Annotated in this window: 49 protein-coding genes (2 of these 49 cut by a window edge); 25 read left to right on the forward strand and 24 right to left on the reverse strand. The window is 73.8% G+C overall.

Annotated elements, in window-relative coordinates; all coding sequences use genetic code 11:
- The 3 genes from V6U88_RS17340 to V6U88_RS17350 form a co-directional block, all read right to left on the reverse strand.
- Positions 1-504 carry the start of a permease prefix domain 1-containing protein gene (locus tag V6U88_RS17340; protein WP_334454228.1) on the reverse strand. 870 nt of this gene lie to the left of the window's left edge, so 504 of the gene's 1374 nt are visible here — the first part of the coding sequence; it begins with the start codon at positions 502-504; the stop codon falls past the left edge of the window.
- Positions 501-875, reverse strand: a complete 375-nt coding sequence (locus V6U88_RS17345; RefSeq protein ID WP_334454229.1) for a PadR family transcriptional regulator — start codon at positions 873-875, stop codon at positions 501-503. The genes V6U88_RS17340 and V6U88_RS17345 overlap by 4 nt, the downstream gene beginning before the upstream one ends.
- 71 nt (positions 876-946) lie before the next feature.
- Positions 947-1243 (reverse strand): hypothetical protein, encoded by a 297-nt coding sequence (locus tag V6U88_RS17350; protein WP_334454230.1) that lies wholly within the window; start codon positions 1241-1243, stop codon positions 947-949.
- A 66-nt stretch (positions 1244-1309) separates the two neighbouring features.
- Between V6U88_RS17350 and V6U88_RS17355 the strand changes: the two genes are divergently transcribed.
- The 6 genes from V6U88_RS17355 to V6U88_RS17380 all read left to right on the forward strand — a co-directional run bounded on the left by V6U88_RS17355 (position 1310) and on the right by V6U88_RS17380 (position 9695).
- Positions 1310-1498 (forward strand): hypothetical protein, encoded by a 189-nt coding sequence (locus V6U88_RS17355; protein ID WP_334454231.1) that lies wholly within the window; start codon positions 1310-1312, stop codon positions 1496-1498.
- 46 nt (positions 1499-1544) lie between these two features.
- Positions 1545-1949, forward strand: coding sequence for a hypothetical protein (locus V6U88_RS17360; protein WP_334454232.1), 405 nt, complete (start codon positions 1545-1547; stop codon positions 1947-1949).
- Between the two features lie 88 nt (positions 1950-2037).
- The gene (locus V6U88_RS17365; RefSeq protein WP_334454233.1) at positions 2038-5223 is read left to right on the forward strand and encodes an FtsX-like permease family protein; all 3186 of its coding nucleotides are present in this window, start codon (positions 2038-2040) and stop codon (positions 5221-5223) included.
- The gene (locus V6U88_RS17370) at positions 5220-7976 is read left to right on the forward strand and encodes an FtsX-like permease family protein (RefSeq protein ID WP_334454234.1); all 2757 of its coding nucleotides are present in this window, start codon (positions 5220-5222) and stop codon (positions 7974-7976) included. The genes V6U88_RS17365 and V6U88_RS17370 overlap by 4 nt, the downstream gene beginning before the upstream one ends.
- Position 7977: 1 nt before the next feature.
- The gene (locus tag V6U88_RS17375; protein WP_334454236.1) at positions 7978-8976 is read left to right on the forward strand and encodes an ABC transporter ATP-binding protein; all 999 of its coding nucleotides are present in this window, start codon (positions 7978-7980) and stop codon (positions 8974-8976) included.
- A complete protein-coding gene (locus V6U88_RS17380) occupies positions 8973-9695 on the forward strand; it encodes an ABC transporter ATP-binding protein (RefSeq protein WP_334454238.1) in 723 nt (240 codons plus the stop codon). Before V6U88_RS17375 ends, V6U88_RS17380 begins: the two co-directional genes overlap by 4 nt.
- A 218-nt stretch (positions 9696-9913) precedes the next feature.
- Here the strand turns inward: V6U88_RS17380 and V6U88_RS17385 are convergent, their stop codons facing one another.
- Positions 9914-10366, reverse strand: coding sequence for a GNAT family N-acetyltransferase (locus V6U88_RS17385; protein ID WP_334454240.1), 453 nt, complete (start codon positions 10364-10366; stop codon positions 9914-9916).
- A 73-nt stretch (positions 10367-10439) separates the two neighbouring features.
- On the opposite strand from V6U88_RS17385, the gene V6U88_RS17390 reads away from it, so the two are divergent.
- Complete coding sequence (locus tag V6U88_RS17390; protein WP_334454242.1) at positions 10440-10952, forward strand: ion channel; 513 nt, start codon at positions 10440-10442, stop codon at positions 10950-10952.
- On the opposite strand, the gene V6U88_RS17395 is transcribed toward V6U88_RS17390, so the two are convergent.
- Positions 10879-12459, reverse strand: a complete 1581-nt coding sequence (locus tag V6U88_RS17395) for an alpha/beta hydrolase (RefSeq protein WP_442934646.1) — start codon at positions 12457-12459, stop codon at positions 10879-10881. The two genes, V6U88_RS17390 and V6U88_RS17395, sit on opposite strands and share 74 nt — an antisense overlap.
- Positions 12460-12492: 33 nt before the next feature.
- Positions 12493-13608, reverse strand: a complete 1116-nt coding sequence (locus V6U88_RS17400; RefSeq protein ID WP_334454244.1) for an ATP-dependent DNA ligase — start codon at positions 13606-13608, stop codon at positions 12493-12495.
- Positions 13609-13744: 136 nt separating this feature from the next.
- Here V6U88_RS17400 and V6U88_RS17405 point away from each other — a divergent pair, with 136 nt between their 5' ends.
- The gene (locus V6U88_RS17405) at positions 13745-13954 is read left to right on the forward strand and encodes a hypothetical protein (protein WP_334454245.1); all 210 of its coding nucleotides are present in this window, start codon (positions 13745-13747) and stop codon (positions 13952-13954) included.
- A gap of 231 nt (positions 13955-14185) precedes the next feature.
- Positions 14186-14608, forward strand: a complete 423-nt coding sequence (locus V6U88_RS17410; protein WP_334454247.1) for an SRPBCC family protein — start codon at positions 14186-14188, stop codon at positions 14606-14608.
- Here the strand turns inward: V6U88_RS17410 and V6U88_RS17415 are convergent.
- On the reverse strand, positions 14583-15074 hold the full coding sequence (locus V6U88_RS17415; protein WP_334454249.1) for a GNAT family N-acetyltransferase: 492 nt from the start codon (positions 15072-15074) through the stop codon (positions 14583-14585). The genes V6U88_RS17410 and V6U88_RS17415 overlap by 26 nt on opposite strands.
- 201 nt (positions 15075-15275) lie before the next feature.
- Between V6U88_RS17415 and V6U88_RS17420 the strand changes: the two genes are divergently transcribed.
- Complete coding sequence (locus V6U88_RS17420) at positions 15276-15779, forward strand: DUF1990 family protein (protein WP_334454251.1); 504 nt, start codon at positions 15276-15278, stop codon at positions 15777-15779.
- A 41-nt stretch (positions 15780-15820) separates the two neighbouring features.
- Here the strand turns inward: V6U88_RS17420 and V6U88_RS17425 are convergent, their stop codons facing one another.
- Positions 15821-16543 (reverse strand): VOC family protein, encoded by a 723-nt coding sequence (locus V6U88_RS17425; RefSeq protein ID WP_334454253.1) that lies wholly within the window; start codon positions 16541-16543, stop codon positions 15821-15823.
- 290 nt (positions 16544-16833) lie between these two features.
- On the opposite strand from V6U88_RS17425, the gene V6U88_RS17430 reads away from it, so the two are divergent.
- The gene (locus V6U88_RS17430) at positions 16834-17685 is read left to right on the forward strand and encodes an LLM class flavin-dependent oxidoreductase (protein ID WP_334454255.1); all 852 of its coding nucleotides are present in this window, start codon (positions 16834-16836) and stop codon (positions 17683-17685) included.
- Positions 17682-18107: a nucleoside deaminase gene (locus tag V6U88_RS17435; protein ID WP_334454256.1), complete on the forward strand. Its 426-nt coding sequence runs from the start codon at positions 17682-17684 to the stop codon at positions 18105-18107. The genes V6U88_RS17430 and V6U88_RS17435 overlap by 4 nt, the downstream gene beginning before the upstream one ends.
- A gap of 76 nt (positions 18108-18183) precedes the next feature.
- Here V6U88_RS17435 and V6U88_RS17440 read toward each other — a convergent pair whose 3' ends face one another.
- Entirely contained in the window at positions 18184-19104 is a 921-nt protein-coding gene (locus V6U88_RS17440; RefSeq protein ID WP_334454258.1) for a DNA-3-methyladenine glycosylase family protein, read from the reverse strand.
- A gap of 501 nt (positions 19105-19605) precedes the next feature.
- On the opposite strand from V6U88_RS17440, the gene V6U88_RS17445 reads away from it, so the two are divergent.
- From V6U88_RS17445 to V6U88_RS17455, 3 genes are all read left to right on the forward strand, one after another.
- The gene (locus V6U88_RS17445) at positions 19606-21423 is read left to right on the forward strand and encodes a stealth family protein (RefSeq protein ID WP_334454261.1); all 1818 of its coding nucleotides are present in this window, start codon (positions 19606-19608) and stop codon (positions 21421-21423) included.
- Positions 21424-21491: 68 nt separating this feature from the next.
- The gene (locus V6U88_RS17450; RefSeq protein ID WP_334454263.1) at positions 21492-24221 is read left to right on the forward strand and encodes a bifunctional glycosyltransferase/CDP-glycerol:glycerophosphate glycerophosphotransferase; all 2730 of its coding nucleotides are present in this window, start codon (positions 21492-21494) and stop codon (positions 24219-24221) included.
- A 61-nt stretch (positions 24222-24282) separates the two neighbouring features.
- Positions 24283-26049 carry a stealth family protein gene (locus tag V6U88_RS17455; RefSeq protein ID WP_334454264.1) on the forward strand — a complete coding sequence of 589 codons (1767 nt, stop codon included), beginning with the start codon at positions 24283-24285 and terminating at the stop codon, positions 26047-26049.
- 157 nt (positions 26050-26206) lie between these two features.
- On the opposite strand, the gene V6U88_RS17460 is transcribed toward V6U88_RS17455, so the two are convergent.
- From V6U88_RS17460 to V6U88_RS17495, 8 genes are all read right to left on the reverse strand, one after another.
- On the reverse strand, positions 26207-26854 hold the full coding sequence (locus V6U88_RS17460) for a hypothetical protein (protein ID WP_334454265.1): 648 nt from the start codon (positions 26852-26854) through the stop codon (positions 26207-26209).
- Between the two features lie 203 nt (positions 26855-27057).
- Positions 27058-27837, reverse strand: coding sequence for an anti-sigma factor family protein (locus V6U88_RS17465; RefSeq protein WP_334454266.1), 780 nt, complete (start codon positions 27835-27837; stop codon positions 27058-27060).
- Entirely contained in the window at positions 27834-28532 is a 699-nt protein-coding gene (locus V6U88_RS17470) for a sigma-70 family RNA polymerase sigma factor (RefSeq protein ID WP_334454267.1), read from the reverse strand. The genes V6U88_RS17465 and V6U88_RS17470 overlap by 4 nt, the downstream gene beginning before the upstream one ends.
- 80 nt (positions 28533-28612) lie before the next feature.
- On the reverse strand, positions 28613-29470 hold the full coding sequence (locus V6U88_RS17475; RefSeq protein ID WP_334454268.1) for a spermidine synthase: 858 nt from the start codon (positions 29468-29470) through the stop codon (positions 28613-28615).
- On the reverse strand, positions 29470-30438 hold the full coding sequence (locus tag V6U88_RS17480; RefSeq protein ID WP_334454269.1) for a hypothetical protein: 969 nt from the start codon (positions 30436-30438) through the stop codon (positions 29470-29472). The genes V6U88_RS17475 and V6U88_RS17480 overlap by 1 nt, the downstream gene beginning before the upstream one ends.
- 134 nt (positions 30439-30572) lie before the next feature.
- Entirely contained in the window at positions 30573-33047 is a 2475-nt protein-coding gene (locus V6U88_RS17485; RefSeq protein ID WP_334454270.1) for an SMC family ATPase, read from the reverse strand.
- Positions 33047-34195, reverse strand: coding sequence for an exonuclease SbcCD subunit D (locus V6U88_RS17490; RefSeq protein WP_334454271.1), 1149 nt, complete (start codon positions 34193-34195; stop codon positions 33047-33049). The genes V6U88_RS17485 and V6U88_RS17490 overlap by 1 nt, the downstream gene beginning before the upstream one ends.
- Before the next feature lie 13 nt (positions 34196-34208).
- On the reverse strand, positions 34209-35957 hold the full coding sequence (locus V6U88_RS17495; protein ID WP_334454272.1) for an ATP-binding protein: 1749 nt from the start codon (positions 35955-35957) through the stop codon (positions 34209-34211).
- 226 nt (positions 35958-36183) lie between these two features.
- On the opposite strand from V6U88_RS17495, the gene V6U88_RS17500 reads away from it, so the two are divergent.
- On the forward strand, positions 36184-37815 hold the full coding sequence (locus tag V6U88_RS17500; protein WP_334454274.1) for a hypothetical protein: 1632 nt from the start codon (positions 36184-36186) through the stop codon (positions 37813-37815).
- Here V6U88_RS17500 and V6U88_RS17505 read toward each other — a convergent pair.
- Positions 37745-38230 carry a DUF7144 family membrane protein gene (locus V6U88_RS17505; RefSeq protein ID WP_334454276.1) on the reverse strand — a complete coding sequence of 162 codons (486 nt, stop codon included), beginning with the start codon at positions 38228-38230 and terminating at the stop codon, positions 37745-37747. The two genes, V6U88_RS17500 and V6U88_RS17505, sit on opposite strands and share 71 nt — an antisense overlap.
- A gap of 174 nt (positions 38231-38404) precedes the next feature.
- Entirely contained in the window at positions 38405-39190 is a 786-nt protein-coding gene (locus tag V6U88_RS17510; RefSeq protein WP_334454278.1) for a pyrimidine reductase family protein, read from the reverse strand.
- A 150-nt stretch (positions 39191-39340) separates the two neighbouring features.
- Here V6U88_RS17510 and V6U88_RS17515 point away from each other — a divergent pair, with 150 nt between their 5' ends.
- The 6 genes from V6U88_RS17515 (at position 39341) to V6U88_RS17540 (ending at position 45916) form a co-directional block, all read left to right on the forward strand.
- On the forward strand, positions 39341-39886 hold the full coding sequence (locus V6U88_RS17515) for a plasmid pRiA4b ORF-3 family protein (RefSeq protein WP_334454279.1): 546 nt from the start codon (positions 39341-39343) through the stop codon (positions 39884-39886).
- A gap of 240 nt (positions 39887-40126) precedes the next feature.
- The gene (locus V6U88_RS17520; RefSeq protein ID WP_334454281.1) at positions 40127-41422 is read left to right on the forward strand and encodes a sugar ABC transporter substrate-binding protein; all 1296 of its coding nucleotides are present in this window, start codon (positions 40127-40129) and stop codon (positions 41420-41422) included.
- Positions 41423-41534: 112 nt separating this feature from the next.
- On the forward strand, positions 41535-42503 hold the full coding sequence (locus V6U88_RS17525; RefSeq protein ID WP_334454282.1) for a carbohydrate ABC transporter permease: 969 nt from the start codon (positions 41535-41537) through the stop codon (positions 42501-42503).
- Positions 42504-42514: 11 nt separating this feature from the next.
- A complete protein-coding gene (locus V6U88_RS17530; RefSeq protein WP_334454284.1) occupies positions 42515-43357 on the forward strand; it encodes a carbohydrate ABC transporter permease in 843 nt (280 codons plus the stop codon).
- A complete protein-coding gene (locus V6U88_RS17535) occupies positions 43354-44787 on the forward strand; it encodes a GH1 family beta-glucosidase (protein ID WP_334454285.1) in 1434 nt (477 codons plus the stop codon). The genes V6U88_RS17530 and V6U88_RS17535 overlap by 4 nt, the downstream gene beginning before the upstream one ends.
- Positions 44788-44869: 82 nt before the next feature.
- Positions 44870-45916: a LacI family DNA-binding transcriptional regulator gene (locus V6U88_RS17540; RefSeq protein WP_334454287.1), complete on the forward strand. Its 1047-nt coding sequence runs from the start codon at positions 44870-44872 to the stop codon at positions 45914-45916.
- A 108-nt stretch (positions 45917-46024) separates the two neighbouring features.
- Here the strand turns inward: V6U88_RS17540 and V6U88_RS17545 are convergent, their stop codons facing one another.
- Positions 46025-47146, reverse strand: a complete 1122-nt coding sequence (locus tag V6U88_RS17545; protein ID WP_334454289.1) for a phosphotransferase family protein — start codon at positions 47144-47146, stop codon at positions 46025-46027.
- A 147-nt stretch (positions 47147-47293) separates the two neighbouring features.
- On the opposite strand from V6U88_RS17545, the gene V6U88_RS17550 reads away from it, so the two are divergent.
- Positions 47294-47995, forward strand: a complete 702-nt coding sequence (locus V6U88_RS17550; protein ID WP_334454291.1) for an amino acid-binding protein — start codon at positions 47294-47296, stop codon at positions 47993-47995.
- Between the two features lie 88 nt (positions 47996-48083).
- Positions 48084-49184 carry a GNAT family N-acetyltransferase gene (locus tag V6U88_RS17555; RefSeq protein ID WP_334454293.1) on the forward strand — a complete coding sequence of 367 codons (1101 nt, stop codon included), beginning with the start codon at positions 48084-48086 and terminating at the stop codon, positions 49182-49184.
- 28 nt (positions 49185-49212) lie between these two features.
- Here V6U88_RS17555 and V6U88_RS17560 read toward each other — a convergent pair whose 3' ends face one another.
- The 3 genes from V6U88_RS17560 to V6U88_RS17570 form a co-directional block, all read right to left on the reverse strand.
- Positions 49213-49617, reverse strand: coding sequence for a VOC family protein (locus tag V6U88_RS17560; protein ID WP_334454295.1), 405 nt, complete (start codon positions 49615-49617; stop codon positions 49213-49215).
- Between the two features lie 20 nt (positions 49618-49637).
- Positions 49638-51203: an aldehyde dehydrogenase family protein gene (locus tag V6U88_RS17565; RefSeq protein ID WP_334454297.1), complete on the reverse strand. Its 1566-nt coding sequence runs from the start codon at positions 51201-51203 to the stop codon at positions 49638-49640.
- Between the two features lie 352 nt (positions 51204-51555).
- Positions 51556-52335 (reverse strand): LPXTG cell wall anchor domain-containing protein, encoded by a 780-nt coding sequence (locus V6U88_RS17570; protein ID WP_334454298.1) that lies wholly within the window; start codon positions 52333-52335, stop codon positions 51556-51558.
- Positions 52336-52693: 358 nt separating this feature from the next.
- Here V6U88_RS17570 and V6U88_RS17575 point away from each other — a divergent pair, with 358 nt between their 5' ends.
- Positions 52694-55609 carry a glycoside hydrolase family 9 protein gene (locus V6U88_RS17575; RefSeq protein WP_334454300.1) on the forward strand — a complete coding sequence of 972 codons (2916 nt, stop codon included), beginning with the start codon at positions 52694-52696 and terminating at the stop codon, positions 55607-55609.
- A gap of 49 nt (positions 55610-55658) precedes the next feature.
- Here V6U88_RS17575 and V6U88_RS17580 read toward each other — a convergent pair whose 3' ends face one another.
- Positions 55659-56504, reverse strand: partial view of an endonuclease domain-containing protein gene (locus tag V6U88_RS17580; protein ID WP_334454302.1) — the 3' portion only. Its footprint extends 105 nt past the window's final position; 846 of the gene's 951 nt are visible here — the last part of the coding sequence; its start codon lies off the right edge, out of view; it ends in the stop codon at positions 55659-55661.

A 56504-nucleotide genomic window follows, 5' to 3' on the forward strand; every position in this document is an offset into this window, starting at 1 on the left:
CGCCGCGAGCACGCCGATGACGCGGGGACCGACCCGGCGCTGCCACGCGAAGTAGGCGGCCAGCGCCGGCAGCGCGAAGAAGCTGATGTTGCGCGCGTAGAAGGCGCCGTGGTCGTCGGAGGCGAAGTCGAGCCCGAACAGGGCCGGCACCTTGATCGCGAGCGCCGCGACGGCCGCGCAGAGCACCATGACCGGCAGCTCGCGCCGGGACCTGGCGGCGACCGGCGTGTCCGGCTCGCCGGGCAGCACGAGCTGCTTCCACAACCGCTCGGAATGCTCGCGGGCGAACTCCCGCGACAGGTCGTCGAGGCTGCCCATCCGCTTGACGGCGATGAGGAACGCCTCGTCGGTCCGCAGGCCCGCCTCGGTCAGCTCGGTGATCCGGCTGCGCAGGTGGTCCTCCAGCTCCTCGGCATCGGTGTGGTGCAGCTCCCGGCGGCGGTCCGTGTAGGCCCGCCACTCGGCGATCTGGCCCTCCAGCTCGTGGTCGCTCTGCGCGGTCATCGTCCCGCCTCCCAGGCCGGTGCCGGGATCGGCGTGATGGCCTGTGCCCTGTCCCAGACGCCCTTCAGGGCGTCGACGACCGCGGCCCACTGGCGGCGCTGCTCGGCGAGCTCGGCCCGGCCCTTGTCGGTGATGCGGTAGTACTTGCGGCGGCGTCCCCCCGGTGGGTTCTCCCACGCCGACTCGACGTGGCCGAGCCGCTCCAGGCGGTGCAGCAGCGGGTAGAGCAGACCGTCGGTCCACTCCAGCTGCCCGCCGGACAGTTCGTTGACCTGCTTGAGGATCGCGTAGCCGTAGCTCTCGCCGTCGGCGAGGATGCCCAGCACGAGTGGGGTCGCCGAGGCGGCGACGAGGTCTTTGGTGATGTGCAATGTGACCGCCTAACCCTAGAACTGCAATGCATAGTAGTTCTAGGTATGGCGGCGGCGCAATCAGTCCGCGGCTACCTCCGCTGCGGGACCGTCCAGGCGAGGAACCGGTCGAACAGTTCGGCCGGCGACGGGACCGCGTGCGGACTGATCTCGATCAGGTCGGCCGTGGCGTCGAAGAGGCAGCCGGCCATGTAGACCGAGAGCGCCACCCGGTCCCGCCGGTACTCCATGCCGAGCAGCAGCCGGGCCGGCGGGCACGGCCAGGCGGCGGCGCAGACCCGGCACAGCCAGCGGGGCCGCATCGGCACGTGCGGGCGGACCGCCCGCCGCTGACGATCGGGTACGGGCGGAGCGGCGAAAGTCGGCATACTCTTACGGTGACCGGGGAGTTGACCCGAGTCAAGTAGCCGGGTCAACTGTCTAGCGTCCGCCGTATGGAGCTGGTGGGAGCACACGAGATTCGCGTGATGCTGGGCAACATCAGTAAGCAGCGCGTTTACGTGATCACCAGTCACCGCAACTTCCCCGAGCCGGTTGCCGATTTGATGCAGGGCAAGGTGTGGCGGAAGTCCGACGTCGAGAAGTGGATCAAGCAGCACCGGCCGGACCTGGCCACCGACTGAGCGCGCCCGCCGCCGCTCCCCCTCGGCGTCCGGCACACTGGCCGGCATGACCTCCACGACCGGCGTGATCCGGCGACTGGTCGGCGTCTACCACGCCGACGGCGGGCTGCGCGGCGAACTGGCGTACCTGATCGGCAAGGTGCGGGGGACCACGTCGTGCGCGCTCTGCGACGTCACCCACCACGCCGTCGGCCGCAAGCGTGAGTGGCGCGACCTCCTGCCCGACCTGGGCGTACCCGTGGATCTGGTGCACCTCAACGAGCGCAGCCCGGCGGTCCGGGCGGCCAGCGAGGGTCGTACCCCCTGCATGCTGGCGGTGACCGACGGCGGCCTGGTCCTGCTGCTCGGACCGGACGAGCTGGCCGCCCTCAACGGTTCCGTGACCGGCTTCGCCGAGGCGCTGCGGGCGGCGGCCACCCTGGCCGGCCTGCGGTGGGACGCCGTCAGATAACGATCATGTAAAGGGCGCGAACCTTTTCCGGCCCGTACCCGCTCTTTGTGGTCACCGGCCCAGCGGGGGCCCCGGGGGAGGCGTACGGATGAAGCTGGTGTGGAGGCGGGCCTACGAGGCGCGGGGCCTGCTGGCGGCGGCGGCGGTCGCCGCGCTGGTCGCCGTCGCGCTGGTCACCGGGTTGTCCGACTACAACCAGCGGGCGATCGACGCCGGGCAGCGGGCGATGCTGGCGGCCGCGCCCGCCGCCGAGCGCAGCCTGCTGATCAGCGGGTCCGGTGGCCGGGACGCGGCCGAGGCCGCCGGCCGGGACCGGGCCGTCCGGGACAGCTTCGCCGACGGGTTGGGCGGGGCGAGGGTCGTCGTCTCCGCCGCCCGCCACGGCACCGGCCGGGAGCTGACCGGCGACCTCGGCGCGGCCCGCACCGACGACGACCCGGTCTTCGCGGACCTGGCCACCCTCGACGACCTCGCCGGCCGCGCCGAGCTGGTCGGTGGAGCCTGGCCCGTCGCCGGGGCGAACCCCACCCAGGTCACCGTGCCCGAACGGGTCGCCGGCGCGCTGCGGCTCACCCCCGGCACCCGGGTGCCGATGACCGACCGCAGCTCCGGACGCGCCGCCGACGTGGTGGTGTCCGGGATCTTCCGCCCACTCGACCCGGCCGCGCCGTACTGGCAGCTCGCGCCCGGGGTGAACGGCACCGGCGACGACGGCGACTCGTACGGCCCGTTCGCCCTCGACCCGGCCGACTTCGCCCGCACCTTCCCCGGCTCCACCTCAATCTCCTGGGTGGTCGAGCCGGACCTGCGCAGCGTCGCGTCGAACCGGCTGCCCGAGGTGCAGCAAGCGGTCGCCACCGCCGCCGTCGAGGTGCCCGAGCGGGCCGGTCTCGGCTCGTCCGCGCAGAGCGTCACCGGCCTGGACCGGCTGATCGACCGGCTCGGCCGGGCCGACCTGGTGGGCCGCTCGGCGCTGCTCACCCCGCTGCTGCTGATCGTGGTGCTCGGCGGCTACGCGCTGGTGCTGGTCGCCGCGCTGCTCAACGAGGACCGCCGGGCGCAGACCGCGCTGCTGCGCGCCCGGGGCGCGGCCCGTAACCAGCTCGCCGGCCTCGCCGTACGGGAGGCGACGCTGGTGGTGCTGCCGGCCGCGCTGCTCGCGCCGCCGCTGGCCGACGCGGCGCTGCGCCGGATCAGCGGCGGGCAGGGCCCGGCGGACCTGCGGCTGGACGGCGGCGGGGCGGTCTGGGCGGTCGCCGTCGCCGCGGCGGTGGGCTGCCTGCTCGCCATGGTGCTGCCGGCGCTGCGCCGCGCCGGCAGCTACGTCGCCGACATGGCCGCCCGGTCCCGCCCCACCCGGGCCGCCACCGTGCAGCGGGCCGGGGTGGACCTGGCCCTGGTGCTGCTCGCCCTGCTCGCCTGGACGCAGCTTCGCCAGTACTCCTCCCCGCTGGCCGGCGCGGGCGGCCGGCTCGGCATCGACCCGCTGCTCGCCGTCGCCCCCACCCTCGGCGTGCTGGCCGGGGCGGTGCTCGCCCTGCGGCTGCTGCCCCCGGCCACCCGGGTCGCCGAACGGTTCGTCGACCGACGGCCGTGGACGGCGACCATGTTCGGCATGTGGCAGGCGGGCCGCCGCCCGCACGCCGGGCCGGTGCTGCTGCTCGCCCTCGCCGTCGGCGGCAGCACCCTGGCCTGGTCGCTGGTCAGCACCTGGGAGCGGTCGCACACCGACCAGGCCGACCACAGCGTCGGCGCCGACCTGCGGGTCACGGAGCGCGGCGGTGCCGCCCCGGTGGACCGGGCCGCCCAGCTGGCCGGCGTGCCGGGGGTGCGGCAGGTGCTGCCCGCCTGGCGGGACGAGGTGCGGCTGGGCCGCGACAGCCTGCCGACCACCGTGCTCGCCCTGGACGCGGCCGCCGCGCCGGACGTGGCCCTGATCGCCGACCGGCTCGCCGACCGGCCACCCGGCGAGTTGCTCACCGGGCTGGCCCGTGACCGCGACGCGCCGGCCGGCGTCCCGCTGCCCGCCGACGCCCGGCAGCTCACCGGCACCGTCCGCACCCCGGTACACCAGCCGGTGACCGCCCAGCGGATCGAGGCGTCGGTGCTGCTCACCCGGGCCGACGGCCTGGCCCTGGCGCTGCCGCTGGCCACCACCGACTCCCTCGTCGACCGCCCGGTGCCCTTCGCCGTCGACCTGCCCGCCGGCGCCTGGCGGGTGGCCGGCTTCCAGGCCGACGCCGGCGACGCGGCGGCCCCGGGCTACGGGCTCCGCGTCGACGGGCTGCGGGTGACCGACGCGGCCGGGGCGTCCCGTCCGGTCGCGCTGGAAGGCGAGTGGGTAATGGTGGACGCGATCCGGGACGCGCCGGTGCCGACGAAGGCCGTCACCGCGGGCGGCGTCAACGCCGCCTACCAGATCACGTTGACCGAGGGCGGCCGCTTCGCCCAGCAGCCGACGGTCCGCTTCGCCGTCGTACCGAAGGGGGAGAACCGGCCGGTGCCGGCGCTGGTCACCCCGCAGGTGCTGGCGGCCCTGGACGTCCGGCTCGGCGATGTCGTCCCGCTGCCGCTGTCCGGGGCGTCCGTGCCGGTGCGGCTGGTCGGCGAAGTGGACGCGGTGCCGGGTGTGGCCGTCGGCGGGGGCGTGCTGATCGACCTGCCCGCCGCGTCGGAGTGGCTGGTCCGGCAGCGCGCCGCCGTCCGGCCGGTGCCGGAGTGGTGGGTACGGACCGACGATGGTGCGCACGCCGCCGCGGCGGCGGCCATCCGGGACCTGCCGGCCGTGACGGTCCTCGACCGGCGGGCGGTGGCCGAGGAAGCCGCCCGGGACCCGTACTGGCGGGGCGCGCGGACCGGGCTGCTCGCCGCCGCCCTCGGGTCGGTGCTGCTCGCCCTGGTCGGCCTCGCCGTGGACGTGTGGGCCACCGCCCGGCACCGGCTGGGCGAGTTCGCGGTCCTGCACACCCTCGGTGCCGGGCCGCCCCTGCTGGCCCGCGCGATGCTGGCCGAGCAGACCTTCCTGGCCGGCATCGGAGTCGCCGTCGGCCTGCTGGTGGGCGCGGGGGTGGGCGCCACCATGGCGCCGCTGGTGATCCTCACCCCGGGCGCCGGTCGGCCGGTGCCGGAGGCGGCCTTCAGCCTGCCGTGGACGCCGATCGGGCTCACCGCGCTCGGGCTGCTGCTGGCCGCCCTCGCGTGCAGCGCCGTCCTGACCACCGGCATCCGGCAACGTGTCGCGGCCGCCCGGCTGCGGATCGGGGGAGAACGATGAGCGTCCTGGCCGTGCTGCGCAGGGTGCGCGCGTACGGGGGGCACTTCCTGCTCCTCGCGGTGCTGACGCTGGTCACCGCGCTGCTGGTCACCGGGATGCCGCGGATCGCCGACCGGCTCTCCGGCCAGGGGTTGCGGGAACAGTTCGCCGACCTGCCGGGGCCCCGGCGCGACGTGCTCTACACCCGGCCGGCCGAGCCGCAGCGGCCGGGAACGTCGAAGGTGGCGGCCGGCCAACGGGCCGGCCTGGACTCGCTGCTGGCGGGGATGCCCGCACCGGTGCGCGAGGTGGTCGGCGAGCGCTGGTACACCGCCGAGACCGAGTTCGGCCGGCTCAAGGGGCCGGAGCTGACCCCCGACGAGGGGTTGATCGACCTCAGCCTGCGCGCCATGACCGGGCTGCGGGAGGCGGCCACCCTGGTCGACGGCCGCTGGCCGGGGGAGGGGGCGGACCGGGCCGCGCCGGTGGAGACCGCGCTCGCCGAACCGGTCGCCCGGCAGCTCGGCCTGCGCGCCGGCAGCCGGCTGCGCCTGGCGCTGCGCACCCCCGACGGGCAGGACTACGCGGCCACCACCGTCGCGGTGGTCGGTCTGTTCCGGCCCGTCGACCCCGAGGGCGGCGCCTGGGACGGGCTCCCCCTGGCGCTGCGGCTCACCCCGCCGGTCGGCGACGGCGAACCGTTCCTGATGGTGGGCATGACCGACGAGGCCGGCCTCGACGACCGGGCGGCGGCCGGCTGGGCGGTCGGCTTCAACTGGCGGTACCGGGTCGACCCCGAACGGCTCACCCCGGATCGGCTCGACTCGCTCGTCGACGGCCTCGCCCAGCTCGATCGCGAGCGCCCCGCCGGGCTGCTGCTCGCCCAGGGCGTCGACATCCCGCTGCGCCAGTACGCGGACTCGCTCGCCGCCGCCCGGACGCTGCTGACCGTCATCGCCGCCGGGGTGCTCGCCACCCTCGCCGGCCTGACCGTGCTCGCCGCCCGGCTGGCGGTGCGCCGCCGCCGCGACGAGTACCTGCTGCTGCGCGCCCGGGGCGGCTCGACCACCGCCGTGGTCCGGCGCGGCCTGGCCGAGTCGCTGCTGGTGGTACCGGTCGCCGCGGTGGCGGGGTGGCTGCTCGGCGGCCTGCTCCCCGCCGACCCGCTGGGCCCCGGCACGCCGGAAGCGGCGAGCCGGCTGACCGTGGCGGCGGCGGTGCTGGCCACGCTGGCGCTGCCGGTGGCGGTGCTGACCGGCCAGCGGGGCGGCGGTGGCCGGCGGGACCTGCTGCGCGCCCGGGGCGGCGCGGGCCGGCTCACCGTCGAGGTGACCCTGGTCGGCCTGGCCGCGCTCGCCGCGGTCCTGCTGCGCCGGCGGGGACTCGCCCTCGGCGACGAGGTGGACCCGCTGCTGGTGTCGGTGCCGGTGCTGCTCGCGGTCGCCGCCGCGCTGCTGGCGCTGCGCGCGTACCCGTGGCCGTTGCGGCTGTTCAGCCGGCTCGCCGCGCGGGCGCGCGGCGCGGTCGCCTTCCTCGGCACCGCCCGCGCCGGTCGGGCCGGGGTGGCCGCGCCGCTGGTGGTCGTCGTGCTCGCCATCGCCACGGCGGCCTTCTGCGGGGTGGTCGCCGCCGGCATCTCCGACGGGCGGGACCGGGCGGTCACCCGGACGGTGCCGGCCGACGCGCTGGTCAGCGGCGACCGGTTCGCCCCGGACACGGCGACCCAGCTGGCCGGGCTGCCCGGCGTCCGGGCGGTCACCCCGGTGCTGGCCACGGCGGGGCAGCGGCTCTACGCCGACGCCGACGGCCGCCCCGGCGGGGCCGGCGAGGCGTACGTGCTGCTGGTGGAGCCCGCCGGGTTCGCGGAGGTGGCCCGCCGCTCGGGGCTCGACCTGGCGGTGCCCGCCGCGCTGCGGGCCGGCGGGGACGTCGCGACGGCGCTGCCCGCGCTGGTGTCGCCGGACTTCGCCGCCGCCCTCGCCGACGCGCAGCTCGCCGACGGGGCGGGCCGCCGGCCCGGCTGGGTGGACGTGCAGGGCAACCGGCTGCCGTTCCGGATCGCCGGCACGGCGGCGGAGTTCCCGCTGATCCCGGGCGGGACGGGCCAGTTCCTGGTGCTGCCCTGGCCGGGGCTGCCCGCCGACGCCCCGCACCCGCTCGCGCCGACCGGGTTCCTGCTCGCTGCGGGGGACGCCACGGTCGACCCGACGGCGGTCGGGCGGGTCGCCGAGGAGGGGCAGGCCCGCTACCAGACCAGCGGGGTGGTGACCGGCGGAAAGCGGCCGCTGCCGCCGCAGGTGACGACGTGGACGGCCGAGCGGGAGCGGCTGGGCGGCAGCGGGGTCAACGGGCTGCTCGTCTTCGGCTTCGCCGCCGGCGCGGCCGGCGGTGGGGTGCTCGGCCTGCTCGCGCTCGCGTTCGCGGTGCTCGCGGGCGCGCGCGGCCGGGGCCAGGTGCTGTCCCGGCTGCGCACCATGGGGCTGTCCCGCCGGCAGTGGCGGGGCCTGCTGCTGGTGGAACTCGCCCCGCTGGTGGTGGTCTCGGTGCTGACCGGGGCGGTGGTGGGGGCTCTGCTGCCGGTGCTGTTGAACCCGGTGCTGGGGCTGTCCGCCTTCACCGGCGGGGCGCCGGTGACGGTGCGCTTCGAACCCGGCCTGGTCGCCGGGGTGCTCGGGCTGGCCCTGCTGGCCCTGGCCTTCGCCGTCGCGGTCGAGGCCGTGAACAACCGTCGGATGCGCCTCGGCGAGGTGCTCCGGCTCGGAGAGGAGAGCTGAGATGACCGCTACCGCCGAGACGTCCGCCGTACCGGATCTGGCCGCGTTGCAGCGGCGGGCCGCGCAGCGCGCGGCCGAGCGGGCCGGCGGACAGGACCGCCTGCGGGGGCACATCGTCTGCGACGGCCTGGTCCGCATCTTCAAGACCGAGGGGGTGGAGGTGGTCGCCCTGCAGGGGCTCGACCTGGTCATCGACCGGGGCGAGCTGGTGGCGATCGTCGGCGCGTCCGGCTCCGGGAAGTCGACGCTGCTCAACATCCTCTCCGGGCTGGACACGCCGACCGCCGGGATCGCCCGGGTCGCCGACTACGACCTGCTCGCCCTGTCGCACCGGCGGCGGTTGAGCTACCGCCGCGACGTGGTCGGCTTCGTCTGGCAGCAGACCAGCCGGAACCTGCTGCCGTACCTGACCGCGCGGGAGAACGTCGAGCTGCCGATGAAGCTGGCCGGCCGCTCCGGTGGCCGGCGGGCCCGGCGGCGGCGGGCCGAGGAGCTGCTGGAGCTGGTCGGGGTGGCCTACTGCGCCGACCGGCGGCCCGGCCAGCTCAGCGGCGGTGAGCAGCAGCGCTGCGCGGTGGCGGTGGCGGTGGCGAACGACCCGGAGGTGCTCTTCGCCGACGAGCCGACCGGCGAGCTCGACGAGGCCACCGGCGCCGAGGTCTTCGCCGCGCTGCGCACCATCAACGCCGAGCTGGGCGTGACCATCGTGGTGGTCACCCACGACCAGGCCGTGGCCACCCAGGTCCGCCGGACCGTCGCGATCCGCGACGGCCGGACCGCCTCCGAGGTACGCCGCACGGCGCGCACCGGCGCCGACGGCAGCACCGAACTGGTCAGCGAGGAGTACGCCGTGCTCGACCGGGCCGGCCGGATGCAACTGCCGGCGGCCTTCGTCGACGCGCTGGCGCTGCGCGACCGGGTCCGCCTCAACCTCGAACCGGACCACGTCGAGGTCCGCCCCGGCGACCGCACGCCGGCACCGAACGGGAGTGACGCATGAGCGAGCAGGTTTCCGCCGTCCGGGCCGGGGACACGGCCGTCGCCGACGAGGTGGTCCGGGTGGAGGGGGTGAGCCGGACCTTCGGCCGGGGCGAGCACGCCGTGCACGCGGTGCGCGACGTCTCCTTCGTCGCGGGCCGGGGCGAGCTGGTGGCCGTCCGAGGCCGCTCGGGCGCGGGCAAGACCACCCTGCTGAACCTGGTCGGCGGGCTGGACCGGCCGGACAGCGGCCGGGTGCGGGTGGCCGGGCACGACGTGACCGCCGCCGGTGAGGCCGAGCTGCTGCGGCTGCGCCGGGGCACGGTGGGTTTCGTGTTCCAGACCTTCGGGCTGGTGCCGATCCTCTCCGCCGCGGAGAACGTCGGCGTGCCGCTGCGGCTGGCCCGGGTGCCGGCGGCGGAACGGGAGGAGCGGGTGGCGGTGCTGCTGGAGCTGGTCGGGCTGGGCGGGCACGCGGCGCAGCGGCCGTACGAGCTCTCCGGCGGCCAGCAGCAGCGGGTGGCGGTGGCCCGGGCCCTGGCCAACGAGCCGGACCTGCTGATCGCCGACGAGCCGACCGGCCAGCTCGACTCGGAGACCGGCCGCTCGATCATGGACCTGCTGCGCGCGGTGGTGCACGCCCGCGGCATGACGGCCCTGGTCGCCACGCACGACCCGGCCCTGATCGAGCTGGCCGACCGCACCCTCACCCTCCGCGACGGCCACCTCGTCGACACCTGACCCCCCCGGCCCGCACCCCCGGCCCCCGGCCCGCACCCCCGGCCCCCGGCCCGCACCCCCGGCCCCCGGCCCCCGGCCCCCGGCCCCCGGCCCCCGGCCCCGCCCGGTGATCAAGAAGTTTGCGTCGGGATCCGTCCTCACGGCGACGCAAACTTCTTGATCACCGGGGGGGGGAGGGGAGGGGAGACGGGGGTGGGGTGGGGGAGCGGCGGGGGCGGTCAGAGGGGGAGTTTCATGCCCTCGTGGCTGGGGACGAAGCCGAGGTTGCGGTAGAAGCGGTGCGCGTCGGCGCGGGTCTTGTCGGTGGTGAGCTGGACCAGGGCGCAGCCCCGCTGCCGGGCCTGGTCGACGGCCCACTCCATCATCCGCCGGCCCAACCCCCGCCCGCGCAGGTCGGAGCGGACCCGTACCGACTCGATCAGGGAGCGCTCGGCGCCGTGCCGGCCCAGCCCCGGGATGTACGTGATCTGCATGCAGCCGACCAGCTCGCCCGCCTCGTCGGCGACGATCAGGTGGTTGCGCGGGTCCGCGGTGATGTCGGCGAAGGCCCGCTCGTACGCCTCGTCGACCTCGGTGAAGTCCCGGGCCTTGCCGAGCACGTCGTCGGCGAGCAGGGCGATGACGGCGGGCAGGTCCGCCCGGACCGCCTCCCGGAAGATCACGTCACTCATGGCCGCAGCCTGCCACAGCGACACCGGCCGATGTGCGGGCGTGGGTTGCCCGCAGCGGGCAGCATGATGCGGCATGGAGCCCCTGCTGCTGCCCTTCCGGTGGATCTACCGGGGACTGGTCTGGTTCGCGAACTCGCCCCGGACCCTGATCACCTCGTACCTGCTGATGATCGTGGTGGCCGGCGTGATCTACGGCCAGGTCGAGGACGCCAGCGCCGCCGACGCGGTCTGGTGGGCGGTGGTCACCGCCTCCACCGTCGGGTACGGCGACATCTCGCCCACCACCTGGGCGGGACGCTTCCTCGCCGCGCTGCTCATCTCGACGATGGTGCTGCTGGTCATCCCGCTGATCACCGCGCACTTCGCCAGCCGACTCATCGTCGACGACGACGCCTTCGAGCACGACGAGCAGGAGGAGCTGAAGCACGACGTGCGCCGGATGCGGGCCCTGCTGGAGGAGCTGGCCACGCGGCACGGCATCGACCTGCCCGAGCCGGAGCGGCGTCAGCCGCTCAACGCGCCGGACAGCGGAGCCCCTCTCTGGGAACGGTCAAAGAGATTAAGTAGGCGTCCACCGCGTCCGTGACGCAGGTCGTCTGCGGGTACGCCGTGTGCCCCTCGCCCTCCCAGGTCAGCACCCGCCCCACGCCCAGCATCGCGGCCAGCCGGGGGGTCTGCTCGTACGGGGTGGCCGGGTCGCCGGTGGTGCCCACCACCACGATCGGCGGCGCGCCGACGGCCTTGCCGGTCGGGTACGGGTCCCGCTGCCCGGGCCACTCCGCGCAGCCCAGCATCCCGACCGCCAGCGCCGGCCCGAACAGCGGGTACTTCTGCCGCCACTGCGACTGCAACTGGCGGATCTGCTCCCGGCTCGGCTTCTCCGTCTCGTCGGCGCAGTTGATGGTCAGGTTGGCGTCGAAGAGGTTCGAGTAGCGACCGTCCTCGCCCCGGCCGGCGTACGCGTCGGCGAGGCGGAACACGTCGGACGGGTCGCCGCCCTCCAGCTTGTCGATCGCCCGGGCCAGCTCCTCCCAGCCCGACTCCGTGTAGAGCGAGGAGATGACCGCGTAGAACACCCAGCCGGAGGTCGCCTCCCGCCCGTCGGCGCCCCGCACCGGGGACGCCTTCGCCTTGTCGATGGCGGAGGTCACCGCCGCCCGGGCGTCCGGCGCGATCGGGCAGCGGCCGGCGTTGGCCGCGCACCAGCGGGTGAAGTTGCCGAACGCCCGCTCGAAGCCCTTGGCCTGGCTCTCCGAGCCGGCGATCAGCTTCTGCTGCGGGTCCACCGCGCCGTCGAGCACCAGCGCGCGCACCCGCTGTGGGTAGAGCTGCGCGTACGTGGCGCCGAGCAGGGTGCCGTAGGAGTAGCCCAGGTAGGTCAGCTTCTCGTCGCCGACCGCCGCGCGTACCGCGTCCATGTCCCGGGCGGCCTGCTCGGTGCCGTAGAGCGGCAGCTGGTCGCCGTACTTGTCGCCGCAGCCGCTGCCGATCTTCCGGTTCAGCGCGAGGTAGTCGTCGAACGACTCCTGGCTGGCCGGGTCCGGGTCGAAGCCGAAGCTGGTGTCCAGGTCGGCGTCGGAGATGCACTTGACCGGGCTGGACCGGGCCACCCCGCGCGGGTCGAAGCCGACGATGTCGAACCGGTCGGTGATCGAGGCGGGCAGCCCGCCGAACGCCGGCCCGAAGGAGAGGTAGACGGCGGTGTCCACGCCGGACCCGCCGGGACCGCCCGGATTGATCACCAGCGAGCCGATCCGGTCCCGCTGCTTCGACGAGCGGGCCCGCAGCAGCGAGATCTCGAAGGTCTCCCCGGCGCCCGGGCCGGCGGTCGCGCCGGCCCCGGCGCCCCAGTCTCGCGGCACGGCGACCTTCGCGCACTCGTACCGCATGTCCGGCGCGCCGCGGCCGACCAGGTCCTCGGCGACCTCCGGGCAGTCCCGCCAGGTCGGCGCGGTGCCCGGCGCCGCCGCGCCCTGCGTCTCGGTACGTGGTGCGAACGCCGGCAGCGTGCACCCGGCGGCGAGCAGCGCCGCCGCGGCGAACCCGGCCAGGGTGAGCCGGACCCGGCGGACGAGGTGGGGGGTGCGGGTCACCAGCGAGCCTCCATGATCGTGTCGACGGCCAGGCTACGCGGGACCGGCGGCGGCCGGCTGCACGGTCGCCGCCGGATCGCCGCGCAGGACCTCGTCCACGTCGAAGCGGATCGGCCGGTCGAGCTGGTCGTAGCGGCAGGAGCGGGGATCGCGGTCGGGCCGCCAGCGGACGAACCGGGCGGTGTGCCGGAACCGCTCGCCCTCCATCGCGTCGTAGCCGACCTCGACCACCAGCTCGGGACGGAGCGGCTCCCACTCCAGGTTCTTGGTGCCGGTCCAGCGGCTCACCCCGCCCGGGATGCGCTGGCCGCGCTCGTGGTCGCCGTGGACCCACGGGTGCTCGCCGCCGGTGTCCCGGTAGGGGGCCAGTTCCTCCAGCAGCTCCGCGCGCCGGGCCATGGTGAACGAGGCGCTCACCCCGACGTGGTGCAGCACGCCGGCGTCGTCGTAGAGGCCGAGCAGGAGCGAGCCGACCACCGGGCCGGACTTGTGCCAGCGGAAGCCGGCCACCACCACGTCGGCCGTCCGGGCGTGCTTGACCTTGAACATCGACCGCTTGCCCGGCTCGTACGGCAGGTCGGCCGGCTTGACGATCAACCCGTCCAGCCCGGCCCCCTCGAACACGTCGAACCAGCGGCGGGCGGTCTCCGGGTCGGTGGTGATCTGGGTGACGTGCATCGGCGGGCGGACGTCGGCCAGCGCCCGTTCCAGCCGGGCCCGGCGGTCCGGGTACGGCTGGTCGAGCAGCAGCTCGTCGCCGAGGGCGAGCAGGTCGAAGGCGACGAAGTCGGCCGGGGTCGTCTCGGCCAGCAGCTTCACCCGGGAGGCCGCCGGGTGGATGCGCTGGGCGAGCAGCTCGAAGTCGAGCCGGGGCTGGCCGCTCGGGCCGTCCCGGCGGATCACGATCAGCTCGCCGTCGACGGCGCAACGCTCCGGCAGCTGCCGGCGGGCCTGCTCGACCACCTCGGGGAAGTAGCGCGTCATCATCTTGCCGCCCCGGCTGGCCAGCTCGACCTCGTCGCCGTCGCGGAACACGATGCAGCGGAAACCGTCCCACTTCGGCTCGTACGTCAGGCCCGGGTCGGTGGGCAGCTTCGCCACGCTCTTGGCCAGCATCGGTTCCACCGGCGGATTGATCGGCAGGTCCACGGCGACCAGTCAATCAGACGGTGCCGACAGTCGTGAGGCAGATCACCGCCGGTGCCGACGCGGCGTGTCCGGAGTCCGTCCCGTCCGTCCCTCCCGTACGAATCGCGTTTGCGCAGCTCAGAGCTACCGTCGCCGGGTGGAGTGGGTGTGCGGCTGCTGCGGGCGGTGGCGGGTCAGCATCGAGCTGATCCGGGGCCGGCACCGCTACCGGCTGATCCGCCGGTACCCCGCCGAGTTCGGCGGCGGCAAGGACGTGCTCGGCGAGGTCGGCACCGTGACCGAGCTGGCGGACCTGCTGCGCCGCCGTACCCCCCTCGACCTGGCCGACCTCCACGAGGCCGCCTGACCCCTCCCCGCCCCCGGCCTCCCTCCCGCTGGGTGATCAAGAGGTTTGGGTCTGGAAGGCCGTCCGATCCGACGCAAACTTCTTGATCACCGAGGCGGGCGACCGGGCGGGCGGGTGGGCGAGCGGGTGGGTGGGGGCCGGGTGGGGGATGCCTGGGTCGCGGTGGGGCGGGCACGCTCGTCAGGGTGGGGTGGCGCGCGGTGCGCCGCCGGGGCGACGGGGGAGGGTGCCGTGCGGTTCGCGACGGCGACGGAGATCCGGGCGGACCTCGACCGGGTGTGGGCGGTGCAGACCGACGTCGAACGCTGGCCGGAGTGGACCGCCTCGGTGCGGGCCGCGCGCCGGCTGGAGCCCGGCCCGTTGGCGCTCGGCTCCACCGCCGGGCTGGAGCAGCCCCGGTTGCGCCCGGCGCGCTGGCGGGTCACCGAGATCGACCCGCCCCGCTCCTTCACCTGGGAGTCGGACGGCCCCGGCGTGCACACCCGGGCCGAGCACCGGCTCGTGCCGCTGAGCGACGGTCGGGTCCGGGCGGAGCTGGTCGTGGTGCAGACCGGTCCGCTCGCGCCGCTGATCGGCCTGCTCGGCGGCCGGCTGATCCGGCGCTACCTGCGGCTGGAGGCCGACGGGCTCAGGGCCCGCTGCGAGCGGAGCTGACCAGCGACTTCTCCAGCACGGCCAGCCGTACCCCGTTCGGGTCCGGCCGGTGCCCGACGACCCGGTAGCCGTGCCGCCGGTAGAACCGCAGGTTGCCCGTGCTCTGCGCGCCGGTGAAGAGTTCGAGCCGGACGGCCCGTCCGGCGCACGCCGACTCGACCGCGCCCAGCAGCCGGCTGCCGATCCCGCCGCCCTGCTGATCCGGGGCGACCGAGAGCCGGCCCACGTGGGCGGTGTCGCCGGCCACCCGGGCGCGCACCGAGCCGACCAGCCGATGCCCGGCCCGCGCGACGAGCACGATCGTCGGCCCGGCCAGCACCGCCCGCACCTCGTCGAGGGTCTCGGTCAGCGGTGGCAGGAACGGGTCGCCGTACCGCTGGGCCTCGTCGACGTAGGCGGCGCGCTGCACGGTGAGGATCTCCCCGGCGTCCGTGACGCCGGCCGGTCCGACGGTCACCTCGGTCACCGCTCCACCCCACCACACCTGCGCCCGGACGCGCCGCCGGCCCGGCCGAGGTCGCGACCCGCGGTCGCTCGGCCGGGTCGAATTCGGAACCGCGCCGGCCGGGCCGCGGAGTCCGTCGGTGTGCCGGTCCGGCACCGGGGCGGGCCGCGAGCCGGCGGGCGTCGACCGGCGTCGACTGGCGGCCCGCCCTAGGCTGGACGCGTGTCCGAGCTGACGTACCAGGAGGTCGGGGCGACCCGGCACGGGCCGCTGCCGGCCGGCTGGCACCACGTGCGCCACCGGTACCGGCTGCCCGACGGGTGCTTCGCCGTGGCGGGCGAGGCGGTGCTGACCTGGCGGCTGCACCGGGCCGCCGGGGTGCGGATGCGCACCGACGCGCCGCGCGTCACCCCGGGCGTCCGGGTCACGACCGGGCTGGGGGTGGGGCCGCTGCGCATCTGGGGCCACTGCGAGGTGGTCTGGACCTCCGACGACGAGCGCAGCGCCGGCTTCGGCTACGGCACCCTGCCCGGGCACCCCGCACGCGGCGAGGAGGCCTTCGTGGTCACCCGCGACGACGCCGGCGCGGTCTGGTTCGAGGTGACCGCGTTCAGCCGCGCGGACCGCTGGATCATGCGCGCCGCCGGCCCCGCCGCCCGCGCCGTCCAACACGGCTACGCCCACTGGCTGGCCCGCACCCTCCGCCGCCTCTGCGCCCACCGCTGACCCCGTTTGCCCGGTGCCCGCCCCCGAGAGCCCTGGCCGCGTTACCGGGGCGTCAACACACAGAACTCGTTGCCGTCGGGGTCGGCCATCACCACCCAGTCGACCTCGCCCTGGCCGATGTCGATTCGCGTCGCCCCGAGGGAGAGCAGGCGGTCGACCTCCACCTGCTGGTCACCGTGGACTGGTGGAGCGAGGTCGAAGTGCAGGCGGCGCTTGCCCGTCCTCGGCATCAGCGGGGGACCACCCCAGGTGATCTTCGGGCCGCCGTGCGGTGAACGGATCGCGGTCTCCTGGTCCTGATCCCAGACCAGCGGCCACCCCAGCGCTTCACTCCAGAAGTACCCGACCTCCTGCGAACCGTCGCAGGCGAGCGCTCCGATGAAGCCGCAGTCGGCGAGGAAGTTGTTGCCCGGCTCGATGACGCAGAACTCGTTGCCCTCGGGGTCGGCGAGCACCACGTGATCCTCGTCCGGGCCCTGGCCGATGTCGATGTGCCGTGCGCCGAGTCCCAGCGCCCTGGCCACCGTCTGCTGCTGGTCCTGCAGGGAGGTGCTCGTCAGGTCGAAGTGCATCGGGTTCTGGCCGACCTTCGGCTCATCGGTCGGACGAAAGCGGATCCGGAACCCGGTGTCGTCGCTGGGCAGGAGCGTGACACCGTCGTGCGGGTCATCGGCCAGGTCCCAACCCAGCACCCCGGACCAGAACCGGGCCAGACGCAGTGGTTGGTTCGCATCGACACTGAGCGCGAACAGTTGACAGGTCATCCCTCTGCATCTCCGATCCGCCGACTGACCGCTGTCGGCAGGAAGCCGCACCAGCCGGTCGAGCGGGAGCCTAAGGGTGAGCCGGCCTCACCCGCAGCCGAGTATTCGGCAGCCAGACACCCGGCAGCGCGGCGACATCACGTATCGCGGTAGCCGGCGATCGCACCAGTCGCCTCCAGCCGTCCTCACCCGTTCGCTGGTGGCCGACGCGCTCAGCTTGACCCGGCGGCTGAGCTCGGCAGGGAACAGGGTGTTCACAAGCCGGATCGACGCTGGCTAGTTTGGGAGCCGTGCAGATTGGCGTGAACGTACCGAACTTCGGTCCGGGCACCGACCCGGACGTGCTGCGTCAGTGGGCGCAGACGGTCGAGGGTCTCGGCTTCGATCTGCTGATGGTCTCGGACCACATCGCGCTGACCCCGGACGTTGCCGCGCAGTATCCGGCGCCGTTCTACGAGCCGTTCACCACGCTGTCCTGGCTGGCTGGGGTGACCCGCCGGGTCCGGCTGGGCACCACGGTGCTCATCGTCCCGTACCGGCATCCGCTGCTCACCGCCCGGATGGCGGCGAACCTCAACCGGCTCAGCGGCGGCCGGCTCGTCCTCGGCGTCGGCGTCGGCTGGGCCCGGCAGGAGTTCGAGGCACTCGGCGTGCCGTTCCGGCGGCGCGGCGCGCTGACCGACGAGTACCTGCGCACCATGCGCGACGCCTGGCGGAACACCGACGACTACGACACGGGTGCGATCCCGATCTGGGTCGGCGGCAACAGCGACGCCGGCATGCGGCGCGCGGTACTGCTCGGTGATGCCTGGCACCCGCTGCGGTGCACGCCCGAGTGGCTGGCCACGGCGGCCGGGCGCCTGAAGGCCATCGCCGACGAACTCGGCCGCCCGGTGCCCGCGTTGACGCCGCGCATCGCACTCCGGGAGACCCGTGAACCGATCGCCGACCCGGACCGGCTCGCCGGTGTCGGCACCATCGACCAGATCATCGCCGACATCGACCAGATCCGTCTGCTCGGCGCGGAGACGGTGCTGCTCGACCCGTTCAACGGCGACCTGGCCGAGATCCGCCAGCCCGAACGCGCCTGGCGGACACTGGCGGCCGTGGCCGCGTACCACCAATCCCAGGAGGACCGATGACCCCCGACGACGAGAAGTTTCTCCGCCGTGCCGTGGAAATCGCCAGCCAGGCCGGGGCGTCCGGCGAACGGCCGTTCGGCTCGTTGCTGGTCGGTGCGGACGGCACCGTCCTGATCGAGGACCACAACACCGTGGTCTCCGACTCGGACATCACCGCCCACCCGGAGCTGAAGCTGGCCCGCTGGGCCGCCCGGGAACTCGCCCCCGACGTGGCGGCCGGCACCACCATGTTCACCAGTTGCCAGCCCTGCCCGATGTGCGCGACCGCGATCGACCGGTCCGGCCTCGGCCGGGTGGTGTACGCCCTGTCCAGCGAGCAGTTCGAGGAGGTCAAGCCGGCCACCCCGCCGCTGCCCCCGGTGCGGTACGAGGGGCCGGCGCTGTTCGACGAGGCGCGCCAGCCGATCGACAACTATTACTAGTCAGGGCGCGTCTGAATGCCTGGTAAGTAAGGGTTTCAGGTGTGTTGGCGGCGGGTCATGACGATGATCATGGACCTCAGAAGCGGGCGAAGGAGCGGATGGGGGCGCGGGGGCCGAACTTCGGGGCCTGGATGCCGGCGGCTTCCAGGAGGCCGCAGACCCGGCCACGGTGGCCGCGGAAGGGCTCCAGCAGGGTGAGCATCCGGGCGTCGTCGCCGCGCGCCTCGCCGGCCAGCGCCCAGGCGACCGTGTTCGGCACGTGGTAGTCGCCGACGCTGACCGCGTCCGGGTCGCCGTACGCGATCCGCACCACCTCGGCGGCGGTCCAGGGGCCGATTCCGGCGATCGCGGTCAGCCGCCGGGTGGCCTCGGCGCTGTCCGCGCAGCGTTCCAGCCGGTCGGCGACGGCGGCGGCCCGGCGCAGCGTGTCGGCCCGGCGCTGCTCCACCCCGAACGGGTGGAACACCCAGTACGGCGCTGCCGCCACCACCTCCGGCCCGGGCGGCAGCAGCAGCGGCTGCATCGGCCCCGGTGCCGCCTCACCGAAGTGCCGCACGGTCGCCGCGTACGCCCGGTACGCCTCCTTGCCGGTCACCTTCTGCTCGAAGATGGCCCGCAGCAGCCGGGGGAAGACCTGGCCGGTGGCGGGCATCCGGCGCCCCCGGTGCTGGGCGGCCAGCCGGGCCACCAGCGGGTGCGCGGCGGCCAGCTCGGCGAACCCGGTGAGGTCGTCGCGCAGCCCGGCGATCGCGTCGGCGCGCTCGACCACCCAGTCCGCCCCGGGGCCGTACCCCTCGGCCAGCAGTTCCCCGCCGGCGGAGCGCAGCGTCAGGGTGGCCGGGCCGGCCGGGGTGCGGGTGGCGTACCAGAAGGTGCCGGCGGCGATCCGCGCGCACGGGTCGTACGGGCTGAAGGTGAGCGACCGGACGGAGGCGGCCAGCCGGTAGTCGGCCGGCGGGCGCAGCGCCCGGCGCGCGGCGGGCTCGGTCCAGGTCACCAGCCCACTCTGCCACCTCGGGTTGTCGGCAGGCGGAAGAGGTACGTGCCGGCGGTCCGGTGGGAGAGCTCAGCGGACAGTTTCCGCCTGCCCGTCCTGGTGCGGATCCACCACCTGAACGGCCAGGATTTTTCCGGCAAGTGCTACAAATCCATATTTCGTCAACATGGCAGCATGCCGTTCCGCCCCCCTCCGCCGAATCTTTGGTTTCTCGGCGGTGAACTCGCTGCTAACGTGCCACCTGCGCTGGCTGGAGTCCCGTCTCGGGAGCAGGCCGCCGGTACGGATCGTGCGGGTCACACCTGCTCGGGAGACGGCTTACCGCCTGTCCCTGTCCGACCTTCCGGCAGCGCAACGGGGGCTCTGGAGAGAGGCATGCGGTGATGGCTGCTCGTGCGGTTGTTCGGCCGGAGCAGGTCGTGTGCGGCGTTTCGCCCCGCCACCACCAGCACTGACGATGGTCATCGACGAGATGGCCGCCCGACCGGAACGGCCAGCAGCATGATCGCCCTGCGCGTCTACCGCCTCCTCCCGCCCGCCGCTCGGCGCCGGCTGTTCGACCTGCTTCCCGCGCACCGGCGGCTCCGCCTCGTGCGTACCTTCACCCGCCCGCGCGGCGGTGACATGGTGCACCCGGTCGGCGCTCGGGTGAGCGTCGCCGACGGTGGCGTCCGCACCGAGGCCGAGGTGGTCGCCGGGGCGACCCCGCTGCAGATGTGGCACCGCAACCTGATCGCCGTCACCTCCACGCTGGAATCGGCCGGGATTGAGTACCACTGCCTGCGCAACGACGACTACCTGCGTAGCTCCGTGGCCATCCTGGTCGACCAGCGGGACGCCGTGCGTCGCCTGGTCCGGTCCGCACCGGGGTTGTCGGGCGCGCACGTACGCACCGTCGAGGTGCAGCCCGGGCGGAACCAGCCGGACCTCGCCCCGGCCGAGGTGATCCAGGTGTGGTTCCCGGTGACCGACGCCCGGGCGGGCGTGGTCCTGGGGGCCCAGTTCGCCTGCGAGATCGAGTTCTGGACCCGGGTGGGTGACGTCGTCCGGGCACCACGGCACAACGCGGTGATCGACGAGGCGCCGGCCCGGGCCGAGCCGGTACGCGTGGCCGCGGCCCTGCTCAGCCACTTCGTTCCCGAGGCGGACGACCACACCTACGGCACCCGCCGTGATCTCACCGTCCGCGCCCCGGACCGGGTGGGCTTCCCGATCGACGCCGTCTACACCTGGGTGGACGGCTCGGATCCGGAATGGCTCAAGCGCAAGATGGCCGCGCTCAGTGCTCCCGACGCGCCGCGGCACGCGGTGGCGGCGAACTCGTCGCGCTACCACAACCGGGACGAACTGCGGTATTCCATGCGGTCGCTGCACGGCTTCGCGCCCTGGCTGCGACGGATCTTCCTGGTCACCGACAGCCAGCTGCCGAGCTGGCTCGACCCGACCCACCCGATGATCACCGTCGTCACGCACGCCGAACTCTTCGCCGATCTCGGCGGCCGGTCGTCGTTCAACTCGCACGCCATCGAGTCCCGGCTGCACCGCATCGAGGGCCTGGCGGAGCACTTCCTCTACCTCAACGACGACGTCTTCCTCGGCCGGCCGCTGCTCCCGACCCACTTCTTCCATGCCAACGGGATCGCGAAGTTCTTCCTCTCCCCGGCGCAGTTCGGGCTGGGCGAGGCGAGGGCCAGTGACCCGCCGGTGAACGCGGCCGGCAAGAACAACCGCCGGCACATCCAGCGGCTCTTCGGCGTGACCATCACACAGAAGATGAAGCACACTCCGTTTGCCCTGCGGCGCAGCATCATGCACCAGATCGAGCAGATGTTGCACGCGGACGTGACGGAGACGGCACGGCACCAGTTCCGCCACCACGGCGACCTGTCGATTCCGTCCTCCCTGCACCAGTACTGGGCGTACCTGACCGCGCAGGCGGTGCCGGGCGACATCGAGTACGAGTACGCGGACCTCGGTCACCCCTCGACGCCCGCCCGCCTCGCCGAGCTGCTGACCCGTCGGCACCGCGATGTGTTCTGCCTCAACGACACCGACTCGGATCCCGAGGCCTTGGCGGAGCAGGAGAGCATGCTGGCTGACTTCCTGCCGCGTTACCTGCCCTTCCCGGCGCCCTTCGAGCTGCCGGACGACGTGGTGGCGGAGCGCAGGAAGCTGGGGGCCACGGCCCTGTGGCGCCGGTCCTTCCAGTCCGTCCCGGGCAGCCGCCGGGCCGCCCCGATCGACGCGCCGACCCTGCCGAACAACATGCTCCAGACGGTCACCGACTTCAAGGCCCTCCTGGTGCGCCCGGACGGCTGATTCCGCGTGCCCCCTCGCCAGTCGAATTCGTCACCGCTGCCCGTTCACCATCCTCAGTGGAGCCCAGTGTGGTAGGCCCTGCCCCCCAGGTAACGATCATCGTCCCGGTCTACAACGTCGAGGACTACCTGCCCGAGACGCTCGAATCGATCGCGGCGCAGACCGTGTTCGAGCGGTGCCGCGTCATCCTGGTCGACGACGGCAGCACCGACGCCTCGGTGCTGCTGGCGAAGCAGTTCGCTGCGGAGCACCCGAACGTCACCGCGATCCAGCAGGAGAACAGCGGGCCGGGCGCGGCCCGGAACCTGGCGCTGGACATGGCGGACACGCCGTACGTCGCGTTCGTCGACTCCGACGACATCCTGCCGCCGCGTGCCATCGAGGTGCTGCTCAACGCGATCGTGGCGAACAAGGCGAGCATGGCCGTCGGCGACATGGACACGTTCCCCAAGCCCACCCCCTTCCTCTGGAAGAAGCCCTTCGGCAAGGGCGACCGGCTGTTCGAGACGGTGGTCGACGCGCCCGACCTGATCTTCGACGCCGGCCCGTGCCACAAGCTCTACGACCTTGCCCAGCTCCGGGCGCACGGCCTGCGGTTCCGCGAGGGGGTCCACTTCGAGGACGCCTTCCTGGCCATCCCCATGCTGCTCAAGGCGGAGCGCATCGCACTGGTCGACGAGGTGGTCTACAAGTACCGCAAGCGGGCGGTCAACAGCTCCATCATGGACAATCTGTTCGTCCGGGAGCAGAACTTCTGGGATCATCTGGAACTCTGCGAGACCCTCGCGGAGCTTCGTTCCGAGCTGGACGTGTTCCGCCGCGAGGTGCTCGAACGCTTTCTCGTTCGCAGCTACCAGGGCTTCGCCATGCGGGCGCACGACCTCTTCGAGGACGCCGACCTGTGGAAGATCTTCGACCGGTGCAGTCGGATCTACCACGACATCGACCCGTCCTTCATCGCGCGTTGGACGCTGGACACCCGGCACCGGGTGGCGTACCTGGCCTTCAAGTCGTACGACTTCGAGCTGTTCGCCCGGCCCTGGGAGCGGCTGCGGGGTGTCGTCGCCTGCGGCGGTGACCTGCACCTCGACTACCCGGTCACCCCGGCGTTGCTGCCGCTGACCAAGGTGACCGCCGTGGGGGCGCGGCTGGAGCAGGTGCTTCTCTCGCCCTCGGGGGACACGCTCAAGGTGTCCGGGCACATGGTGATCAACGGGCTGCCGATGCGGGCCCCGATGGCCACGCCGCTCGGGCTGCGGGTGCGGGGCAGCAACCTGACCGCGCCGGTCACCGTCGAGAGGCGGGCCGACCTCAAGGCGGGTGACGACAACCGGGAGTGGAGCGGCTTCTCGGCCGAGATCCCGGTGGACAAGCTCCGCAGGGGGCAGCACCATTTCCGGCTCGTGTTCCTGACCGAGACCGGCCAGGCCTCCCGGCAGTGCCTGATCTCCGCCGCCTTCCTGCGGGACGCCACGACGAAGGTGGCTGGCGACACCCGGGTCCTGCCCACCTTCACCGGGCGGGAGAACGCGGCGCTGCTGGTGCAGCGGGGGGGCGGGGCCGCGGGGCGGCGGCGGTGGCGGCGACTCATGCTGCGCAAGGACCTGCGGCACATCGCCTCGCGGGCCCCCTTCTGGAAGCAGCGCCTGCTCCGCCTGCTCACGGCTCCGCTGATGGCCCGGCGGGACGTATGGCTGATCGGCGAGCGCAGGGACACGGCGCAGGACAACTCCTCGCACCTGTTCCGGCACCTCCGCCAGGTGGAGCGCAGGCGCAACGTCTACTACCTGCTGGCGAAGGAGAGCGCTGACCGTCAGCGGCTGCGCGGGCTGGGCAACGTCGTCACCCACGGCTCCTTCCGGCACAAGTTCCTGATGCTGCACGCCACCAAGCTGATCAACTCGTATGACATCGACGCCTACATGTTGCCGGAGCGTTGGGAGCGGTCGCCGTTCCTGAAGCACCTGAACTGGCGGATCGCCTCGTCCCGGGTCTTTCTCCAGCACGGCGTGACCGAGAAGGACGTGAGCGCCGGCCTGCACCGGGGCAGGGGTTCCTTCGACCTCTTCGTGGCCTCGGCGCACCGGGAGGCCGAGTACGTCGCGAAGGAACTCGACTACGGGGACATGGTGAAGACCACGGGCATGCCCCGGTTCGACGCGCTGGTCCCGGACCGGGGCAGGCGGCGGATCCTGTTCATGCCCACCTGGCGTACGTACCTGGTGACCCCGTCGTACAACAGCTCCGCCCGACCTCGGGTGGCCTTCGACGGATCGGCCTACCAGGTCTTCATCGCGGAGCTGTTCGGCAGCGAGCGGCTGCGGCAGGCGCTGCGCCGGCACGGCTACGTGCTGGAGTTCCTGCCGCACTACGAGATGCGCTCGCTGCTGACCGACGTCGTCCCGGCCGACGACTGCTTCGCCATGGCGGACCAGACGACCCGCACCGTGCAGGACGCGCTGCGCCAGTGTGACCTGTTCATCACGGACTACTCGTCCACCGCCTTCGACGTCGCCTACCTCGGCACCCCGCTGATCTACGCGCAGTTCGACGAGGAGGAGTTCTTCACCGTCGGCGGTTACAAGAAGGGCTACTTCGAGGCCCGAAAGGACGGGTTCGGCCCGGTCTGCGAGACCGCGGAGGAGACCGTCGACGCCATCGTCGGCTATCTGGAGAACGGGTGCGTCCGCGAGGAGGAGTACTCGCGCCGGGCGGCCGACTTCTTCGCTGTCCAGGATCGGAACAACTGCCAGCGCGTCGCCGACGCCATCGCCGCGCTGCCGGGGCCCCAGCAGTGATCCGGCGACACGTCCTCGTACGGCGGTCGGCGACCGGGGCGGGCGGATCAGGAGGACAGCCGTGACCGAGCCCGGGCCGAGGCCGGCCGAGACCCCACCGGCGCTCGCGGAGCCGTCGGGGCTCGTCGACGTGTACCGCCGGGTGCTGAGCCCGCAGACGCGCCGCGCCATCGCGACCAGGGTGAGTCCGCGGGCCCGGCACCAGTTGAAGCAGTGGGTCGCCCGGGCGTCGGGCAACAGCGCGGCCTCCGGACGCCAGGGCGAGCGGATCGCGAGGCGGCAGCCGCAGTTGCTGGCCGGAGGCGACCGGGTGGTCGTCACCGCCGACCGCGCACCCCGCATCGCCCAGGTCGACGCGGCCCTCACCCCGCTGCGCGCCCGGGAGGCGAACCTCACCGCCGTCGCGGCGGCCCTCCACGAGGCCGGCGTGGACCACTTCCGGGTGCGAGGCAGGGCGGACCTCGCCTCGGTGGTCGGCGTCGACGACGCGGACCGGGAACGGGTGTACGCCGCACTCGCCGCCGCCTGCGCCCGGGTTCCCGGCTATGTCACCGTGCCACGTACCCACGCCGAGCGACCTCCGGCGGCGGGCTTCGAGCCGCGCACCTGGGAACGCCTGGCAGACGCTCCGGTCGTCCGGCTCACCTGGTACCGCACCGACCCCCGGCACCGGCTCGTGCTCGGCCAGGCGTACGGGTGCGAGGTCGAGTTCTGGACCAGGCAGGGCGACGAGCTCGTCGCTCCCCGCCCGAACCCGGTGGCCGAGCGGGTCCAGGTGTCGGCGCCGCCGGTGCTGACCTCCGAGTCGCTCTTCACCGGCCTGGTGCCGCCGACCGCCACGACGACGGCGCGAACCCGGCACGAGTTCGCCGGACGGCAGCCCGAAGACGTCGCCTTTCCGGTCGACGTCGTCTACACCTGGGTGGACGGTGCGGACCCGGAGTGGCTGCGCCGTCGCGCGGCGATCGCCGGCGTCCCGTACCACGCCGAGGCGGCGAGCGCGGCTCGCTTCCTCAGCCGTGACGAACTGCGCTACTCGCTGCGGTCACTGCACCAGTTCGCGCCCTGGGTACGCCAGGTCTACCTGGTGACCGACGACCAGGTGCCGGAGTGGTTGGATCAGTCGGCGCCGGAGATCCGGGTGGTCAGCCACCGGGAAGTCTTCGCCGACCCGTCCGTGCTGCCGACCTACAACTCGCACGCCATCGAGAGCCAGCTGCACCACATCGACGGGCTCTCCGAGCACTTCCTCTACCTGAACGACGACGTCTTCCTCGGCAGTGAGGTGCTGCCCCGCGACTTCTTCCTGGCCAACGGCATCTCCCGGTTCTTCCCGTCGCCGGCCCTGGTGCCGCCCGGCGCCCCGACCGCGGAGGACATCCCCTCCTCGGCGGCGGGCAAGAACAACCGCGCCCTGATCGCCGAGCGCTTCGGCACCGTGCTCACCCGGAAGATGAAGCACATGCCCCACGCGCTGCGACGCAGCGTGCTGTACGAGATCGAGGAGACCTTCCCGGCGGCGCACCGGGTCACCGCCGGCAACCGGTTCCGCAGCATGGCGGACATCTCCATCGCCTCGTCGCTGCACCACTACTACGCGTTCCACACCGGCCGGGCGGTGCCGGGGGAGCTGCGCTACACCATCGCCGAGTTGTCCCACCCCGACACGCCCGCGCGGCTGGCGCATCTGCTCGCCCGCCGGGACCGCCACGTCTTCTGCCTGAACGACGCCTTCTCCACCGAGGCGGACCTGGCCGCGCAGGTGGCCATGCTGACGCCCTTCCTGGACACCTACTTCCCGGTGCCCAGCCCCTGGGAGAAGCGCTGACCGGTACGAGATCGTGGCGCCGACCCGGGTGGGTCGGCGCCACGACCGTCGGACGCGCGGCGCTGCCGGTGCGCCGCCGCTTCCGCACCTGTGACGATGGCCGGCCGCGCCCTCCCCGGCTGCGACCGGCCACCGTGTCCCGGTTGGTGGTGGGAGATCAGTACGTGTAGCCGGAGCTGCCCGCGTCCGAGCCGGCCGCCGGCGGGGCAACCGCCTTCGGCGTGCCGGTCGGCAGGCAGGTCAGGTTCTTCTTGCCGTTCGGGTCCACCACGAACCAGGTGCCGCCGACGCCCTGGCCCTTCCACTGGCCGGGCTTCTTGTCACCGATGTAGCGGTAGACCGGCCAGCCGCCGATGGTGATCTGCCGGGTGCCGTCCTGGCGGGTGACGGTGCCGACCTTGTCGTCGGAGACGCCCTGCAGCTGCGGGTTGCCGTCGGTCAGCGCGGGCGGCCACACCTGGGCGCACTTGTCCACGCAGTTCGACGACGGCGGATCGTCGGAGTCCTTGTCGAAGCGGTAGAGGATCCAGCCCTCCTGGTCGGTGACCACGTTGCCCATCCGGGCGACCTTCTTGCCGACCAGCTGGTCGGTCAGGCGCACGTCGGCGGGGGGCGGCGCCTGCTCGGCGCCGGGAGCTTCGGCGGAGGCGGAGGCCTCCGGTTCGACCGCCGCGGTGGGCTCGGCCGCGGCGACGGCGACCGGCTCGGCAGCGCTGGAGTTCGCCCCGTCGTAACCCGCGGGAGCGCAGGCCGTAAGTGCGACCATCGCGCTCGCGACGATGACGGTTCGCTTCATCTGTGCCACGTGCCCTCCTCATTCTTGGCAGTTCACCGAGTAGTACGGAGGGTCCACTGTCAAGGTTGAACGATTGACAGTGAGCAATTTCACTCGAACCCGGTTGAACCGTTCAAGGTCCCCGTACGTGTGCAGGCACGTCGACGCCGACCCCGGAAAGCCGAAACGGCGTCGGCCCACGCGGGGCCGACGCCGATCGGGACTGCGACGGATCAGGGGACGACGGTCACCAGCGGGCTGGCCACCCCGTTCGCGTCCACCGACTGCACCTGCACCTTGGCGATGTCGCTGGGCGGCGCCGAGGTCGACGCCTCCAGCTGGAGGTCCTGCGGGTTGGTGTTGGTGCCGTAGCCGGTGCCCGGCACCGACCACGTGGAGATCACCTCGGTGGTGGCGTTCTTGCGCACCACCACCAGCCGGCAGGTGCGCGGCCCGGGCAGCCGGGTCAGGTTGAACCCGATCCAGGTGCCGTACTCCTTGCGGGCCAGCCACATGGTGGCCTTCACCCCGGTGCTGCCGTCGGTGGCGTCGTGCTGCTCACCCTCGATCTCGTTGCCGCCGACCGCAGGGCCCGAGCGGGTCGGCTGCGGGCTCGACGGCCCGTCCGCCGGCACGGTCACGGTCGGCCCGGCGATCACCCGGTCGCCGCCGCCACCGCCGTTGAGGGAGGCCACCCCCAGGCCGCTCAGCGCGCCGACCGCCACCACCGCGGCCGCGGTGGCGAAGACCCGGCGGAACTGGGCGCGCCGCCGGTGGGTGCGCACCGCGACGAGGGTACGGTCCAGCAGGGCCGGATCGGTGGCGGTGTGCTCCATCGCCATCATCGTCTCGCCGTCGATGTCGGAGAGCAGCCCCACCACCGGGACCATCGTCTCCAGCTCCGCGGCGCAGGCCCAGCACGTGGCGAGGTGCTCCTCGAACCGTTCGGTGTCCTGCTCGTCCAGCACGCCGAGCGCGTACGCGGCGACGTCCATGTGGTCTGCCCGGCTCATTCCGTCACCCCCCTCTCCTGCAGAGCCGTGCGCAGCGCGCGCAGCGCGTAGTAGACCCGCGACTTGGCGGTGCCGAGCGGAAGGCCCAGCTCCTCGGCCGCCTCCGGCACCGTGCGGCCCCGGAAGTACGTGGCCACCAGGATCTCCCGGTGCGACTGACTCAGCGTACGCAGCGCGTCGGCGACCGTCATGGTGCGCAGCACCCGGTCGGTGCTGTCCGACTCGGCGAACGCGGTCAGGTCCCGGTCGTACGTCTCCGCCGGCCGGGCCTGCTCGCTGCGGTGCTCGTCGATGGCGATCCGCCGGGCCACCGTCACCAGCCACGGCCGCAGCGACCCCTGGCCCTGCACGCCGAGGCGGTGCGCGTTGCGCCAGGCCCGCAGCAGGGTCTCCTGCACGATGTCCTCGGCGCGCTGCCGGTCACCCCCGGTCAGCCGCATCACGAACATCAGCAGCGGCCCGGCGTGCTCGGCGTAGAGCAGCCGGACGAGCTGATCGGAATGACTGGCCTCGGGGGACGCCGCCTGGTGGCGTCCGGGCGCCGGTCGCGGCGTCACCGGGCCATTCTGGCGATCGGCGGGGCCCGCGTCGACCCCCCGGCCCGACCTCGAGGCACGGGACTGGGGCTGGGCCCGGGCGAACATCCACCCTGGCCTGGCCATCTCACCGTGCAAGCCGGCCGCGACCGCGTGCATGCAGACCTCCTGGTGCCTATCGACATCAGCCGGCCCACGGGGAGGGCCGCCCCGTGATACGTGCGGTTCGGCCCAGCGGATCAACGACGTACCGAAAAAATTCCCGGCGGCGGCGGGGTGGAGTCGGTGGCGTCGGCGTCACGCACCACCGGCGCGCCCCCGGCGAACCGGTCGAGCTCCGCGCCGGCCACCACCCGGCCGGGGAACCAGTCCCCGGCGGCGCGCCGGGTCAGCTCCGGCACCGGCGGCTCGACCCGGCCCGCGACCAGCACCAGGTTGCCGTACCGGCGCCCGCGCAGCACCGCCGCGTCGCCGACCAGGCAGGCCCGGGGCAGCACCGAGCGGACGGTGGCCACCTGGGCGCGGGCGTGCCGCAGCGGCGGGCCGTCGGCGAGGTTGGCCAGGTACCAGCCGGACGGGGCGAGCACCCGGGCCACCTCGGCGGCGTACTCGACCGAGGTCAGGTGTGCCGGGGTGCGCGCACCGGCGAACACGTCGGCGACCACCACGTCGTACGCGGCGTCCCGGGTGGACGCGAGGGTCGCGCGGGCGTCGGCCACCCGGACCTTCAGCCGGGGATCGGCGGGCCAGGGCAGCGCCCGCCGCACCAGGTCCACCAGTGCGCCGTCCACCTCGGACACCCGCTGGGTGGAGCCGGGGCGGGTGGCCTGGACGTAGCGGGGCAGGGTCAACGCGCCGCCGCCCAGGTGCAGCACCCGCAGCGGCGCGCCGGCCGGGGCGAGCAGGTCGAGCGCCGCGCCGAGCCGGCGGACGTACTCGAACTCCAGGTGGGTCGGGTCGGCCAGGTCCACGTGCGACTGCGGGGCGCCGTCGAGCAGCAGCGTCCACGACCGGGGCCGGTCCGGGTCCGGCACCAGCTCCGCCTCGCCGGTGTCGACGGTGGCGACGACCCGGTCGTCCCCACGGCGGCGGCCCATCAGCGGCCCGCCGTGCCGACCCGGGTGGCCATGGTCAGCGCCCGGTGCAGCAGCCGGGCGTCGCCGAGCAGGCCGCGCAGCCGCCGCTCCAGCCCGGCGATCGGCACCAGGTTCTGCGGGGCACGCGGGTCCTTGTACGGCGAGGAGGCGAACCGGGGCAGCGTCACCAGCGACAGGTCGGCCAGCGCGATCGCCTCCTCCGGCGGCAGCTCCGCCGAGCACTCCATCCGGACGATGCCGGCCCAGGGCGCGCCGAGCGCCACCGGCAGGCGCAGATACCAGGACCAGCCGCCCCAGGCGGTGCCGAGACGGAACACCGGCGAGCGTTCGCCCGGCCGCAGCCCGGTGACCACCGCGGTGAGCCGGGCGTCGAGGTACTGACTGTGCTGGGTCTTGATGTAGCCGAGGGTGCGCGGCAGCTGGCGCCGGCTGCGCAGCGGCCCGTCCACCACCAGCAGGTCGCCGTCCACCCGCGCGGCGTCGGAGACCGCCACCTCCAGCGCGGTCAGCGGCCCCTGCACCGCCGCCGGAAGCTTGCTCAACTCGCCCGTGCCGCCCACCCGGTGCACCGGGTAGCGGACCCGCCCGCACACCACCTCCTGGGCGGACGGGCTGGCCGTGAAGAGCCCCCGCCCGACCTGCGCCCCGGCCAGCTCCGCCGCGCCCTTCTCAAGGTCGCAGCGGACCACCCCGGCCGCGTACGAGGCGGCGATGCCGGGGAACGAGGCGCCGTCCTCCTCCGCCGTCCAGACGCTGGCGTCGATCCGGCGTACCCCGTCGACGAGCAGCACCACGTCCGGCGCCCGCAGGCCCGCGCGGGGGCCGATCGCCCGCCAGTCCACCGCCGGCAGCTCGACGTCCGCCTCGACCTGGGCGCTGCTCGGCGCCGCCGGCCCGCCCACCGACGCCTCGAAGGAGGCCCCGTACGACGGATCCCAGGCGTCGACGAAGAGCCGCGGCCCGGTCACGCCGCCCCCCTCGCGCTCACAGGGCTGCCTCTTCGTTCGCGACTGCGGGGCTCCGCTGCGCTGCACTCCTCGCGCTCACAGGGCTGCCTTTCCGTTCGCGACTGCGGGGCTCCGCTGCGCTGCACTCCTCGCGCTCACAGGCCGGTCCGTTCGACGCGGGCCGTGCGGGCGTCCTTGCGGACCTCGTAGCGCACCGGGATCCGCTCGGCCAGCGCCGGCACGTGGGTGACCACGCCGACCATCCGGTCGCCCCGGGCGGCCAGGCTCTCCAGGGTGGCGGCCACCGTGTCCAGGGTCGCCGCGTCAAGCGTGCCGAAGCCCTCGTCCAGCACGATCGACTCCAGGGTGGCCGCGGTGGTGGACATCCCGGCGAGCTGCTCGGAGAGCGCCAGCGCCAGCGCCAACGACGCCTGGAACGTCTCCCCGCCGGAGAGGGTGCGCACGCCCCGGCGCAGCCCCGCGTCGTGGTGGTCGACCACGGCGAACTCGCCCTTGTCGTGGACCAGGTCGTACTGGCCGTTGGAAAGCTCGCGCAGGATCCGGGAGGCACCGTCGACCAGCAGGTCGAGCGCCTCGGCGAGCAGCCACCGCTCGAAGTTGTTGGCCCGCAGGTGCCCGGCGAGCGCCCGCGCCGTGCGGGCCTGCCGCTCGTGCTCGTCCCGCTGCCGGCGCAGCTCATCGGCCTGCTCGCGGCGCTCCTCGATCCGCCGCCGGTCCGCCTCGGCCCGTTCCGCGGCGACCGCGACCGCGTGTACCGGGTCCTCGGCGGGGGGCAGCCCGGCCGCCGACAGCAGACCGGAGATCCGCTCCTCCACGGCCTCGGCCGCCGCCTGCGCCTCGGCCACCGCCTCGGCCAGCCCGACCCGTTCCGCCCGCCGCCGCTGCGCCTGCTCGGCGGCCCAGTCGACCAGGGTGGCCCAGGCGGCGGCGACGTCGTCCCGGTCGGTGGCCGGCGGGCCGAAGCGGGCCAGCTGGTCCCGGGCGGTGTCGAAGCCGCGCCAGGCGGCGCGCAGCCGCTCCTGCGCCGCGTCCAGCGCGCCCCGGGCCCGCCGGGCGGCGTCCCGGCCGGCGCGCACCGCCCCGGCCGCCTCGTCCAGGGCCCGGCGCAGCCGGGCGTGCTCGTCCAGCGCCGCGCGCAGCGCCGTCGGCGCCGCCGCGTCGGTGAGCTGACCGTCCAGTTCGGCGAGCCGGGCCGCGAGCTGGTCGTGCCGGGCCCGGGCGTGCACCAGCACCCGCTCCAGGTCGCGAGCCGCGGCGTCGCGCTCCTGCACCAGCGCCTGCGCCGCCTTGCTGGCCGCCCGCGCCGCCTTGCCGGCGGCGGTCGCCGCCGCCACCGCCGAGCCGGCCGGCACCGCCGGCACCCGCGCCACCGTCTGCTCGCACACCGGGCAGGTGCCCCCGTCGGCCAGGTGCGCCCGCAGGGCGACGGCCTGGTCGGTGGCCTTGGCCTCCTCGTGGGCCCGGAACGCCGCCTCCAGCTCCGCCTCCGCCCGGGCCGACGCCTCCCGCGCCGCCGTCAGGGCCGCCACCGCCGCGTCGTGCTCCCGCTGCGCCTCGGCGACCGCCGCGCGGACCGTCTCGGCCTCGCCGGTCAGCCGCTCCCGGTCGGCGTACGCCCGCAGCAGCAGCCGCAGCGTGCTCTCGTCGCCGGCGCCGGCCAGCTCGCCGCGCAGCTTCTCCTCGCGCTCCTCGGCCAGCGTCACCGCGGCCGCCGCCTCGTCGGCCGCCGACCGGGCGGTGCTCACCGCCCGCGCCACCTCGGCGACCCCGTCCGGCGCGCGCACCCCGGTCAGCCCGGCCAGGTCGGCGTCGAGGTCGGCCAACGCCGTCGTCGCCGCCCGGACCGCCGCCCGTGCGCTCTCCCGCTCGGGTACGGCCGACCCGACCGCCCCGGACAGCTCGCGCATCCGGTCGACCTGCGCGGTCGCGGCGGCCAGCGCCGCGTCGTCGACGTCGGTCAGCCCGGCGAGCACCTTGTCCACCGCGGCCAGCCCCGCCTCGGCCTGCCCGGCCCGCTCGGTGGCGCGCTTCTGCACCTCCTCGTAGACGCCGAGGCCGAGCAGGTTGACCAGGATCTGCTGGCGGGTGGCCGGCTTGGCGTGCAGGAAGTCGGCGAACTGCCCCTGCGGCAGCACCACGCAGGAGGTGAACTGCTCGTACGGCAGCCCGACCGCCTCCAGCACCGCCTGCTCCATCTCGGCCGGCGTCCCGGCGACCACCTCGCCCAGGTCCTCCGGGCTCAGCCCGGTGTCCAGCTTGGTGACGTCGAAGCCGGCCGGCATCAGCTGCAACCCGGCGTTGGCCGTCTTGACGTTGCCCCGGCCGTCCCGGCGGACCACCCGGGTGGCCACGTAGCGGGCGCCGGCGGACTCGAAGACCAGCCGGACCCGCGCCTCGGTGGCCGACGGGGCGAGCGCGTTGGCCAGGCCCCGCGTGCCGCCCCAGCGGGGGACGGTGCCGTAGAGGGCGAAGCAGATCGCGTCCAGCACCGTCGACTTGCCGGAGCCGGTGGGGCCGACCAGCGCGAAGAAGTCCGCGTCGGTGAAGTCGACCGTGGTCTCGTCGCGGAAGACGGTGAAGCCCGCCATGTCCAGGCGCATCGGGCGCATCAGCGATCGACCTCCTCGAAGAGCTCGTCGAAGAGCTCCCGCACGCCGTCGTCGTCGTGGCCCCGGCTGCCCAGGTAGTCGGCGAAGAGTTCGCGGGGGGAGCGGCCGGCCCGCTGGGCGACCCGGGTGCCGCTGCCCGGCGCCGGGACCAGCTCCGGGTCGATGCGGATCTCCAGCGCGCGGGGGAGCAGCTCCTGCACCTCCTCGCGCAGCCCGGCCCGGGGCTGCTCGCGGACGAACACCCGCAGCCAGCCCTCCGGCGGGGTCAGCTCGGCCAGCTGGGCGAGCGTGCCCCGGACCGTGCGCAGCGGCACCGCCGCCGGCACCGGCACCTCGCGGACCTGGGCGGCGGTGCGCGCGGTGACCTCCACCACCGTCACCGAGCAGACGTTCTCCTGCTCGCCGAAGTCGACCGCCAGCGGGCTGCCGCTGTAGCGGATCGGGCAGGGCCCGATCACCCGCTGCGAGCGGTGCAGGTGGCCCAGCGCCACGTAGTGGGCGTTGCCCGGGAAGACCGTCGCCGGCACGGCGTAGCCGAGCACGGTGTGCGCGTCGCGCTCGCCGCCGCCGGTGGTCGCCCCGACCACGGTGACGTGGGCGGTGACCAGGTGGACCCGGTCGGGCTCGGTGAACCCCTCGGTGAGCCGGCCGAGGACCCGGCCCAGGTGGTCGGCGTAGGTCTGGGTCGCCTCGGCGGCGGTCAGCTCGTACATCTCCACCGCGCGCACGGCGTAGCGCTGGGAGAGGAAGGGCAGCGCGGCGAGCTGCCAGCGCTCGCCGTCGCGGGTGACCCCGTCGATGACGTGCTCGGCCGGGTTCTCCCGGACGCTGCCGCGCAGCGTGATGCCGGCCGCGTCGGCCCACGGCCGCAGCGCGTCCAGGGCCTGGCCGTTGTCGTGGTTGCCGCCGATCGCCACCACGTCGGCGCCGGTGCGGCGCAGCGCGGTCAGCGCCCGGGTGACCAGCCGGGTCGCCTCCGGGCTGGGGGCGGCGGTGTCGTAGAGGTCGCCCGCGACGACGACCAGGTCGGGACGCTCGGCGGCGGCGATCTCGATGACCCCCGCCAGCACCTGCTTGTGCTCGTCGGCGCGGGACTGCCCCTTGAGCACCTTGCCGACGTGCCAGTCCGAGGTGTGCAGGATCTTCATGGCTGTGCGCCCCCTAGAACGGGATGTCGTCGTCGCCGGCGCCGGAGCCGACCACCGCGAACGGGTCGGCCGACTGGGTGATCGAACGCAGCGTCTGCGAGGGGGGCTTCCCCGCCTCGGAGACCCGGGTCGCCCAGGCGGGGAAGGGGAACTCCAGACAGAGCGGGACCGGGATGTCCGGCTGGTTGACGAACATGGTGCCCGGCTTGGCCAGCAGCGCCCGCTGGCGCTGGGCCGGCGGGAGGAAGCCGTACTCGGGACGGGACGCCTCGGCCGGGTCGAGCCGGCCGACCACCCGGATCGCCGAGTTGGTGACGATGCGGCGTTCCACCTCGCTCGCCGTCTGCTGCGCCCCGATCAGGATCACCCCGAGCGAGCGGCCCCGCTCGGCGATGTCCAGCAGCACCTCCTTGATCGGGGAGGAGCCCTCGCGCGGGGCGTACTTGTTGAGCTCGTCGAGGACGACGAAGAGCAACGGCTTGGCGGTGCCGGACTTCTCCTTGCGCTCGAACTCGCTCTTGAGCGTCACGCCGACCACGAAGCGCTGCGCGCGGTCCGGCAGGTTGTGCAGGTCGACCACGGTGACCTGGGCGCTCTCGGCGGTGTTGATGCTGTGCGGGCGGCGGGTGGCCAGGTCGCCGCGGATCAGCCGGCCCAGGTCCTTCTTGCTGCCGATCAGCCGGCGGGCGAAGGCGTTGACCGTGCCGAGGCCGACCGCGCTGCCCGCCCAGTCGCTGCGGGTCTCGTCGTCGTTGAGCTGCTCGACGATGTGGTCGACCAGGTCGGCGTACGAGCCCAGCCGGACACCGTCGACGCTCACCCCGCCGTCGGCGGGCTGCGCGTAGCGGGCCAGGTGGGCGGCGACCGAGTGGACCACCATCGTGTACTGCTGGCGCTCGTCGTCGGCGTCGGCGAAGACGTACGGCAGCAGCCGGTCGGCGCAGAACTCGCTCAGCGTCCAGTAGAAGCTGTCCACGCCGGTGAGCCGGCTGCTCACGTCCGGCGTGCCGGAGGAGTCGCCGACCCGGGGCGGGGCGTAGACCCGCACGTCGGGGAAGGCGCCGGCGTCCAGCCCCAGCTTCGCGTACGCGGCCCGGGTCGGGTCGTCGAGCCGGGCGTTGGGGTGGTCGAGGAAGAGCAGGTCCTCGCCCTTGACGTTGAAGATCAGCGCCTTGGCGTTGACCGCGTCGCCGCCCAGCACCCCGGAGCGGAAGACCGAGTAGAGCAGGAAGGTGGCGAAGCTGGTCTTCGTGGCCACGCCCGAGATGCCGGAGATGGAGACGTGTGCGCCCCGGCTGCCGTCGAGGAAGTCGGCGTTGAGGTAGACCGGAACCCCGTCGCGCCCCATGCCCATCGGGATGCGCCGCTCCATCCGGTCGAAGTGCAGCGCCCTTGCCCGGGCGTCGCCCTCGGCCCGGTAGACCGCAGCGCCGGGCGCGGGCGGCACGTAGAACTCCGGGTCGACCCGGGTGGTGGTGATCTCGGCGGCCTCCTGCACCTGGGCGGGGAGCGTGCCGTCGGCGATGGCGAAGACGTCCGAGTCGAACTGGGCGCCCTCGTGCCGGGCCCGGACCTGGGTGACCACCCCGGCGATGGTGACCGGCTCCCGGTCGGGCAGCTCACGCCGGGTGACGACCACGTCGTCGAGTTGGAGGTAGCTGTCGGGGGAGACGGCGGTCCAGAACTGCAGCGGAGTGGCGTCGGCGGTGCCGAGCACCCGGCCGACCGCCGTGCCGGGGCCGTCGAGCGGGTCGTCGGTCATCGGCGGGCTCCGGTCAGCTGGTCGTCTCGGTCAGGGCACACGTGGTGCATCCTGCCCGAGGAGTACGACAGGTTGCCACGCGACGCGGCGGACGCCACGCGCCGCCGTCGGAGGCCGTCGCGCTACGGGGTGGCACGACCACGATGGGTGCCGTCGTCCGCGCGATTCCCGTCCGAAGCGGCGTGATCCGCGAGAGCATCGGAGGGCCGGGGAAGCGAGGAGTGCCGTGGGACCGACACGAGGTCGACTTGTCGGGCTGCTCCTCCTCGCCGCGCTGCCACCGGCGGTGGAGGAGGCGCTGCTGGTCGGCGTCGGCCTGCACGCCGCCCGGGGACTGGCCCCACAGGCCAGCGCCGTCTGGCCGTACGACTCGTACCACGACCTGCGCTGGCTGCTGGTCTACCACGACTCCTGGCCCATGTTCCTGGTCGGTCTGCTGCTGCTGACCGTGCTCCGGGGCGTGCTCTCCGCCGGGCTGACCGGGCTGGCCTGGCCCGCCGGCGTGCCGCGCCCCTCCTGGGGCTGGCTGCTGCGGCGCAACCTGGAGGTCGCGGTGCTCGCCGCGGTCGTCATCTCGCCGTGGGCCGCCCTCTCCGTCGCCTTCTCGGCGGTGGCGCTCTCCTGGTATCTCTTCGCCTCGCTCGGCCCGATGCTGGTGCTCGCCCCCTTCCTGCTCCGGGGCGGGGTGGTGGCCCGGTGGTGGAAGGGGCTGCCCAGCATCGAGCTGTTCGGCTGGGCGTCGCTGAACTTCGTGGTCCTGACCCTGGCCGGCGCGCTGATCTCCAGCACCCCCGGCTGGTGGACGGTCCTGGTGGCCGGCCTGGCCGGGGTGGCGAACGGGCTGCTGTGGCAGCGGACCGTGGCCGCCGCGGCGGCGCCGGCCCGGCTGCGCTGGGCGCGGGTGCCGGTCGCGCCGATCGCGATCGCGCTCGCGCTGGCCGGCGCGATCTGGGCGCAGGCGGTCATCGGCTTCGCCGGCGACGCGCGCCAGGAGTGGCGGCCCCCGATCCTCGCCGACCGGTTGCCCGAGGAGGTCCCCCACGCGGTGATCGTCCTGGGCGGGCACAACTCCAGCTGGGACGGGAGTCCCTCCGCCGACCCGCGGGTGGAGCGCTTCTCCTACCGGGGCCTGGACATGCAGGGCCGGCCCCTGCCGTACCCGCCGGAGGCGACCCACCGTTCGCTGGACTCCAGCAGCGCCCTGCTCGCCGACCAGGTCGAGGCGGTGCACCGGCGCACCGGACGGCCGGTGGCCCTGTTCGGGCAGAGCGAGGGCTCGATGGTGGCCCGCACCTACCTGGAACGGCTTCCCCGCGGCCCGGTGACCGCGGTGGTGATGTTCAGCCCCCTCGTCCAGGCCGGCCGGACCTACTACCCGCCGCCCGGACACTCCGGCTGGGGTGTGGCGACCGGGTGGCAGCTGCGGGCCATGTTCTGGCTGGCGGGCCTGCCCCTGGCGGCGGAGGACGAACCCGACAGCCCGTTCGTGCGGTCGGTGCTGATCAACGCGCCGTTCTACCGCAACCGCACCCTCTGCCCGGTCGCCGGGGTGCGGATGATCGCCTTTCTGCCGACGGTCAGCGCCGCGGAGGCGCCGCCGGGGGAGTACAGCCGGATCCCGGTCTACCAGCAGCCCGCGCTGCACGGCGGGCTGGTGGGCGACCCGGCGGTGGAGGACCGGGTGGTCGCCTTCCTGGCCGGGGAACCGGTGGAGATGTCCCGGGGGGAGTACGGCCTGCTGCAACGGCTGGGCGCCGCCTGGCAGACCCCACCCCTGGCCCTGACGCTCAATCCGATCTGGTCGGCGACCAGGGAGGGGGATCCGGCGATGACGGGCCGGGTCTGTGAGCCGCGTTGAGCTGCCCGGCGACCCGGGTGGCGCGCCGGTGTCGGAGCAGCAGCCGCACGGCCGCGACGTACAGCCCCACCACCAGCAGCGCCCGGACCGGCGCGTACGGGAAGAGCAGCAGGTCCACGACGGCCCCCGCCGCGGCGCAGCCGAGGGCGACCGGCGTGGTGCCCCGGCGGCCGGTGACGACCGCCAGCCCGGCGAGCACGACCGCCGCGCCGACCGCGACGTGCAGCCGCGCCCAGCCGGTGATGTCGACCACGTACATGCCCTCCCGGGTCGCCACCACGAACGGACCGCCGCTCATGTCGGCCTGCGCGGACAGCACGTCCAGCAGGCCGGCGGTGGTCAGCAGGCCGGCGGCCAGCAGCGGTCGGCCCGGTCGCTCCGCCCCGATCGCTCCGCCCGACGCAGGGAGCCCCATTTGCCCAGGTTAGAGCCTGCGGGTGCGGCGCGGACCGGTCCCGGGCGCGGGTACGCGGACCGGTGTGCCCGCGCCGGTCGCCGTGGCCGGGGCGGACTGCCCGCGTATTCCGTCATGTGCCGCCGGGGGGCGGCCCGGCGGGGACCGACGACCGTGGGGCCACCCCGGGGACCGCTAGGCGGCCGGCGCGGCCCCGGCGGGCGTCGGCGCGGCGACGTCCCGGGCGTGGCGCAGCATCAGCACGCCGTCGTCGGCCGCGAGCACGTGCCGCAGCGGCAGTTCCCGGGGTGCGCCCGGGCTCCCGGCGGTGATCCGGCCGGGGCCGGGCCCGGCGAGCAGCGGGGCGACGGTCAGGCAGAGCTCGTCGACCAGGTCGGCGGCGGTGAGCGCGCCGAACAGGTGCGGGCCGCCCTCGCAGAGGATCTGGCCCAGCCCCCGGCGGCGCAGCTCGGCCAGGCCGGCGCCGAGGTCCACCCGCTCGTCGCCGCAGCGGATCAGCTCGGCGACGTCGGTCAGCCCCGGGGGCGCCTCGGCGGCGGAGTGGGTCAGCACCAGGGGTCGCACCGGCGCGTCGGCGAAGGCGGCCTGCGCCGGGTCCAGCTCCAGCGACCCGGAGACGACCACCAGGGTGGGGTACTCGGCCAGCCCCCGCTCGCGCCGCCAGGCCCGGCGCGGCTCGCTCAGCCGCACCGCGCGGTAGCCCTCGTGCCGCAGCGTGCCGGCGGCGACCAGCAGCCCGTCGCAGAGCATCCGGAGCAGGCCGAAGACCCGCTTGTCCGGCGCCCCGGAGAGCCCGGCGGAGTAGCCGTCCAGGGTCACCGCGCCGTCCACGCTGGCGACGAAGTTGACCCGCAGGTGCGGGCGGTCCGCGCGACCGTAGAGCGCGGTCAGCTCGGCGTCGTCCAGGGGTGGGGTGGTCGGCGTCGGCCAGATCCGGCGGATCGGGATTCCGACGCTCATTCGCTGGCCGGACCGGTGACCGGAGGGGTCGGTCCGGGGGTACGGTGCTGGCAGTCGCACCACTTCCGGCCGGGACAGTCGTCGTGCCGCCGCTCCCGGCAGGCTCGGCAGATCATGTCGGCAGCCTATGCGGTGGGAGGAGGGGGCAGCATGCCACGTCAGATCTTCCAGCTGAGGATGTCCCTCGCCGGGGTCCGCCCGCCGGTCTGGCGGCGGGTGCTGGTGCCCGGCGGCTACACCCTCGACCGGCTGCACCGGGTGGTGCAGCACGCCATGGGTTGGCGCGACTGCCACCTGCACTCGTTCGAGATCGACGGCGTCCAGTACGGCGAACCGGACCCCGACGGCGAGCTGTCGCTCCGCGACGAGCTGGACGTCCGGCTCGACGCGGTGCTCGGCAAGGGCAGCCGGTTCCGCTACACCTACGACTTCGGCGACTGGTGGGAGCACGACCTGCTGGTGGAGGACGCCTTCACCGCCGACCCGGATGAGCGGTACCCGTCCTGCCTGGACGGCGAGCGGGCCTGCCCGCCGGAGGACGTCGGCGGCCCGGCGGGCTACCTGGTCCTGCTGGCCGCGCTGGTCGACCCGGGCCATCGGGAGCACCGGGCGATGCGGGAGTGGGCGGGCCGCGACTTCGACCCGGCGGCGTTCGACCCGGGGCGGGCCAGCACGCTGCTGCGTCGCCTCTGCTGAGGGCCCACCGTCTCATGAGGAGCGGTGGAGGGCACCCGCGGTAACGATCTGGGAACGCTCCCATCGGTCTATTGACACCCCCTGACCCTCCCGGCACGCTCATGGGAGCGTTCCCAGGGCGTGGCGCGGATCACTGCGCACCCCGCCCGGCCGTCCCGGTCCGCCGGTCCGGCCCGGGAGCGCGCAGCGACACCCCCCACCACACCCAAACCCAGCCTCACCACTGAAAGAGGGGTCAGGATGAGCGTCACCACGCGGCGTACCCGCCTCGCGGCCGCCGCCCTGGCCGCGGTCACCGCACTCGGCGGTCTCGCGGCCTGCGGCAAGGACGACGACGGCGCCACGGCGTCCGGCGGGAAGCCCGCCAAGCTGGTCGTGGACACCTTCGGCGAGTTCGGCTACGACGAGATCGTCAAGCAGTACGAGAAGGACACCGGCATCAAGGTCGAGCTGCGCAAGACCGCACAGCTCAACGAGTACCGGCCGAAGATCGTCCGGGCGCTGGCCACCGGCAAGGGCGCGGCCGACGTGGTCGCCCTGGAGGAGGGCATCCTCAACGAGTTCAAGGCCAACCCGGCCAACTGGGCCGACCTGGCGCCGCTCGTGGCCGACCACAGCAAGGAGTACCTGCCCTGGAAGTGGGAGCTGGGCAAGGCGCCGGACGGCCGGCTGATCGGCCTGCCCACCGACGTCGGCTCGCTGGCGGTCTGCTACCGCCGCGACCTCTTCCAGGCCGCCAAGCTGCCGACCGAGCGGGACCAGGTCGCGGCGCTCTGGCCGGACTGGAACGCCTTCATCGAGACCGGCAAGAAGTACCGGGCCGCCACCGGCAAGGGCATGCTCGACTCGGTGACCACCGCCTCCAGCGCGGTGATGTTCCAGCAGGGCGGTGACCTCTTCTACGACAAGCAGGACAACGTCGTCGCCGACAGCAGCGCCTCGGTCAAGAGCGCCTGGGACACCGCGATCGCGATGGCCGACGCCAACATCACCGCCGAGACGGCCACCTGGTCGCCGGAGTGGTCGGCCGGCTTCAAGCAGGGCACCTTCGCCGCGACCTTCTGCCCGTCCTGGATGCTCGGCATCGTGCAGGAGAACTCCGGCCCGGAGAACAAGGGCAAGTGGGACGTGGCGCCGGTCCCCGGCGGCGCGGGCAACTGGGGCGGCTCCTGGCTCGCCGTGCCGACCCAGAGCAAGCACCCCAAGGAGGCGGCGAAGCTCGCCGAGTACCTGACCAACGCGCAGAGCCAGGTGGCGGCCTTCAAGGCCAAGGGCCCGCTGCCGACGAACCTGGAGGCGCTGAAGAACCCGGAGTTCCTCGCCTACACCAACGAGTACTTCAACAACGCGCCGACCGGCAAGATCTTCGGTGACAGCGTCGCGAAGATCCAGCCGTTGCACCTCGGTCCGAAGCACCAGGCCGTGAAGGAGAACGCCTTCGAGCCGGCGTTGCGGTCGTACGAGAACGGGCAGTCGACCAAGGACAAGGCCTGGGAGCAGTACGTCAAGGACGCCAAGACCCAGGGCGCCTTCTGAGCACTGACCCAGCACGGCGGTGGCGTCCGGGTCTCCCGGGCGCCACCGGCCGCGTCCCGTTGCACGTACCGCCCGCCTCACCGGCCCCGCCGGCGCCGGGAAAGGACCCCGCATGAGCCTGTCGGCCACGACCGCGCCGCCGTCACCCACGGCGCCGCCACCCCCACCCACCCGGCGCCGCAGCCGGGCGTCGTCGCTCAACCGCCTCGACCTCAAGCTCTCCCCGTACCTCTACATCGCCCCGTTCTTCGTGATCTTCGGGATCTTCGGGTTCTACCCGATGCTGCGCACCGCGTGGATGTCGCTGCACGACTGGAACCTGATCGGCGACCACAGCTTCATCGGGGTGGACAACTACACCCGGCTCTTCACCGACGAGTACTTCTGGAACGCCACGGTCAACACCTTCGGCATCTTCCTGCTCTCCACCATCCCGCAGCTGCTGCTCGCGCTCTTCCTGGCGACCCTGCTCAACCGCACGCTCCTGCGCGCCCGGACGTTCTTCCGGATGGCCATCTTCATGCCGAACGTGGTCTCGGTCGCCGCCGTGGCGATCGTCTTCGGCATGCTCTTCCAGCGCGACTTCGGCCTGATCAACTGGCTGCTCGGCCTGGTCGGGATCGACGCGGTCGACTGGGACACGGAGCGGTGGAGCTCGTGGACCGCCATCGCCTCCATGGTCAACTGGCGGTGGACCGGCTACAACACCCTCATCCTGCTGGCCGGCATGCAGGCCATCCCGAAGGACCTCTACGAGGCCGCGGCGATCGACGGCGCCAACCAGTGGAAGCAGTTCTGGCGGATCACCCTGCCGATGCTCACCCCGACCTTCGTCTTCGTGGTCACCCTCTCCACCATCGGCGGGCTCCAGCTCTTCACCGAGCCGCTCGTCTTCGCCAACGGCAACATCATCGGCGGCGACCAGCGGGAGTTCCAGACCCTGGCCATGTACATGTACGAGCTGGGTATCGAGAACCTCAACACCGCCGGGTACGGCGCCGCCGTGGCGTGGGCGATGTTCGTGATGATCGCCCTGGTCTCGTTGGTCAACTTCCTGCTCGTCCGCCGTACGGTCAAGTGAGGAGCGACCGGATGAACTCCGCTTCCCAGCGCCTCTGGCGCACCAGCCCGCTGTTGTACGTCGCCCTCGTGCTGGCGGTGCTCTTCTCGATCTATCCCTTCTACTACATGGTCGTGATCGCCACCCGCAGCCTGGACTCGATCAACGACGTGCCGCCGCCGGTCACCCCTGGCGGCGCGTTCGGCGACAACTTCGGCCGGGTGCTCGACAACGACGCGGCGAACTTCCTCACCGGCCTGCTCAACTCGGTGATCGTCTCCGGCGTGGTGACCGTCTCGGTGGTGATCACCGGGTCGCTGGCCGGCTTCGCCTTCGCCAAGCTGCGCTTCCGGGGCCGCAACATCCTGCTGCTGTCGATCATCGTGACCATGATGATCCCGACCCAGCTCGGCCTCATCCCGCTCTGGGGCATGATCCAGGACCTCGGCTGGTACGACACCCTCCTGGCGGTGACCGTGCCCTTCCTGGTCAGCGCCTTCGGCGTGTTCATGATGCGGCAGTACGCCACCCAGGCCATCTCCGACGAGCTGATCGAGGCCGGCCGGGTCGACGGGGCCAGCACCTTCCGGATCTTCTGGAACATCGTGCTGCCCGCGCTGCGCCCGGCCGCGGCCGTGCTCGGCCTGCTCACCTTCATGGAGACCTGGAACTCCTACCTCTGGCCGTACGCCGTGCTCACCCCGGAGAATCCGACCCTGCAGGTGTCGCTGGCGTTCCTGTCCTACGCCTACTACACCGACTACTCGCAGGTGTTCGCCGCGACCGCCATCGGTACCGTGCCGTTGGTGATCGTGTTCGCCCTGTTCGGCCGCCAGATCATTGGCGGGATCATGGAAGGTGCCGTCAAGTCGTGAGCAACCCGGACCACCCGCCCGCAGTCGGCGTACTCGACCAGGGGCCGGAACTGATCTTCCCGCCCGGCTTCCTGTGGGGCGCGGCGACCGCCGCGTACCAGATCGAGGGGGCCGCCACCGAGGGCGGCCGGACCCCGTCGATCTGGGACACGTTCAGCCACACCGAGGGGCGGGTGGTCGCCGGGCACACCGGCGACGTGGCCTGCGACCACTACCACCGGATGCCGTCGGACGTGCGGCTGATGGCCGAGCTGGGCCTGAAGTCGTACCGGTTCTCGGTGTCCTGGTCGCGGGTGCAGCCGGGCGGCACCGGCCCGGCCAACGCCGAGGGCCTGGACTTCTACCGCCGGCTCGTCGACGAGCTGCTCGGGCACGGGATCGAGCCGTGGCTGACCCTCTACCACTGGGACCTGCCCCAGCCGCTGGAGGACGCCGGCGGCTGGCCGGCCCGGGACACCGCCGCCCGGTTCGCCGACTACGCCCAGCTCGTCGCGGACGCCCTCGGCGACCGGGTGACGTACTGGACGACGTTGAACGAGCCGTGGTGCTCGGCGTTCCTCGGCTACGGCTCGGGGGTGCACGCGCCCGGCCGCTCCGACGGCGCGGACGCCGTCCGCGCCGGGCACCACCTGATGCTCGGCCACGGGCTGGCGGTGCAGGCGCTGCGGGCGTCCCGGCCGCAGGCCCAGCTCGGCATCACCGTCAACCTCTACCCGGTCACCCCGGCCACCGACGCGCCCGCCGACCTCGACGCCGCCCGGCGGATCGACGCGCTGGCCAACCGGTTCTTCCTCGATCCGGTGTTGCGCGGGTCGTACCCGGCCGACCTCACCGCCGACCTGCGCGAGGTCACCGACTTCGGGCACGTGCGCGACGGCGACCTGGCGGTCATCTCCACCCCGCTGGACCTGGTCGGCATCAACTACTACAGCCGGCACGTGGTCGCCGCCCCGGTCGAGGGCGCCGAGCCCGAGCCGTACTGGCGGTCGCCGTCGTGCTGGCCGGGCAGCGAGGACATCCGGTTCGTCACCCGGGGCGTGCCGGTCACCGACATGAACTGGGAGATCGACGCCCCCGGCCTGACCGAGACGCTGCGCCGGGTCCACGACGAGTACACCGACCTGCCGCTCTACGTCACCGAGAACGGCTCCGCCTTCGTCGACGCGGTCGTCGACGGGCAGGTCGACGACGCCGACCGGCTGGCGTACTTCGACGCGCACCTGCGGGCGGCGCACGAGGCGATCAGCGCCGGGGTGCCCCTGCGGGGCTACTTCGCCTGGTCGCTGATGGATAATTTCGAATGGGCCTGGGGCTACACCAAGCGGTTCGGGATGGTCTGGATCGACTACGACAGCCAGGCCCGTATCCCCAAGTCCAGTGCCAGGTGGTACGCCGAGGTGATCCGACGCAACGGTCTGGCCGCACAATAGGCTCGGGCCAGCCATCAGGGCGGTCCTGGTGTCCACCTCCCGCAGGTGGCACCGGGTCCGCCCGACGTCGGAGGAGCAGACGATGACAACGCAGCGCACCCGGTCGCTCGGGCGCCCGACCCTCGACGCGGTCGCCGCCCGCGCGGGCGTCGGGCGCGGCACGGTCTCCCGGGTCGTCAACGGCTCACCCCAGGTCAGCCCGGAGGCCCGGGCCGCCGTGCAGCAGGCCATCGCGGAACTGGGGTACGTCCCGAACCGGGCCGCCCGGGCGCTGGTCACCCAGCGGACCGACTCGGTGGCCCTGGTGGTCTCCGAGTCCGGGGACCGGGTCTTCACCGAGCCGTTCTTCGCCGGCATCGTCCGGGGCGTCAGCTCCGGGCTGCTGGAGACGCCGCTGCAGCTCTGGCTCGCCATGGTGCAGTCCCCGATCGAACGGGAACGGGTCGAGCACCACCTGACCAACCAGCACGTGGACGGCGTGCTGCTGCTGTCGCTGCACGACTCCGACCCGCTGCCCACGCTGCTGGAGGAGCGGGACCTGCCCACCGTGCTCGGCGGCCGGCCGGCGCGGATGCTCGAGCCCGGCGCGCGGCCGTCCTGGTTCGTCGACGTGGACAACGTCGGTGGCGCGCGGCAGGCGGTGGAGCACCTGGCCCAGCGGGGCCGCCGCCGGATCGCCACCATCGCCGGTCCGCAGGACATGGGCGCCGGCCTGGCCCGGCTGGCCGGCTACCGGGACGCCGTCCGGGCCGCCGGGGCCGAGGCCGACCCCCGCATGATCGCGTACGGCGACTTCAGCGAGGGCAGCGGCGCCGCCTCGATGCGCCGGCTGCTGGAGGTCTGCCCCGACCTGGACGCGGTCTTCGTCGCCTCCGACCTGATGGCCTTCGGCGCGCTGCGCACCCTGCGCGAGGCGGGCCGGCGGGTGCCCGAGGACGTGGCGGTGGTCGGCTTCGACGACGCCCCGATCGCCCGCCAGGCCGACCCGCCGCTGACCACCGTCTTCCAGCCGGTCGAGGAGATGGGCCGCCAGATGGCACGCCTGCTGGTCGCCCGCATCCGCGGCGAGGAGATCCCCGCCCCCCACATCCTCCTCGACACCCAGCTCATCCACCGCGCCTCCGCCTGACCCGCCCCCCACGCTCCGCGCACCTTTTCGAAAAGCGTGGCTGTTCGGCCGTGAACAGCCACGCCTTCTCGGAAAGAGGGGGTGGGGGGTTAGCTCGCGCGGAGGGGGCTACTTCTCGCGGACGGCGCGCAGGCCGTGTGCGACCAGCGGGGCCACCATGTCGCCGATGCGGTCGAAGCCGGGGCCGAGCGTCTGCCCGAGGGTGTGCCGGTAGTGGATGCCCTCGCAGATCACCGCGAGCTTGAAGCAGCCGAGCGCGACGTGCCAGTGCAGCGGCCCGACGTCGACGTCGCTGCGGCCGGCGTACCGCTCGATCAGCTCGGCGCCGGTGGGGAACCCGGCGCGCGGGCCGAGGCCGTCGGCGACTGGGTTGCCGGTGGCGAGGTCGCTGTCGCCCAGCACGTCCCAGTACGTCAGCAGCAGGCCGAGGTCGGCCAGCGGGTCGCCGAGGGTGGCCATCTCCCAGTCGAGCACGGCGCGTACCGACACCGGGTCGACGGTGGCGAGGAGGTTGTCCAGCCGGTAGTCGCCGTGCACGATCCGCCCGGCGTTGGCGCCCTCCGGCACGGTGCCGGCGAGCAGGTCGCGCAGCTCGTCGATGCCGGGCAGGGGACGGCTGCGGGACCGGTCGAGCTGGCCGGCCCAGCGGCGTACCTGCCGGCCCAGGTAGCCCTCGGGGCGGCCGAAGTCGCCCAGCCCGACCGTGGCCGGGTCGACCGTGTGCAGGGCGGCGAGGGTGTCCATCATCGCCAGGGCCAGGTCGCGCCGCTGCTCCGGGCGGAGCGGGTCGGTCTGGTCGCGGCTGCGGAACACCTCGCCACGGACCCGCTGCATCAGGTAGAACGGCGCCCCGATCACGTCGGCGTCGGCGCAGAGCAGCAGCGCCGCAGGAACCGGCACGTCGGTGGGCGCGAGGGCGGAGATCACCCGGAACTCGCGGGCCATGTCGTGCGCGGTGGCCAGCACGTGCCCGAGCGGCGGGCGGCGCAGCACCAGCTCCCGCTCGCCCGCGCGCAGCAGGTAGGTCAGGTTCGACTTGCCCCCGGCGATCAGGGTGGCCGCCAGCGGCGCGTCGGCCAGCTCGGGCCGGTGGGCGCCGAGGTAACCGGCGAGCCGGTCGAGGTCCAGGCCCCGGGGGGAGCCGGTCGGCCCGGAGGCGGGCGCGGTGGCGGAGGCGGGGGAGGCCGGAGAACTCCCCGGCCGGAGCGCGTCGACGGCCGGATCGGTCATCCGGATAGTTGATGGCAGCTCAGCTTTCTTGTCAAGCGGGGTTTTCCGCCCGGGACATGCCGCTGCAACAGGGACGAAACGGCCAACGGGCAGGCTGGTGCCAGCCCGCCGGCCGCCACGGCCGGCCCGCCGAGCGGAGGGACAGACATGTTGCTGCGAGTTCGGGTGACCCTGCCGGACCGACCCGGCACGCTCGGCCAGGTGGCCCGCACGCTCGGCGTCTCCGGCGCCGACATCGTCCAGGTGGTCGTCCTGGAACGGCTCGGCGGGCGGGCCGTGGACGACTTCACCGTGGTCTGGCCGGGCGTCGCCCGGGTGGAGCGGTTGATGGCGGGCCTGGCCGCCATCCCCGGGGTACGCGTGGACGGCGTCTGGCGGGCGATCGGCGCGCCGACCACCACCGGCCAGGACGCCGAGCTGCTGGCCCAGGTCGCCGCGAACCCCACCGACGGGGTGGCCACCCTGGTCGACGCGGTGCCCGGTCTGCTCGCCGCCGACTGGGCGGTGGCCGCGGTGGTCCCGCCGGACTGGGCCTCGCGGACCGGCGGGGGAACGGCGACCGTGGCGCACGCCAGCTGGCGGGCGCCCCAGCCACCGCTGCTGCCCGAGGTGACCCCGCTGCGGGCCCGGGCGCTGACCGGCGCCGACGGCAGCCACTACGCGATCGCGCCGTTCGGCCGGGCCGGGCTGGTGCTGGTGGTCGCGCGCGAGCACACCGAGCCGCTCGCCCCGGCCGCGTTCCACTCCACCGAGGTGGACCGGCTGGCTCAGCTGGTCCGGGCCGGCGCGGTGATCCTCGGCGACCGGCTCGACCTGGTCGGGGCGCCGCCGGTGACCAGCGTCACCTGAGCACGGGCAACGGTTCCCGGGGCGTCACCCCAGGGCAACGGCATGGCAACAGCCGCCCGGCACTGTCGTAACGGGGAAGGGAGCGGACATGGCGCTGTGGCGGATTCGAGCCACCGTGGACGACCGGCCGGGCTACCTGTCGGTGCTCACGGCGAGTCTCGCGTTGCGGGGGGTCAACATCCTCACCGTGCAGGTGCACACCACCGAGGCCGGGGCGGTCGACGATTTCCTCGTCGACGCGCCGGACGTGGTGGGCGAGGCGGAGCTGGTCGCCGCCGTCCAGCGGGGCCGGGGACGGGACTGCTGGGTGGCGCGCAGCGAGGCCCGGGGTCTGGTCGACCAGCCCACCCGGGTGCTCGGGCTGGCCAACCGGCTGGTCCGGGACCCGGACGCGACCGGGGAGATGCTGCGCGCCCTGCTCGGCGCGGACGAGGTGACCTGGCGTGCCGCGCCGGCCGTCCCGCACGGCGGCGTCGGCGCGGCGAGCATGCTGCTGGCCGACCCGGCCGGCGGGGCGTACGTGCTGCGCCGGCGGGCACCCAGCTTCACCCCGGCGGAGTACGCCCGGGCGCAGGCGCTGGTCGAGCTGGCGGCCACCGCGGCCCGCCGGGAGGCCGACCGGGTGACCCTGGTGCTGCCCGACGGCGGGGAGGTGGTGGTCCGCCCGACCACCGCCGACGACCTGGCCGGCGTGGTCGACCTGCACGAGGCGTGCTCGGCGCGCAGCCGCCAGCGGCGTTACCTCGGCGGGGGCGCGGTGCCGACGCCGAGCCGGCTGCGCCGGCTGTTGGAGCCGCGCCGGGGGACCACGGTGGTGGCGACGATCGGCTGCGGCGGGACGGCGGACGCGGTGGTCGCGATGGGCAACCTGCTCGGCGAGGGTGACGAGGCGGAGGTGGCGCTGCTGGTGCGGGACGACTGGCAGCACCGGGGCCTCGGGTCGGCCCTGCTCCGCCGGCTGCTCGGGCACGCCGGCCGGTCCGGGTACGCGGCCGTGGTGCTGCACGTCCAGGCGGAGAACACCCCGATGCTGCGCACCGTACGGCGGCTCGGGCGGCCGACGTCGATCGAGCGGGACGGCGCGCTGCTCACCCTGACGATCCCGCTGATCGCCCGCGCCGGGGAGACGAGTCGGCCCGCGCTGCCCCGGCAGGCGGACGCGACCGCCCGGAGGGACCGGTCGGGCTGAGCCCACGGCGAGCCCGCCACCGCCACGATCAGCCGAAGAAGAACCCGGCTCGGCGGTGGCCCGAGACGCAGAACCGGTTGCCCTCGGTGTCGGCGAGGACGACGTAGGGCAGCTGGCCCGGCTCCGGCTCGGCCGGGTAGTGCGGCCAGTCCACCCGCTGCGCCCCGAGGGCGAGCAGCCGCGCCACCTCGTCGTCGAGATCGCGGTCCCCCGCGTCCAGGTCGAGGTGGACGCGGGGGAACTCCGCCGCCGGGCTGTCGCTGACGTCCATCGCGATCGCCGCGCCGGCCTCCCCGGGTGGCGGCTCGACCACGATCCACTCGTCGCCGGCGTAGCGCGGCGGCCGACGTACGTAGCCGAGGGCCGCCGCCCAGAACCGGCCGGCGCGGCGGTCGTCGGTCACGCCCAGCGAGATCTGCTCGATTCGTGCCATCGACCGAGGCTAGCGCCGCCTCAGGTGGTCGGGTAGCTGCTGTAGTCCGGGAAGTTGCCGTAGAGCCGGCCGTCGCCGCCCTGGGTGACCGCCTGCACTAGCAGGTCGCCGCCGACGAAGGCACCCTTCCAGGAGGCGCCCCGGCCGCCGAACGGCTCGTCCCGGTCGCCCCGGGACCGCGGCTTGTTGATGCCCACCTTGAACGCCTGGAGGTCCACCGCGAGCTTGCCGGCCAGTTCCTCGTCGTCGCAGGCCAGTGAGGCCACCAGCGCGCCGTTGGAGGCGTTCATCGCGGCCAGCAGCTCGTCGGTGGTGTCCACCACGACGATGGTGTCGACCGGGCCGAACGGCTCGGCGTGCATCAGCCGGGACCGGCCGGGCGGGGCGAGCAGCACCGCGGGCGCCACGTACGCGGAGGTGTCCTGGCCGTCGAGGAAGGGCGCGCCGTCGAGCTTGCCGCGGTGCAGCGGCACGGCGCCGCCGCGTACCGCCTCGTCGACCTTGCGGCGCAGCTCCTCGGCCTTGGCGCCGCTGATCAGCGGGCCGAAGTCCAGCTCGGGCAGCGGGTCGCCCACCGACCAATTCTCGTCCACCGCAAGGGGATGGCCGAATCGGATCGAGGAGACCACCGGCAGGTACATGTCGAGGAACTCGTCGACCAGGTCGCGCTGGACCACGAACCGGGGGTACGCGGTGCAGCGCTGCTTGCCGTACTCGAAGCCCTTCTTGAGGTGCGCGGCGAGCAGGTCCCACTGGGAGAAGTTCCAGACGCCCCAGGCGTTGAGCCCCTCCTGCTCGATGAAGTGCCGCTTGTCGGTGTCGAGCAGCGCGGCGGCCACCTTGCCGCCGTTGGACCGCCCGCCGACGAACGCCACCGCGCCGATCTCGGGCGCGCGGACCAGCACCTCGGAGAGCTCCTCGCCGCTGCCGGAGAGCAGGGTGGCGGGGAGTCCGGCGCGGCGCATCAGCGCGTGCGCCACGGTCAGGCAGACCGCGCCGCCCTGCGACGGGGTCTTGGCGATGACCGCGTTGCCGGCGAGCAGCTGCACCAGTTCGGCGTGGACCAGCACGCTCATCGGGTAGTTCCAGGATGCGATGTTGCTGACCGGGCCGGGCAGCGGCTCCCGGCCGCCGGCCAGCATCCGGTCGATCTCCTCGACGTACCAGCGGACCCCGTCGAGCGCGCGGTCGACGTCGGCGCAGGCGAGCCGCCACGGCTTGCCGATCTCCCAGACCAGCAGCAGCGCCAGCAAATCGCGGTGCGCGGTGAGCGCGTCCAGCGCCTCGGTGACCCGCGCCTTGCGCTCGGCGAGCGGGGTGGCCGCCCAGTCGCGGTGCGCGGCGGCGGCGTGGGCGACCGCGGCGCGCGCGGTGTCGGCGTCCAGCCGGGGCAGGTTGACCAGGACGGTGTTGTCGACGGGGGTGCGGACGGCACTGGGCGTGCCGACCGCCTGCCACTGCCCGGATACCAGGTTGTGCAGGGTGATGACGCCGTCGGCCTCGGGCCCGAAGGCCTCCGGCGTGGCGGCCACGGCGCGGGCGAGGGTGTCGGACCAGGCGGTACCGTCGGCGAGTCGTAGAGCCATCGCATTTCTCCTCAGGGTCGACCGGGGGAGCGGCGGCGTCGATGGCACCGCTGGTGTCGCGTACTGTCCCGCGCCGGAAAGCGGCGCGGCAACAGTACGTTCGTATGCCGGAACGCCAGGCCCGCGCCGGACCGGCCGCGACGTGCGCCGCCGGGCCGCACACCACGGTCTTGACCTGCGCGTACGCGGACAGAGCAGTCATGAATTTCGATGATGTGATGAATCTCCGGGCGACGTCGACCGGGTTACCCGTCAGTACGGACGAACGCCCGGGACGGATCAACGCCCAGGGGTGAAACGACGATCGGCCGCCGGACGAGGTGTCCGGCGGCCGATCGGGCGCTGAGTCGGGTCAGCTGGTGAAGGTGATGTTGTCGCGCCGACGGCGCAGCATCAGCAGCGCGCCGCCGCCGATCAGGACGAGGCCGCCCAGGGCGATGCCGCCGGTGGCCACGCCGGTCATCGGCAGGCTGCCCCCGTTGTCACCGCCACCGGTGCCGCCGGTGCTCTCCGACGGGGAGCCGGAGGTCGACGGCGAGCCCGACTCCGACGGCGAACCCGACTCGGTCGGGGTGACCGAGCTGCTCGGGGAGGTCGACTCCGACGGGGAGCCCGACGGCTGCGGCGACTCGGAGGTCGTCGGCGAGGGGCTCGGGCTCGGCGACTGCGTCGCGACGGTGCCGGGGCAGGCGTGGCTCAGGTTGAACTTGGCGGCCTGGCCGCTGATCGTGGCGCTGCCGTCGACCAGCGTCCACCCGGCCGGCGTGAAGAGGTAGGCGTGGATGATCCGGCCGGTGTTCCCGGCGGCGTAGAACTTGTCGGGGTAGGCGTCGGTGCTGTCGGGCACCTTCACCGTCACCGTGTTGCTGCCGTCGCTGAAGGTCAGGGTCAGCGTCTCGAAGCTGCCGGACTCGGCGCCGCCGGGAAGCACGAAGTGCCAACCGTCCTGCCCGGACGTACGGCCCTCGAAGCGCTCGTCCGTGCACTTCTGCTCGGCCGTGGCCGCCGTCTTGTCCTTGTGGCCCGGGTTGAGCGGGATCGTGCTGCTCGCCCACGCCGGGGTGGCGAAGGCGAGGCAGGCCGTGGCGGTCGCGGTGAAGGCCGCGGACGCCACGTACCGACGTTGGGGCATGAGTAATCCTCCGAGATGGATAGAGGGGACGGCACATGATCCCATGCACGGCATCGAAGGGCGACATCGGGTGAACGGCCTGAGCTGGGACGACGCGGCGGATCAGATCCGAGAATCCGGCAAATTGGCGGCCCGTCGGCGGCGTGTCGATGTAACGCGGACGGGACTGTGGACGCTCCGCCCGTCACCGTCCGGCCTTCCCAAGAACCCGACCGGCAGTTACATTGTCGCTCATCCATGGGAGCGCTCCCGCGCCTCCGATGGCCCCCCACCACAGCCTCCGGCGGCGTCCACGACCCCCGACACCCGTCCCGGCCGGGCGGGCGCCGCCGGTGGCGCCACCGACAGGAGTACCGCCATGCAGCACCCGCACCGGCCCTCCCGGCCGGTCCGCGGCCGGCTCCGCCGACTGCTCGCCGTCGGCGCCGCGCTGACCACCGGACTGACCCTGGCCGTCGGCCCGCCGTCCCCGGCCACCGCCGCGCCGCTCGGCCCGGAAGCCGCCCCCGCCTCGACGGCCGCCGCCGCGCCCGCTTTCAACTACTCAGAAGCGTTGCAGAAGTCGCTGTTCTTCTACGAGGCGCAGCAGTCCGGGAGGAAACCGGCCTGGAACCGGGTCTCCTGGCGCGGCGACTCCGCCCTCACCGACGGTGCCGACGTCGGCCTCGACCTCACCGGCGGCTGGTACGACGCGGGCGACCACGTGAAGTTCGGCTTCCCGATGGCGTTCAGCGCCACCATGCTGGCCTGGGGCGCGGTCGAGTACCGCGACGGCTACGTCGCCTCCGGCCAGCTTCCGCACCTGCTCAACAACCTGCGCTTCGTCAACGACTGGTTCGTCAAGGCGCACCCCGCGCCGAACGTCCTCTACGGACAGGTCGGCAAGGGCGACGACGACCACAAGTGGTGGGGCCCGGCCGAGGTGATGCCGATGGCGCGGCCCGCGTACAAGATCGATGCGAGCTGTGGCGGCGCGGACCTGGCGGGGGAGACGGCGGCCGCGATGGCCGCCTCATCCATGGTGTTCCGGCCCACCGACGCCGCCTACGCCGACAAGCTGCTCGGGCACGCCAAGCAGCTCCACACGTTCGCCGACACGGTGCGCAAGAGCTACCACGAGTGCATCACCGATGCGACCAGCTTCTACCGCTCCTGGAGCGGCTGGCAGGACGAGCTGGTCTGGGCGGCGATCTGGCTGCACCGGGCCACCGGCGACCCCGCCTACCTGGCCAAGGCCGAGAGCGAGTACGACAAGCTCGGCACCGAGAACCAGAGCACCACCCGCTCCTACAAGTGGACCATCGCCTGGGACAACAAGCAGTTCGGCGCGTACGTGCTGCTGGCCAACCTCACCGGCAAGCAGAAGTACGTCGACGACGCCAACCGCTGGCTGGACTACTGGACGGTCGGGGTCAACGGGCAGCGGGTGCCCTACTCGCCGGGCGGCATGGCGGTGCTCGACTCCTGGGGCGCGCTGCGCTACGCCGCCAACACCGCCTTCGCCGCGCTGGTCTACAGCGACCGGTCCACCGACGCGACCCGCAAGGCGCGCTACCACGACTTCGCCGTCCGGCAGATCAACTACGCGCTCGGCGACAACCCGCGCAACTCCAGCTACGTCATCGGCTTCGGGAACAACCCGCCGCGCAACCCGCACCACCGCACCGCCCACGGCTCCTGGTGGGACAGCCAGACCGTGCCCACCGAGACCCGGCACGTGCTCCACGGCGCGCTGGTCGGCGGCCCGTCGTCGGCCAACGACGCGTACACCGACAGCCGGTCGGACTACGTGATGAACGAGGTCGCCACCGACTACAACGCCGGCTTCACCTCCGCCCTGGCCCGCCTCGCCAAGGAGTACGGCGGCAGCCCGCTCGCCGGCTTCCCGGTCGCCGAACGCCCCGACCAGGACGAGTTGACCGTGGAGACCACGGTGATGCAGGCCGAGCCGCGCGCCACCGGCCTCAAGGCGATCGTGTACAACCGGTCGGCCTTCCCGGCCCGCGCGCTGACCACGGCGAAGTTCCGCTACCACTTCCGCCCCGACGGCACCGGTCCGGTGCAGGTCACCCCCGGCTACACCCAGGGCTGCCCGGCGCCGGCCACGGCGAGGCAGCTCTCCGGCGACATCTGGTACGTCGAGGTCGACTGCACCGGCCACACCATCGCCCCGGCCGGGCAGTCGCAGCACCGGATGGAGGTGCAGTTCAAGATCGGCGTACCGGAGGGCGGCACCTGGGACCCGACGAACGACCCGTCGTACCAGGCGACCGCCGGGCCGAACCGGAAGGTGCCGCTCTACTCCGGCGGCACCCGGGTCTGGGGCGAGGAACCCGGACCGGCCACCCCGGACACCACCGCCCCCACCGTCCCCGGCACCCCGGTCGCCTCGGCGGTCACCTCGACCGGACTCACCCTGACCTGGCCCGCGTCCACCGACAGCGGCGGCAGCGGCCTGGCCGGCTACGAGGTCACCCAGGCACAGGTGGGCAGCGACGCGCTGGTGCTGCTCCCGGCGTCGACGAACTCGCTGGCCGTGACCGGGCTGCTGCCACAGCGGACGTACCAGTTCTCGGTGCGGGCCCGCGACGGCGCCGGCAACCGCTCGGCGGCCTCCCCGACGGTCTCGGTCACCACGCCGGCGTCGCCCGCGCCGGACACCACCGCCCCGACCGCGCCCGGCACCCCGACCGCCTCCGCGGTCACCGCCACCGGACTGACCCTCACCTGGGGGCCGGCCACCGACAACGTCGGGGTCACCGGCTACCGGGTGTACCGGGAGGCCGGCGCGACGGACGCGCTGGTCGGCTCGCCCACCGGTGCCACGCTCACCCTCACCGGGCTGACCGCCTCCACCGCGTACACCTTCCACGTGGTCGCGGTCGACGCGGCCGGCAACGTCTCCGCGGCGTCCGCGCCGGTCACCGTGACCACCGCGGACCCGCCCACCGCCGGTGCCTGCACGGTCGGGTACGTCACCAGCGACTGGAGCACCGGCTTCACCGCCAACATCACCATCACCAACACCGGTGCCGGCACCCTGACCGGCTGGACCCTCGGGTTCAGCTTCCCGACCAGCGGGCAGCAGGTCGGCCAGGGCTGGTCGGCGACGTACCGCCAGAGCGGCACGGCGGTGACCGCCACCAACGTCTCCTACAACGGCACGCTCGCGCCCGGGGCGTCCACCAGCTTCGGCTTCAACGGCACCCACACCGGCACCAACCCCAGACCCACCACCTTCACCCTCAACGGCGTCCCCTGCACGAACGCCTGACCGGATCTTGGACAGTTGCCGTTCGCCCGGAACGGCAACTGTCCAAGATCTAGGCTCCCGGCCGCCAGCCGGCGGCGGTGAGGGCGCGGCGGAGGGTGGCGGCGACCTCGTCGGGGCGGGCGCGGACCAGCCACGCCGGGAAGCGCAGGATGCGGTCGCCGGACGCCCAGACGTCGTTCTGCCGCGCCATGTCGGCCGCCCAGTGCCGGACGTCCATGTGGTGCGCTCCGTCGATCTCCACGTGCAGCCCCCACTCCCGCCAGTACGCGTCCAGCCAGCGGGTCCGTCCGGTGGCATCGGTACGACGATGCTGCAGATCGGGTCGCGGCAGGCCGTGTCGGCGGCACAGCCGGACGAAGTCGATCTCCGACAACGCCTCGGCCCCACCGGCGATGTCGGCGACGGTCTGCCGGATCAGGAGCCGACGTGGTGCGCGGGGCAGGGCGTCGACCACCTCGCTGATCTCCTCCGGCAGGACCCGGCGCTGTTGGCAGCCGACGGCGAGCGTCGACTGCGCCTCCTCGACGTCGCGCGCCCAGCCGGCCGCGTCCACCAGTGCGCGAGCCGTCGTGGTGCGGGTGGGGCGGGCGAGTTGCAGATGCGTCCCGGGCAGCACCGACGTGCGGTGCACGATGACCGGCGCCATGTCGATCGGCATCCGCTGCAGCACCGTCCGGGCGGCGCGGCGCGCGGCGGGCACCAGCACGTGCAGCGGCTCCCGCCGTAGTCCGCGCACCCCCGCCTCGGTGGCGGCGGTCGTACCGGCCAGCACCGCGTTGGGGCCGGCGGCGAGTACCGCCACCCACAACTGCTGGTCCCGGGTCAGCCGACCGTTGCCGGTGAGCAGGACTCCGCGGCAGATCGACCGCCAGCGGCCGGAGCTGACCATGCCCCG

Origin of the sequence: Micromonospora sp. CPCC 205739 (assembly GCF_036906795.1) — a bacterium.
GTDB lineage: Bacteria > Actinomycetota > Actinomycetes > Mycobacteriales > Micromonosporaceae > Micromonospora.

Bases quoted from the DNA above. Each gene is read 5' to 3' on its own strand.
- V6U88_RS17555 (WP_334454293.1), top strand. From the start codon at position 48,084: ATGGCGCTGTGGCGGATTCGAGCCACCGTGGACGACCGGCCGGGCTAC.
- V6U88_RS17575 (WP_334454300.1), top strand. From the start codon at position 52,694: ATGCAGCACCCGCACCGGCCCTCCCGGCCGGTCCGCGGCCGGCTCCGC.
- V6U88_RS17385 (WP_334454240.1), bottom strand. From the start codon at position 10,366: ATGAGTGACGTGATCTTCCGGGAGGCGGTCCGGGCGGACCTGCCCGCC.
- V6U88_RS17470 (WP_334454267.1), bottom strand. From the start codon at position 28,532: ATGCACGCGGTCGCGGCCGGCTTGCACGGTGAGATGGCCAGGCCAGGG.
- V6U88_RS17525 (WP_334454282.1), top strand. From the start codon at position 41,535: ATGAGCCTGTCGGCCACGACCGCGCCGCCGTCACCCACGGCGCCGCCA.
- V6U88_RS17550 (WP_334454291.1), top strand. From the start codon at position 47,294: ATGTTGCTGCGAGTTCGGGTGACCCTGCCGGACCGACCCGGCACGCTC.
- V6U88_RS17515 (WP_334454279.1), top strand. From the start codon at position 39,341: ATGCCACGTCAGATCTTCCAGCTGAGGATGTCCCTCGCCGGGGTCCGC.
- V6U88_RS17465 (WP_334454266.1), bottom strand. From the start codon at position 27,837: ATGAGCCGGGCAGACCACATGGACGTCGCCGCGTACGCGCTCGGCGTG.
- V6U88_RS17350 (WP_334454230.1), bottom strand. From the start codon at position 1,243: ATGCCGACTTTCGCCGCTCCGCCCGTACCCGATCGTCAGCGGCGGGCG.
- V6U88_RS17445 (WP_334454261.1), top strand. From the start codon at position 19,606: ATGATCGCCCTGCGCGTCTACCGCCTCCTCCCGCCCGCCGCTCGGCGC.
- V6U88_RS17520 (WP_334454281.1), top strand. From the start codon at position 40,127: ATGAGCGTCACCACGCGGCGTACCCGCCTCGCGGCCGCCGCCCTGGCC.
- V6U88_RS17390 (WP_334454242.1), top strand. From the start codon at position 10,440: ATGGAGCCCCTGCTGCTGCCCTTCCGGTGGATCTACCGGGGACTGGTC.
- V6U88_RS17475 (WP_334454268.1), bottom strand. From the start codon at position 29,470: ATGGGCCGCCGCCGTGGGGACGACCGGGTCGTCGCCACCGTCGACACC.
- V6U88_RS17495 (WP_334454272.1), bottom strand. From the start codon at position 35,957: ATGACCGACGACCCGCTCGACGGCCCCGGCACGGCGGTCGGCCGGGTG.
- V6U88_RS17565 (WP_334454297.1), bottom strand. From the start codon at position 51,203: ATGGCTCTACGACTCGCCGACGGTACCGCCTGGTCCGACACCCTCGCC.
- V6U88_RS17355 (WP_334454231.1), top strand. From the start codon at position 1,310: ATGGAGCTGGTGGGAGCACACGAGATTCGCGTGATGCTGGGCAACATC.
- V6U88_RS17540 (WP_334454287.1), top strand. From the start codon at position 44,870: ATGACAACGCAGCGCACCCGGTCGCTCGGGCGCCCGACCCTCGACGCG.
- V6U88_RS17510 (WP_334454278.1), bottom strand. From the start codon at position 39,190: ATGAGCGTCGGAATCCCGATCCGCCGGATCTGGCCGACGCCGACCACC.
- V6U88_RS17375 (WP_334454236.1), top strand. From the start codon at position 7,978: ATGACCGCTACCGCCGAGACGTCCGCCGTACCGGATCTGGCCGCGTTG.
- V6U88_RS17425 (WP_334454253.1), bottom strand. From the start codon at position 16,543: ATGACCTGTCAACTGTTCGCGCTCAGTGTCGATGCGAACCAACCACTG.
- V6U88_RS17490 (WP_334454271.1), bottom strand. From the start codon at position 34,195: ATGAAGATCCTGCACACCTCGGACTGGCACGTCGGCAAGGTGCTCAAG.
- V6U88_RS17560 (WP_334454295.1), bottom strand. From the start codon at position 49,617: ATGGCACGAATCGAGCAGATCTCGCTGGGCGTGACCGACGACCGCCGC.
- V6U88_RS17545 (WP_334454289.1), bottom strand. From the start codon at position 47,146: ATGACCGATCCGGCCGTCGACGCGCTCCGGCCGGGGAGTTCTCCGGCC.
- V6U88_RS17570 (WP_334454298.1), bottom strand. From the start codon at position 52,335: ATGCCCCAACGTCGGTACGTGGCGTCCGCGGCCTTCACCGCGACCGCC.
- V6U88_RS17435 (WP_334454256.1), top strand. From the start codon at position 17,682: ATGACCCCCGACGACGAGAAGTTTCTCCGCCGTGCCGTGGAAATCGCC.
- V6U88_RS17370 (WP_334454234.1), top strand. From the start codon at position 5,220: ATGAGCGTCCTGGCCGTGCTGCGCAGGGTGCGCGCGTACGGGGGGCAC.
- V6U88_RS17505 (WP_334454276.1), bottom strand. From the start codon at position 38,230: ATGGGGCTCCCTGCGTCGGGCGGAGCGATCGGGGCGGAGCGACCGGGC.
- V6U88_RS17530 (WP_334454284.1), top strand. From the start codon at position 42,515: ATGAACTCCGCTTCCCAGCGCCTCTGGCGCACCAGCCCGCTGTTGTAC.
- V6U88_RS17380 (WP_334454238.1), top strand. From the start codon at position 8,973: ATGAGCGAGCAGGTTTCCGCCGTCCGGGCCGGGGACACGGCCGTCGCC.
- V6U88_RS17365 (WP_334454233.1), top strand. From the start codon at position 2,038: ATGAAGCTGGTGTGGAGGCGGGCCTACGAGGCGCGGGGCCTGCTGGCG.
- V6U88_RS17360 (WP_334454232.1), top strand. From the start codon at position 1,545: ATGACCTCCACGACCGGCGTGATCCGGCGACTGGTCGGCGTCTACCAC.
- V6U88_RS17485 (WP_334454270.1), bottom strand. From the start codon at position 33,047: ATGCGCCCGATGCGCCTGGACATGGCGGGCTTCACCGTCTTCCGCGAC.